Raw genomic sequence first — 57671 nt, forward strand, 5'->3', positions numbered from 1 at the left:
AGGCAGGCATGTTAACCGCTACACCACGGGACCAATTCAGATAAATTAACAAAATAAAAATGACCCCTACGGGACTCGAACCCGTGTTACCGCCGTGAAAGGGCGGTGTCTTAACCGCTTGACCAAGGGGCCAGTTATCTGAACACAAGACTTATTATAGCATGGTGGTAATTTAAAGCAAGGTTTTTTTGAATATTTTTAAAAGTTTTTTTCTAATTAATCTTTTGATTAGATTTTTTATTGAAAAATTTGGTATGAATAAGAAAAGGGCTATCTCGTTTTGAGATAGCCTTTAAATATTACTCCCATAAATCTGAGAGTAGGTTTGTTTGTTCTCTGTCTGGTCCTACTGAGAATATTGAAATTTGAACACCACATAGACGTTCGATTTCTTTTAAGTAGTTTAGTGCGTTCTCAGGTAGATCTTCTAAACGACGTACTCCTGTAATATCTTCTTTCCAACCTGGATATTCTTTATAGATTGGTTTTGCTTTTTGTAATTCTTCAAGTGTTGCAGGATACTCTGTAATTTCTTTTCCATCGATTTCATAAGCGACACAAATTTTAACAGTATCTAATCCACTTAATACGTCAATTGAGTTTAGTGAGAGATCTGTAATCCCACTTACACGGCGTGAGTGGCGTACAACGACTGAGTCAAACCAACCAACACGTCTTGGGCGTCCTGTTGTCGTACCGTATTCACGACCAATTTCACGAATATGATGACCATCTTCGTCGAATAGCTCAGTAGGGAATGGACCATCTCCAACACGTGACGTATATGCTTTACATACGCCGATAATATGTTTAATGAACGTCGGTCCAACTCCACAACCAACCGTAACGTTACCTGCGATAGGGTTTGATGACGTAACGAATGGATATGTACCGTGGTCGATGTCTAACATAACACCTTGAGCACCTTCAAATAATACACGTTCATTTGCTTTAAATGAATCGTCTAAAATTTTTGCTGTGTCACATACATATGGACGTAAGCGATCAGCTGCTTTTTTATATGTGTCATAAATTTCTTCAAATTCAAATCCTTCGTGATTGAAGAGTGATTTTAAATAATGGTTTTTATATTCAATATTTTCTTTGAGGCGTTTTTTAAACACTTCATCGTTCACTAAATCAGCCATACGAATTCCAATACGTTGAACTTTGTCTACGTAACATGGTCCGATTCCTCTTTTTGTCGTACCAATCTTATTGTCACCACGTGCTTCTTCTTCTAATTCATCTTGAGCGATATGGTAGGGTAGGACGACATTTGCACGGTTTGAAATTCTTAAGTTATCAACGTTAATACCACGTGCTTCTAAACCGTCGAGCTCTTTAATAAGTGATAGTGGATCAATTACAACACCGTTACCGATTAATGCGATTTTATCATCTGCAAAAATTCCAGACGGTACTAAATGTAATTTGTATGTTTCTCCACCAAATTGAATCGTGTGACCCGCGTTATTTCCTCCAGAGAAACGAGCGATGACTTTTGCTTCTTCAGCTAAAAAGTCTGTAATTTTACCTTTACCTTCGTCTCCCCATTGTGTTCCGACTACTACTGTTCCAGACATAAAAAAAGCCTCCATTAAGTCTAATTTAACCGTATTATACTTTATCACTAAATACAGCTAAAATCAATTAAAATAAGCACTTCTAAACGTTTAGAAGTGCTTTAATGTTAGCTCCCCGGTGGGATGTATCCATCTTCAAATTCTTGAATCGCAAGATCTATAAAGTTACTATGTTGTTTATTAAACATTAATTTAACTGTTCCAGTCGGTCCGTTACGATGTTTTGCAATGATGATTTCTATTTCATCTTGAGTACTTTGTGCGCCTTCATCGTCTTCACCTTCACCGCGATTGTAATAATCATCACGATATAAAAATGCAACGATGTCCGCATCTTGCTCAATCGATCCAGATTCACGTAAGTCACTCATCATCGGACGTTTATCTTGCCTAGATTCAACACTACGTGAGAGCTGAGACAATGCAATGACTGGACATTCCATTTCACGTGCCAGAGCTTTTAACATACGTGAAATTTCAGATACTTCTTGTTGTCTATTTTCACTATTTCTTCGACTAGATCCTTGAATTAGTTGTAAGTAGTCGATAATAATTAAATCGAGACCGTGTTGTGCTTTTAGCTTAATACACTTTGAACGAATCTCATTTACACGTATACCTGGTGTATCATCTATGAAAATATTTGTATCTGATAATTTACCAGTAACGTGTGCTAAGTTGTCCCATTCTTCTTGGTTGAGCTGTCTATTTCTTAAACTCGATGAATCGATATGTCCAACACTTGAAATCATACGTGTCGCGAGTTGTTCTGCACCCATTTCGAGTGAGAATATTGCGACTGTATTTTTATTAGTGCTAGACATTCCTACGTTTTCTGCAATGTTTAATGCAAAAGCTGTTTTACCCATCGACGGACGCGCTGCGAGAATGATTAGATCATTCGGTTGTAGACCACTCGTCATTTTATCGAGTTGTCGATAACCTGTTGGTATCCCTGTAATACCTTTGTTATCGAGTTTAGAGTATTCATCGATTTCTGTGAAAATATCGTAAACGACATCTCTCATCGTTTTAAATCCGTCACGTCTACGGTCTTTTTCGATATCCATCATCGATTTTTCTGCTTCAGCAATTAATTCCTCGACATTAGTCTCAGGGTTGAAACTATCTAATGATAGACGCTCTGCTTTTCGAATTAGAACACGTCTCAACGAATTTTTACGTATAATATCTGCATATTCTTCCCAATTGGATGACGTCGGTGACATTTCAAATAAATTTGTTAAATACGATAATCCACCGACATCATTGACTATATTTTTTACTTTAAAGTGTTCCATGAGTAGTAGTGGGCTAATCTTTTTATTCGCTTGATTTACCTCGAGCATACTACTATAAATGAGTTGGTGTGCGCGTTCATAAAAATCATCGATTTCTAACGTCGTCTCGACGTCTATCATAATCTCTGGATCTATTAAAACCGCACCGAGTAGTGCTTGTTCTGCATCGGTACTATGTGGCATTTGACGCGGAAAATGATTGTTATTTTCCATGACGACACCTCTTACTGTTCTACGACGTGAATTTTAAGTACTGCAGTAACTTCTTGATGTAACTTCACATCTACTTTATGATATCCAAGTGCTTTTAGTGGTTCAGGCATATCTAATTTTCTACGGTCGAGTTTAATGTCATGTTCTTTTTTATACGCTTCAATAACTTGTTTAGAACTCACTGAACCGAATAGACGACCATCTTCACCAGATTTCATTTTAATCGTAACTTCTAACTGTTCTAATTTTTCCTTTAACGCTTTTGCGTCCTCAAGCTCTTCACGTGCTGCTTCACGTTTTTGTTCTTGTTGAGCTTCTAATTTTTTTAAGTTAGCTGGAGTAGCTTCTTCTGCAAGTCCTTTTTTAAATAAAAAGTTTTGTGCATAACCTGCAGCAACTTCTTTTACTTCTCCTGCTTTACCGATATTCTTAACATCTTTTAATAGAATGACTTTCATTCTTCTTCACTCCTAATATCTTTCATTTGGTCTATGACATGTTTTAACTCGTCATATAACTCGTCCATCGTCACATCTGTACGTCTCGTTGCAGCGTTTGTTAAATGCCCACCGCCGCCGAGCTCTTCCATAATAATTTGTACATTAATATCTCCTAAAGATCGTGCAGAAATTCCAATTGAATCATCTTCCCGTGTCGCAATAACAAACGATGCACGTACACCTTCAATTTGAAGTAGAGAGTCAGCTGCTTGTGCGACAGTGACTGGATGATATGTCATCGTTTGGTCTGCTTTAACGATCGCAATACCATCAGAGTCTATCTCAGCAGATTTTATGAGATCACTACGTGCGATAAACGTATCGATATCATCTTTTAAGAACGTCTGAGCGAGTACTGGGTCAGCACCGTTTGAACGTAAGTAACTCGCTGCATCAAACGTACGACTACCTGTACGTAACGTATAGTTTCTCGTATCGACGATAATACCCGTCAACATAATCGTCGCTTCTAAACGTGACATTTTATGTTCTTGATACTGATACTCAAGTAGCTCTGCGACAAGTTCACATGCACTAGATGCATATGGTTCCATGTACACAAGTAGTGGGTTAGAAATCATTTCATCCGCACGTCTATGGTGGTCGATAACAACTTTACGCGTTGCTTTATTTAAAATATCGGTATCGAGCACCATCGATGGTCGATGCGTATCAACGACGACGACTGTCGTGCCTGGCGTCATTAAGTCAAATGCATCTTCTGATGAAATAAATGTTTCATATATATGTTCGTGGTCACGTACTTCGTTCATCATACGTGTTAACGTATCGTCTAAGTCTGACTCATTTAATACAATATGTGCATCGATTCCGTTTGATTTTGCAATTTTCGCAACACCAATACTCGCACCGATTGAGTCGACGTCAGGATTTTTATGCCCCATAATTAAGACATTTTCACCTTCAAGTAACAAGTCACGTAGGGCATGCGCCATAACACGAGCTTTTACGCGTGTACGTTTTTCCATCGGATCTGTTTTACCACCATAAAAACGTGCTGAACCGTTCACTGCTTTAATTGCTACTTGGTCACCACCGCGTCCGAGCGCTAAGTCTAACGCAGATTGTGCGAGTTGTCCGATTTCAATGTAATCTGTCGATCCTTCACCAAGACCGATAGATAACGTAACCTGTGCGCCCATTTCTTGAGTAGATTCACGCACTTTATCGAGTAGTTGAAAACGTGTGTCCTCGACCGCTTCAAGACTGATATTTTCCATAACAATCATAAAACGGTCATTTGAAAATCTACGAATGTACACATGGTGTTCTTCAGCCCATTCGTTAATCGTTGACATAATGAGGTTATTTAACTCACTTTTTAAGTTTTCCGTCATGTTTTGAGTGACATCATCATAGTTATCTAGAAATAAAATACCAATTACAGGTTTTCTATCATCGAGTTTTTTTCTTAATTTCTTTTCATTTGTAATATCAATAAAATGAAGCATCGATAACTCTTCTTCATAAAAAACTTTGTATGACTTATCTTCATAGACTGTCTCCGTCTGAGTTAGATTGTTTGTTTTAATCATCGTTAACAAATTCGGAAATACGGTGTTAATCGGTTCGTTGTACAGTTCTTCTGGCATCTCTTCTTCCATGTAGGCGTTCATCCATATAATTTCGTCGTCATCATTGATCATAATCATACCGACTGGCATATGGTCTGCCGTGTACTCTTTTCCTTTTGCGATATCATCTGCTAACACTCTTAAATTTTTTTCTGATAATGTTAGCCAACGATTAGCGTATATATATACGAGCGCTAATAAAATCCCACTTACTAAGAAACTCAGTACTCCAAAACTAAAGTGGTTGATAAATATAAATGTACTCAATATCACGATGTGTAAAAGAATAATACTAAACGGAATGAGTATTAGTTTTTTATCGAGTACTTTAAACATGTGCTATTTCCCCCCTGTCTCAATACGTCGTCTAAATCTAAATAACATATCTATAAATCCAACAAATAATGTAATTGGTTTAAGAATGACTGAAACAATCATAATGAGTACGATCCATACAATGTTAAGTTCTTTATGTTTTAAAAAGTATAAAACAAATGCTAAACCATGTATGTATATAATCCACTCTAAAATTACCATTGAGTTCATGACAATCGCATAAACTGCATCACCTAACGTATTTTGAAATAGCGTTAAGATCATAAATCCAAAATAAATATAAGCGATATTTCTCGGGAAAACCCATTTACTAAATGGTACATATGTCCAAAGTTGAGATTTGTCTGTGACTAATACTCGAATCATTAGTACCGTATAGAGTGCAATCACAAAACTCACTACAAAAAATTGCGATGGAATTAATGTGAAAAATCCTTTTACAGATTGAATAATCATTTCTGTATCAAATGTTTGACCAGTAATGCTCGATACGTCATTTAATTGTTCTGTGTACCACGCAATCATTCGTGACTCTATATTTCCAAAAGATGGTATTACCTTAAATGCTTGAAGAATAAGCACACTAGATAACGATAGTATACCCATTAAAAACGTTAAATATGTAAGTGTAACTTCTTGTGTGAAACGTTGCTTCAACGTACCTTCAAGTAATAAGACTGAACACACGATAACGATAAACATCACAAATGATAGTATTGAAAATCCGTATAGTGTTGGAATCCATATGATGAAAACCGTTATAAAGAATGTACGATCAGATTTGAACTTAATATCTAATAATAAATAGATAACAAACGGAACGATTAAAAATCCGAGTATAAATGTAAAGTCAGTAAGTATAAATAATATTAAACTCACAGCGATTGCTGATACGACTTTTAAATAAGGTATATCTTGTTTCAAAATTACACACCCTAAGCTTATAAAAATATGCTCCTATGAAATAGGAGCATTCAATAATATTATTATACCTTTTCGATGATAGATTGACCACCCATGTACGGTCTTAGTACTTCTGGGATAGTTACTGTCCCATCTTCATTTTGATAATTTTCAATAATTGCTGCCATCGTACGTCCAACAGCTAAACCACTACCGTTTAACGTGTGTACATATTCAGGTTTTGAATCTTTGTCACGTTTGAAGCGGATGTTTGCACGGCGTGCTTGGAAATCTGTCATATTTGAAATTGAGCTAATTTCTCTGTAGTCACCGTATTGTGGTAACCAAACTTCAACGTCATACGTTTTTGCTGAACCAAATCCGATATCACCCGTACATAAAATAACTGTGCGGTGTGGGATTTCTAATAAGTTTAAAATATTTTCAGCATGACGTGTCATTTCTTCTAACACTTCAAATGAATCTTCTGGCTTTTCAAAGCGCATCATTTCAACTTTATTAAATTGGTGAAGTCGGATAAGTCCTCTCGTATCACGACCAGCTGAACCCGCTTCACTACGGAAACATGCTGTAGCTGCTGCAAACTTTGTCGGCACATCTTCACTTTGTAAGATTTCATTCGCAAAATAGTTTGTTAATGTTACTTCTGAAGTTGGAATAGTGTACATTGATTCGTCTTGAATTTTAAATAAATCCTCTTCGAATTTTGGCAACTGTCCTGTTCCGTACATTGCGTCTCCACGAACGATTTGTGGTGTCATCATTTCTTTATAACCATTTTCTCTATGGACATCTAACATAAAGTTAATTAATGCACGCTCTAAACGTGCACCTTCACCTGTTAAATATATAAAACGTGAGCCTGATACTTTTGATGCACGTTCAAAATCAGCCATTTTAAGCTCTTCAAGAAGTTCCCAATGCGCTTTTGGTTCAAAGTCAAATGTTTTCTGTTCACCTGTACGACGTACTTCAACGTTTTCTGAGTCATCTTTACCAACAGGTACTTCATCGTCAATTAAATTTGGAACACGGTCTAAACGATAGTGTAATTCGTATTCGACTTCTTTTAACTCATTATCGATTTCAGAAATACGTTTACCGACTTCTTGCATTGCTTGAATATCCGCATCTGCATCTTCTTTGTTACGCTTTTTTTCTGCGATGTTTTGAGATACGGTATTACGTTCTGCTTTTAACTCTTCCGTTTCTTTTAATAACGTACGGCGTTTTTCATCGTACTCAATAATCTCATCGATAACGACTGGATCCATTTCACGTTTTTTTGTTTTGTCTTTTACAATGTCTGTGTTGTTACGAATAAACTTAATATCTAACATTTATTTTCCTCCTAAATTTACTTGTAGATACAAAAAACCACGCCCCAATATACAAAAGGGACGTGGTTATATACGCGTTGCCACCCTAATTACATACGTTTAACGTATGCATCTCATTTTAAAACGAAGTGAACTTCGTTTACTTGCTGTAATAGAGATAGAAATTCACATCGCTTACTAACTATTCTCACCAACCATAGTCTCTCTAAAAGTAGGGCGAATGTTACTGCATCTCACAAGTAAATGTTATTTGATTACTTTTATTATAATAATTTTCTTCGTTATTTTCAATAATGACTATAGGTTAAGTCCAGGTTGCTCAAAAACGACTTGACCATTAGCAATTACTTTTGATGCATGGTTTACACCATAATGATACGGTACGTATTCGTGGTTTGGTGCGTTCCAAATGACGAGGTTCGCATCATCTCCAGCATCTAACGTACCACGATCTGTTTTAATTGCGTGTGCTGCGTTTACCGTTACTGCGTTCCATACTTCTTTTGGTGTCATTCTAAGTTTGATTGCACCGATTGTCATAATCATTTGTAAGTTATCTGTCACACAGCTTCCAGGGTTAAAGTCCGTCGCGAGAGCTACAGCTCCACCGTTATCAATCATTCCACGTGCATCAGCATAATCGTCTTTTCCTAAATAGAACGTTGTACCTGGTAGAAGTACAGCGATTGTGTCGCTATCTTTCAATGCTTTTTTGTCTTTATCTGAAGCGGCGACTAAATGATCTGCACTGACTGCACCTTGTTCGATAGCGAGACCTAAACCACCGAGTGGATCGATTTCATCTGCATGAATTTTTAAATCGTATCCCGCTTCTTTAGCTGCTTCCATATAACGTCTTGACTCCTCAACGCTGAAAACTCCTGTTTCAGTAAATATATCTGCAAAATCAGATAGCTTTTTAATTTCATCGTTTTGAAGTAAATCTGTCATCTCTTGTAAAAATTCTTCGTTTTCTCGGCCTTTAGGTACTGCGTGTGGACCTAAATACGTATGTTTCATTGTGATTGGAAACTTTTCTTCAAGTGCGTGTGATACTTTTAATTGTTTTAATTCATTTTCTAAATCGAGACCATATCCACTTTTTGATTCTACTGTTAATACACCGTGCTGAATCATACGGATAATGTTTTTCGATGCTTTTTCTAACAACTCATCAAACGATGCTTTTTTAGTCGCTTCAACAGTATTTAAAATACCGCCACCTTGTTCTAAAATCTCTAAATAATCGACACCCTGAATTTTTAACGCTAACTCGTGCTCACGTGATCCACCATGAACGACGTGTGTATGAGGGTCGACTAGAGCAGGTGTGACAAGCTTTCCTTCAGCATCAATTTCTTGATCTGCTGTATAATCATCTGTCTTTTCACCACTATAGATGACTTTACCGTCTTCAATGACGACCATACCGTCTTTCACGATTAATAACTCGTCCATCTCTTTTCCTTTTAATGCACGTGTTGATTTCTTTGGTAATACTAACTCACCAATATTTTTAATAATTGTTGTCGACATTATTTATTCTCCTTTAACATTGGTATATTCATGTTGTATTTTTTCGCTGTTTCGATTGCTATATCATATCCAGCGTCAACATGTCTTACTACTCCCATACCCGGATCTGTAGTTAATACTCTTTCTAATCGTCTCGCTGCTCTGTCTGTTCCATCTGCAACGACGACCATTCCTGCATGTAATGAGTATCCCATACCAACACCACCACCGTGGTGGAATGAAATCCATGATCCTCCTGCTGCCGTGTTCACTAACGCGTTTAATACTGCCCAGTCACCAACTGCGTCACTTCCGTCTTTCATCGACTCAGTTTCACGGTTAGGACTTGCAACTGAACCAGAGTCTAGATGGTCACGTCCAATAACGATTGGTGCGCTAATTTCTCCTGTACGAACCATTTCGTTTAATGCTAACCCCATTTTCGCACGTTCACCGTATCCTAACCAAGCGATACGTGATGGTAATCCTTGGAAGTGAATACGTTCTTCAGCCATATCTAACCAACGAATTAACTTTTCATTATCTGGGAATAATTCACGCATTTTTTTATCTGCCGCTTCGATATCTTTAGGGTCTCCAGATAACGCCGCAAATCTAAATGGTCCTTTACCTTCACAGAATAATGGGCGAATGAATAGTGGCACGAATCCTCCAAAGTCAAATGCATTTTTTACACCGTAATCATACGCAACTTGTCGAATATTGTTTCCATAATCGAAAACAACTGCGCCTTTTTCTTTAAATCCGAGCATCGCTTCAACGTGTTTTGCCATAGAGGCTGTAGATAACTCAACATACTTTTCAGGATTTTCTTCGCGTAGTTTTTTTGCTTCTTCTAACGAGTATCCTTCAGGTACATAACCGTTTAACGGGTCATGCGCACTCGTTTGGTCAGTAACGACGTCGATTTTCGTATCGCTATTTAGAATTTTAGGTAAAATTTCTGCAGCGTTTCCTAATAATCCAATCGATAAATTACGTCCTTCATCTCTCGCTTCTTCAGCGACTTTTAATGCTTCGTCTAAGTCTTCAATCATAACGTCACAGTATCCAGTCTCAATTCGTTTTTCAATTCGAGATTTGTCGACCTCAACAGTAATCGACACACCATCACAAAACGATACCGCAAGTGGTTGCGCACCACCCATACCACCAAGTCCAGCAGTTAACGTAATCGTTCCTTTTAAACTACCGCCGTAGTGTTGGTTTGCGAGTTCTGCAAATGATTCGTACGTCCCTTGAACGATTCCTTGAGACCCGATATAAATCCATGAACCAGCCGTCATCTGGCCGTACATCATTAACCCTTTTTTATCGAGCTCATTAAAGTGTTCCCAATTTGCCCACTTAGGTACGAGTACTGAGTTAGATAAAAGTACGCGTGGTGCCTCGTCATGCGTCTTAAACACCGCAACAGGTTTACCAGACTGAACGAGCATCGTTTCATCGTCTTCAAGATTTCTTAACGTATCGACAATCGCATCAAATGCTTCCCAGTTACGCGCTGCTTTACCGATACCCCCGTATACGACTAAATTCTCTGGATGCTCAGCAACCTCAGGATCTAAGTTGTTATATAACATACGTAAAGCTGCTTCTTGTTCCCATCCTTTACACTCAATTTCTAAACTTTTTTTAGCTCGAATATTTCTTGACATCTATAAACACTCCTTAAATTTAAAATAGTAATATGGATATTGGTATTGTAATGATTAATGTAAGTGCCACACGAATGAACCAAATAACCATAAGTTTCCAAAATGAAATTTTTAAATCTGTACTTAAAATCGCTGGTACTAAACCAGATAAGAAAATAATTGCAGATACCGATACAACTGCCACAATAAATTTCGTTTGAAGTGCCGCTTCAGTAACAAGTAGTACTGGTAAGAACATTTCAATAAGTGAGATTGTCGCAGCATCTGCAATTAAAGCAATATTGTCAATCGGCCAGAAAAATACTACTGGGTAAAAAATAAATGATAACCAGTGAATAATTGGTGTATATTCTGCTAATACAAGTCCGATAAAACCAATCGCTAGTATCGACGGTACAATTGATGTCATCATACGTAATGCATCGAAAAAATTTTTCCAAATCGATTTTCCGAGTGTTTCAAATTGAAATGAGGCTTGTTTAGTTTTATACCAAGCATATTGAAATCGATTTGTATCAAAGCGTTCAACAACGTTTTTATTGACACCACCATAAAATTCATCTTTTTCTGTAGAAATTGGAGGAATCCTCACAGAAATTGCCGTCACTAAAAACGTAATAATTAATGTCCACCAGAAGTAGAGTAGCCAGTGGTCCATCATATCTAACGTATTTGCGATAACAATCATAAAAGTTACAGAAACTGTTGAAAACCCTGTCGCGATAATGAGTGATTCACGTTTAGAGTAGAGTCCTTCTTTATAGACACGACTTGTGATTAATAGTCCGATAGAATAGCTTCCAACAAATGAAGCAACAGCATCAATTGCTGACCTACCAGGTGTTCTAAAAACCGGTCGCATAATTGGTTCAAGTAAAACACCCATAAAAATAAGTAATCCATAATCAACTACTAACGCGAGTAGCGCGCCACCAATTGGTATTAAAATGCTTAAGTTAATTGCGAGCGAGTTATATAGAAACTTTCCGATATTATCTTGAAGTACAACACTCGGTCCAAAATTAAATACCACCATAGTTCCAATAACGAGTCCAAACAGTTTGATACCAGTAAAAATCTTATCTGAAATCGTTTTTGTCTGTTTTAATATAAAAGGCAATATCGCCCCGACTATAATTACCACCCATGTATAGTACATTTCAATATCCGCGAATGTCATACGAATGAAAGATACTAAGTGATCGAGTATAATAGAATTCTTTTCCCCAATCGTAATTGGTATGAAAAAAATGAATATACCGATTAAACTATAGATAAAAAAACGCCAAATCTTTTTTGATTCTTGTTGATCCATTGTTTCTTTAGAGATTTTTACTTCTGAAAAGTTTTTCGGCATAAAACCCCTCCTTTTAAGCGCTTTCATTTTTAAAATTTTAATTACACAAAAGCTAGGGCATCTGCTAGATGTTTAATATCATCTGAAAATTTGCGATCTTGATTAATAAAGTCCACAATTTGATGATATTCGTCGAATTTTTCTTTCGTCTTTGGTGATAGTTTGTCTGATCCGCGGATTTCTACTGCACTTAACGCGATAAATAACTCTGTTGCAAGTACATATCGTACATTTTTCACAATATCTCGTGCATGTCTTGCGCCAATTGTTCCCATTGATACGTGATCCTCTTGGTTTCCGCTTGATGGAATTGAGTCGACAGACGCTGGGTGGGCGAGTGTTTTGTTTTCTGAAACTAAGCTCGCTGCCATATATTGTAAAATCATTGCACCAGATTGAAGACCTTCTTCAGGGCTTAAAAATGCAGGTAAGCCATCATTTAAATCCGGATTAACTAAACGTTCGATACGTCTTTCTGAGATATTTGCAATTTCAGCAACACCGATTTTTAATAAGTCCATTGAAATCGCAATTGGCTGACCATGAAAGTTCCCACCAGAGTATACTTCTCGCTCATTAAAAATTAACGGATTATCATTTGCTGCGTTCATTTCTATTTCTAATTTTTCTTTAACATACTTTAATGTTTGAAAACTCGCACCATGTACTTGAGGTATACAACGAAGTGAATATGCATCTTGAACACGTAATTCACCTTGATGTGTCGTAAGCTGTGAGTTTTCTAAGTACTCTTTCATCTTTTTTGCTACGTAAATTTGCTCATCATAGCCACGTGCTCGGTGGATTTTTTCATCGAATGCGTCAATAATACCGCGTAAGCTTTGAAGAGTTAATGATGAAATCCATAAACTGTCCTCCATCAACTTCTCTGATTCGATATATGTAATAGTTCCTATTGCTGTCATTGCTTGTGTGCCATTGATTAAAGCGAGGCCTTCTTTTGCAGCAAGCTCAATCGGTTCGATTGATAATTCTTTTAAAACTTGTCTTGTTTTAACAATATTACCATCTTTAAACACTTCTCCTTCACCTATGAGCGGTAATGCCATATGTGAAAGAGGGGCAAGGTCTCCTGAAGCACCTAATGACCCTTGTTCAGGAATTACTGGAATAATACGTTTATTAATAAATGTTTTTAACTGTTCGACAAGTTCGACACGAACCCCCGAATGACCTTTTAACATTGTATTTAGACGTAAAATCATCATAAGTAGAGCAGTCGTTTCATTTAAATGATTTCCAACCCCAACTGCATGCGAACGAATTAAATTCGTTTGAAGTTGTGCTGTTTTTTCTTTTGATATTAAAACGTCACTGAATAATCCAAATCCAGTTGTGATTCCGTAGATTGTTTGTCCATCGTTAATAATGTTTTCTACAATCTGCCTTGATGATTTAACACGAGCATAAGCATCTTCTGTAATTTCAACAGTGGAGTCTTTTTCTTCTAAAAAGCGCTTAATTAAATCAATAGATAAATCGCTTCCATTTAATTTTAAAACTACCAACTCAATTCCTCCTTAAAAATCTGAATTTAACAACAGTATAACGTTTACATTTTTTAAAATCAAAAAAAGTTGGAGAAATCTCCAACTTTTAATTTATTCTTCGGTATTTTCTACTTCGTCTTCAATATCCGCTTCAACATCTTTAACAACCGCTACAGTAGCAACGTTGTTAGAGTCATCTAAGCGCATTAAACGAACACCTTGAGTACTACGTCCCGTAATCGATACATCATTAATCGCGAATCGAATAATGACACCACGATTTGTAACGACCATTAAATCTTCGTTTCCGTCAACCGCAGCGATAGATTCGAGTTCTCCTATTTTTTCAGTTAAGTGAATCGTTTTAACTCCGAGACCGCCACGTTTCGTTTGACGATACGCGCTTTCAATCGTCTGTTTACCGTAACCTTTATTTGTCACGACTAACACGTGTTGATTTTCTTTTAATATATCAATTCCAACGACTTCATCACCTTCACGTAGACGCATTCCAAGTACACCTGCTGCCGTACGTCCCATAGAACGAACGTCGTTTTCATCGAAACGAATGAGTTGTCCTTGTTTAGATCCAATGATTACTTCTGATTGACCGTCTGTAAGACGAACTGCGAGTAATTCATCGTTATCTCTAAACGTAATTGCGATTTTACCGTTACGGTTAATACGGTTAAATTCTGATAGTTTCGTACGTTTCACAAGACCATTACGCGTAACGAATAGTAGGTGATAGCCATCCGTATCTCCGTCTTTATCTTTAACCGATAACATCGTCGTGATTTTTTCGTCTTTATCGACTTCAATCATATTAACGATTGGAATACCTTTAGATTGACGCGATAATTCCGCAACTTCGTATCCTTTGAGTCGGTATACACGACCTTTATTCGTAAAGAATAATAAATAATCGTGTGTCGACATCGCTACGATTTTTTCAACGAAGTCATCTTCCACCGTATTCATACCTTGAATACCACGTCCACCGCGTTTTTGTGCGCGATACGTGTCAGCTGGGAGACGTTTAATATAGTTTTTATGAGATAACGTGACGACGATTTGTTCTTCTGGAATTAAATCCTCATCTTCGATATCTATTGCGCCTGCAGTGATTTCTGTACGGCGCTCATCACCATATTTATCGCGAATTTCAATTAATTCTTTACGGATAAGCTCTAACAGTTTATCTTCAGAATCTAAAATCGCTTGAAGTGATTCGATAGTTTTCATAAGCTCATCGTACTCTGATTGGATTTTGTCGCGCTCTAAACCTGTAAGGCGACGTAATCTCATATCTAATATCGCTTGTGCTTGCTTTTCAGATAAACTAAATTGCTCCATTAAGCCTAATTTAGCTTCTTCATCTGTTTCTGACGCACGAATTAAAGCGATGATTTCATCGATATGATCGAGTGCAATCATGAGTCCTTCTAAAATGTGTGCACGTGCTTTCGCACGATTTAAATCGAACTCTGTGCGTCTTGTTACGACTTCTTTTTGGTGCTCAAGATAGTGATATAACATCTCTTTTAACGTGAGTGTTTGAGGTTCACCATTTACAAGAGCGAGCATGTTGACACCAAACGATAATTGTAGAGGTGTTTGTTTATATAAGTTGTTTAATATAACGTTCGCGTTTTGATCGCGACGAATCTCAATGATGATTTTAACGCCTTCTTGAAGTGACGTTTCATCACGTAAATCTGTAATACCTTCGATTTTTTTATCGCGTACAAGTTCTGCGATTTTTTCGACTAAACGTGCTTTGTTTACTTGGTACGGAATTTCAGAAACAACGATACGTTCTTTACCGTTTTTCATTTCTTCAATCGTACATTTCGCACGCATAATAATCGAACCACGACCTGTTTCATACGCTTTTTTAATACCAGAGCGTCCCATAATCAGTCCTGCTGTTGGGAAATCAGGTCCTTTAATAATATCCATTAACTCTAGCGTCGTAATGTCTGGATTTTCTGAAAGAGCAAGGACACCATTAATAGATTCTACTAAGTTATGTGGTGGTATATTTGTCGCCATACCGACTGCAATTCCTGACGCACCATTGACGAGTAAGTTCGGAAAGTGTGCCGGTAATACGACTGGTTCCCGTTCTGTTTCATCGTAGTTTGGTGCGAAATCGATCGTATTTTTGTTAATATCTCTTAATAGTTCCATCGCGATTTTCGACATTTTTGCTTCTGTGTAACGCTGTGCAGCTGCTCCGTCACCGTCCATTGAACCAAAGTTCCCTTGTCCATGAACGAGTGGATAACGCGTTGAGAAGTCTTGTGCGAGTCTCACCATCGCTTCATAAATTGAAGAGTCACCATGTGGGTGATATTTACCCATTACGTCTCCGACGATACGTGCTGATTTTTTAAACGGTTTGTCGTTCGTCATACCGTTATCATACATACCGTATAAAATTCTACGGTGTACTGGCTTTAATCCGTCTCGAACATCTGGTAACGCACGTGATACGATAACACTCATCGCATAGCTCAAGAAGGAACTCTTCATCGTTTTACTAATATTTACGGGTTGAATATTACTATGTTCAGCCAATTAAATTTCCTCCTTAAACATCTAAGTTTTCTACATATCTTGCGTTTTCTTCAATGAATTCACGGCGTAACTCTACGATGTCACCCATTAACATCTCAAATACTTGGTCCGCTTCAATCGCATCTGACAACTCAACTTGTAAGAGTGTACGATTTTCTTCGTCCATCGTCGTTTCCCATAATTGGTCTGCGTTCATTTCACCGAGACCTTTGTAACGTGAAATTGAGATTTTTGGTGTTTCTGGTAGTGTACGACGTAGTTCTTCAAGCGCTTCGTCATCATAGACATAATGTTTTTTCTTACCTTGCTCCACTTTATAAAGTGGTGGTTGTGCAATGTAAATATATCCTGCTTCAATTAACGGACGCATAAAGCGATAGAAGAACGTGAGTAATAGTGTACGGATATGTGCACCATCAACGTCTGCGTCTGTCATAATAACGACTTTATGATAACGTGCTTTTTCTAAATCAAATTCTTCTCCAATTCCAGTACCGAGCGCTGTGATAATCGCACGAATTTCGTTATTTTCTAATATACGGTCGAGTCGCGCTTTTTCAACGTTTAAAATTTTACCTCGTAACGGTAAAATAGCTTGTACTGTCGAGTTACGACCAGATTTTGCTGAACCACCTGCTGAGTCACCCTCAACGATAAATAGCTCAGAAATACTTGGATCTTTTGATGAACAATCTGCTAGTTTTCCTGGTAAACTTGATACTTCTAAAGCAGATTTACGTCGCGTCATTTCACGTGCTTTACGTGCTGCAACACGCGCATGTTGTGCGGTAATTCCTTTTTCGACAATCATTCTTGCTTCTTGTGGGTTTTCTAGTAAATAACGTTCAAACCCTTCAGAGAATAATTGATCTGTAATCGAACGTACTTCAGAGTTACCTAACTTAGTTTTTGTCTGTCCTTCAAACTGAGGATCTGTATGTTTGATGGACACAACTGCAGTCAGACCTTCTCTAACATCTTCACCTGATAAACGTTCGTCGTTTTCTTTTAAAATATTTTGACTAAATCCGTAGTTGTTTATGACACGTGTTAACGCACGTCTAAATCCTTCTTCGTGCGTACCACCTTCATAAGTGTGGATATTGTTTGCATATGTTAAAACGTTCGATGAAAAACCTCTATGATACTGCATAGATATTTCAACTTCAACGTTTTCTTTGTCACCATCTAGATAGATGACTTCTTCAGTTAAGATTTCTTTATTTTTGTTTAGTTCTTCAACATATGACTTTAAACCGCCTTCATAGTGGTACTCATATGTTTCACCGTCTGATGTACGTTCATCTTTTAGACGAATTGTTAAACCTTTATTTAAAAACGCGAGTTCTTTTACACGTTTTTCGAGTATTTCAACTTCATATTCTTGTGTCTCTGTAAATATTTCAGCATCTGCTTTGAAACGAATAACAGTACCTGTTTTGTTTGTTTTATCGATGACTTCTAAGTCAGCATCAGGCACTCCGCGCGTATAACTTTGGAAATGCACTTTTTTATCTCTATGAACATATACTTCTAATGACTCAGATAAGGCGTTTACTACTGAAGATCCTACACCGTGTAGACCACCAGATACTTTATATCCACCGCCACCGAATTTACCTCCTGCGTGAAGGACTGTTAAAATAACCTCTACCGCAGGACGTCCCATCGATTCTTGAATATCGACTGGAATACCACGTCCATCATCGATAACTTTTACCCAGCCATCTTTCTCTAATATAATGTCGACTGCTGATGCATAGCCAGCGAGCGCCTCGTCAATAGAGTTATCGACGATTTCCCACACTAAATGGTGTAACCCTCTAGAAGACGTCGAGCCGATATACATACCCGGACGTTTTCTTACTGCTTCCAAACCTTCAAGTACTTGTATTTGGGTTGCATCATAAGATTCATGTCTTTGTTCTGCCATTTTGTCACCTTCCGCTATTTTTTAACCGTACCTTCTTCAATCGTGTATAAATTCATTTCATCCATAATTTGATGGTTAATATCACTAATTGAAGTCGTCGTTACAAACGTCTGTACACGGTTACGTATCGACGTTAGTAGGTGTGCTTGACGGTGCTCGTCAAGTTCACTGAGTACATCATCTAACAGTAAAATTGGATACTCTCCAATTTCATTTGCGATAACATCGAGTTCTGCAAGTTTTAAAGACAACGCAGTCGAGCGTTGTTGACCTTGTGAACCGTATGTCTGCACATCCATATCATTAATATAAAACTTTAAATCATCTCGATGTGGACCGATTAAACATTGTCGACGTTCTATTTCGTTATCGATTACAGATGCATAAGTTTCTTTTAAAAACTGTAATCGTTCTTCTTTTTTAAGTTCTAAACATTTAATATTTGGACGATATTCAACTGTTAAATTTTCTTGATTATTTGAAATGTCGCTATGTATTTGTTTTGCATACTCATTTAAGGCTTCAACAAATGCTTCGCGCTTATTAATGATTTCTAATGCTGCTTCAACGAGTTGATCGTTAAAGATTTCGACCATCATTTTATCGACGTGTCTTTCTTTTAAATACAAGTTTTTTTGTTTTAAGACACGTTTATAGTCTGATAAGCTTTGTAAATATATTTTAGAAATTTGACCACACTCTACATCGATAAAGTTACGACGTACTTCTGGTGCACCTTTAACAATTTCTAAATCTTCTGGTGCAAATAATACACAGTTCAGTGCCCCGACATACTGAGATAATTTAGCCATCTCAATATGATTGATTTTTGCACGTTTTCCACTTTTAGAAAGTAAAAGTGATATCGGTATTTCACTAAATCTATTTTGTACATATCCAGAAATTAATGCTTCATCTTGATTCATTCGAATTATTTCTTTATCGCGCGTCGTACGATGACTTTTTGTCGTTGCGAGACAATAGATCGACTCGAGTAGGTTGGTTTTTCCTTGTGCATTCTTTCCAATAAAAACGTTCAACTTGTCGTGAAAGTCGAGTGACAATGACTCGTAATTACGAAAATTTTCTAAATGTATACTAGATAGTTTCATCTACATACTCTATTCGATATACTCCAAACTCACCTAGATCGAGGACGTCACCATGATGAAGCTTTTTGCCACGACGATTTTCGGGTTCATCGTTTAAATACACTTCATTCTCTGCAAGAAACCACTTTGCTTCTCCACCAGACTGAATAATAGACTGGTGTTTTAAAAATTGACCGATTGTAATAATTCCATCACTTAATTGAACGATTTCCATCTGTTTTTTCCTCCTCGTATTGTTTATATTATACAGTATTTTCGGTGTATTTTCATCTTAATCGCTATTTTAAGGGTCATAGAGGGCTTTTATATTATTTTGTACTCCACCTACTTAATAACAATTAAAAAAGCTATATGCTCATATTTTAAAACATGAGGCATATAGCTTATAAATTTAGTAAGTTCTAATTGGTAAAATTAATTGAACAACATCGTTTGATGTACTTGATTGAATCGTAAATGGTTTCATCGTTCCAAAGAACTCAATTGAAACTTCTTCTTCAGGGATTGCACGTAGCGCGTCCATCATATATCTTGAGTTGAATGAAATTTGTAGCGGTTCACCTTCTAAATTTAGTGCACCCACTTCTTCTTCTACGTTTCCAATTTCTGGACTATTTGACGATAAAAGAACACGACTATTGTCGATTGTCATTTTAATCGCGCTATTTCCACCCTCAAGTGCAAGTAATGACACTCGGTCAATCGCTTTTAAAAATTCGTTATTATTGATTACTAACTTTGTCTCGAAGTTTTCTGGGAACAATCTTGACGTGTCAGGATAATTTCCTTCTAGTAAACGAGAGATAAATCTTAAATGACCGTATTTAAATAATACTTGGTTTTGTGAGAAGTTAATTTCCACATCTTCTTCACTATCTTCGATAATTTTATTTAGTTCGTGTAATGCTTTACCAGGAATAATCGCATTACTAATTTCGATAGAGTTTTCTTTGTCATTTAACTTACGTAGCGCAAGTCTATGTGAATCTGTCGCTGTAAAATGCAGTGACTCATCAAAGAATTGCCAGTTAACACCTGTTAAAACTGGGCGAGTTTCTGAACTTGATACTGCAAAGTTTGTCTCGTTAATAATCGTTTTTAAAACAGATGCTGCGATTTTAATACTTTCTTCGTTATTCACTTCAGGAAGTAGTGGGTAGTGATCTGGATTTGATCCACTAATGACGAAATTAGATTTACCGCCACTCACTTGAATTCCAAATTGATCTGTTGATTTTAATTGGACGTAATCTCCATCTAATTTTTTAACGATATCTGTGAAAAATCTTGCAGGTAAGACTGCTTCACCAGGTTCAGTAACTGTTAAAATTTCTTCGTTATCTACTTCTGTTGGAATTGTGATTTCGATTGAAATCTCTCCGTTACTCCCTATTAGTACTAATTTGTCAGAAGATACTTCTATTTTAATTCCTGACAAAATAGGAAGAGTTGTACGATTTGATATTGCTTTTAATACGTCGTTTAGTTGTTCTGTGAAATAAGCACGTTGAATTTGTATTTGCATATGATAACTCCTTTTATTCTATATATTATATATAAAAATAGTAAAAGTCGTAGTAGGCACTGTGAATATGTGGATAAGTGGAAAACACGTTGATATATCAAAGTTATTCACATGTGTATAAACTGTTGATATTAGTGTACCATTTATCCACATTACTCACATAATATTAACCGAGTTTATTTTCGATTTCTTTTAATTCCTCTACGAATTCTTCGTCAGTTTGTAGTAATTTAGAAATTTTTTCGTGCGCATGAATAACCGTCGTATGATCTCTACCGCCAAAAATCTCTCCAATTTTTGGTAAAGAGTTATCTGTGAGTTCACGCGATAAATACATTGCGACGTGTCGTGGAAATGCGATAGAGCGCGTTCTTTTTTTAGAACTAAAATCATCTATTTTAATGCTGTAATGTTCAGCGACAACTGCTTGTATGTCTTCTATACTAATTTTTCTTTGTTTTGGCTCTTTGACAATATCTTTTAGAGCTTCCGCAACAACTTCTGGAGACATTTCTTGATTTGTTAGTTTTGCGTATGCTGCGACTCGTGTTAAGGCACCTTCTAGTTCACGAATATTCGTATCAATTTGATTTGCGATGTACAGCATCGATTCTTTTGGAATGACGACGTTTGCTTCTTCACATTTTTTCTTTAATATTGCAATTCTCGTTTCAAGGTCAGGTGGAGTAATATCTGTAATTAACCCCCAACCAAATCGTGATCGTAATCTATCTTCTAATGTAGGGATTTCTTTTGGCGTACGATCACTTGTAATTACGATTTGTTTATCTTCATCATGAAGTGCGTTAAATGTATGGAAGAACTCTTCTTGTGTTTGCTCTTTTCCTGCTAAAAATTGAATGTCATCGATTAATAAGACATCAATATTTCGATATTTATTTCTAAATGCTTCAGGTTTGTTATCACGAATCGAGTTGATAAAATCATTCGTAAAACGTTCGCTTGATAGGTATGCGACTTTAGCATCTGGACGTGTTTTTTGAATATAGTTACCGATTGCGTGCATTAAATGGGTTTTCCCTAATCCAACACCACCATATATAAATAGTGGGTTATATGCTTTTGCAGGTGCTTCAGCGACTGCGAGTGAAGCAGCATGTGCAAATCGATTTCCATTTCCAATAACAAATGTATCGAATGTGTTTTCTTCGTTAATATTAAATACACGTTCTTCAGTAGGTTCAACTGGTTTTTCATCTTTAACTATAGATGAATTTACTGATTCTTCACCAGCGACAATGAGTGTAATCTCAGGCGATTCACCGACTACTTTAAAAATAGATTCTGCAATGAGATCTTTATAATGCTCTTCTAGCCAGTTACGATTGAATTCTGAACTTGATTCAATCACTGCATTTTCTTGAGAAAGTTCTACTAATTTTAAGTCTGCGAACCAAACACCAAAACTTGCACTAGACACATTTTGTTCGATTTCATCTAAAATCTTTTTCCAAATTTCTCCTAAACCATCCATAAATTTAACCTCACTTTTAAGTTAATTCACATACTGTGGATAAATATATAAACAATGGTGATAAAAGTTATCCACAACCTTTCCACAAATGTGGATAAAACACTTATGTTTTTAGTTATTCACATAGAATTCAATAAAAATTATAATAGATAAACGTTAATATATCAATGATCCAACAAAAGTATCCACAAATTCACAAGTTATCCACATAAATAATTAAATGTGTGTTATTTTGTTTATAAGTTATGCACAATGTGGTGGAAAACTAAAATTCATTGAAAAGTTATCCACATTTTTATGAAGAAAACATCTAATTTAATCTGTTAGAATACGTAATAATGCCAAAAAAATAATTGAAATGGTATTTGGATTCTGTTATTATGTAGTAGTTGCTAAAATTATTGACAGAAAAATTCATATAGCATTGGATTACATGGAGGTGTAGTTATGCCTAAACGTACGTATCAACCAAATAAACGCAAGCGTTCAAAAGTACACGGATTCCGTGCGAGAATGAGTACTAAAAATGGACGTAAAGTACTTGCGCGTCGCAGAAGAAAAGGTAGAAAAGTATTATCTGCATAATATGAAGATCATCTAGTCATAGGTGATCTTTTTTGTGTCAATTCATAAAGTGTCATATCATGTCTATATTTTGTATAATATGTAATCATAAAGAGGTACAGTTGTATGAAAAAAGAGTATCGTATTAAAAAACAAAAAGATTTTCAGTATGTCTTTAAAAAAGGTAAGTCTGTTGCGAATCGACAATTCGTTATTTATACGAAAGAAAAGTCTGATGAAACACATTTTAGACTTGGTATCAGTGTTTCGAAAAAATTAGGCAATGCCGTAAAAAGAAATCAAATTAAACGTCGAATCCGCGCATTTTTCACTCAACATAAAGACACACTTAAAACAACAGAATACATTGTGATTGCAAGACAGCCTGTTAAAGATATGGACTATCACGACATTGAAAAGTCTTTATTACACGTTTTGCGAATCGCAAAATGCATAAAATAATGGAGGATAGACACATGTATAAAGTTTACAGAGGTGAAACTGTAGAAGACGCGCTGCAAAAAGGTTTAAACGATTTAAATGTCGAAGAGTCAGACATCAGTATTGACGTACTACAACAAGGTTCTAAAGGTTTCTTAGGTTTAATGAAAAAAGAAGCTGAAGTTAAACTTACGATTATTAATCCGGAGTTAAAACAATTAAATACAATTGAAGCAGTTCAAATGAGGCACCTGGAAGATTCTATAGAAGAAACTACAGAATTAGAGGTTATTGAACAAGAAGTTGTAGAAGAAGAGACAGACGTTAATCAATTAGATACTGTCGAAGAAGTTGTAGGTATGAAAGAAGATACTGTTGAACAACACGAAGAGCAATTAGACGATTCATATGAAGAGACTGATGTACAAACACCGAAATTTACGTTCGATGAAGCAGTCGAAAGTACAGCGAATTATATTCAGTCTGTTGTTAATGAAATGGGTATTTCTAACTATACAGATTATACAGTCGACGATCGTACAGTAATGATTAACGTATTTGCAGATAAAGCGGCAAAAGTCATCGGTAAACGTGGATCGACATTAAATGCGTTAAGTGAAATTGGCCAGCATTACTTCAATAGAATATATAAAGGTTACGGAAGAATTATTATCGATACAGAAAACTATCGCGAAAAACGCGAAGAAATACTTGAAAATCTTGCGATTAATATGTCGAAAAAAGCAGTACGTACAAACCTACCAGTACACTTAGAACTGATGCCAGCATATGAAAGAAAGATCATTCATAACGCTCTTTATAACGTTACAAACATCAAAACTTACTCAGCTGGTAAAGAACCAAATCGTCATATTGTTATTGAAAGAGAATAGAGGGATAATCCAATGAAATTTGACACAATTTCGAGTATATCAACACCGGTTGGTGAAGGAGCCATCGCAATTGTCAGACTTTCAGGAGATGAAGCAATCGCCATCGCAGACCGACTATATAAAGGTAAAAAGAGTTTAAAGGAAGTAGACTCTCATACGATCAATTACGGTCATATCGTCGATCCAAAAACGAACGAAGTAATCGAAGAAGTAATGGTAGCCGTTATGCGTGCACCAAAAACATATACACGTGAAGATATCGTTGAAATTAACTGCCACGGTGGTATTCATACAATAAATCATATCCTTCAGTTAACATTACAAAATGGCGCTGAAATGGCAGAGCCGGGAGAGTTTACAAAACGTGCATTTTTAAATGGACGTATTGATTTATCTCAAGCAGAAGGAATTATGGATTTCATACGATCAAAGACAGATGACGCGTCTAAAATTGCGAACCAACAAATGCAAGGACGCTTAAAAGAGTATATTGAACATTTACGACAAGAAATATTAGTCGTACTTGCTCAAGTTGAGGTTAATATCGATTATCCAGAGTATGATGATGTCGAAGAAGCAACGACGCGTCAATTACTCGAAGCATCGCGCACGATTAAAACAGAAATCGAGGACCTATTAAAATCATCACGTGAAGGACGTATTTTACGTGAAGGATTAAATACAGTAATCGTCGGAAAACCAAACGTTGGTAAAAGTTCTTTATTAAACTATCTCATTCAAGATAACCGTGCAATCGTTACTGATATCGCAGGAACAACGCGAGATATTTTAGAGGAATACGTCAACGTCAATGGTATTCCGTTAAAACTCACAGACACTGCAGGCATTCGTGAAACAGAAGATATCGTTGAGAAAATCGGTGTCGAACGTTCACGTGAAGCGTTACAAAATGCAGAATTAATACTTTATCTATTAGATCATACGACTGGTTTTTCAGAAGAAGATAAAGATATATTAAACAATTTAAAAGAGCGTAACGTCATCATTATCGTCAACAAGACAGATTTAGAAGGTACAATTGATATCGATACTTTAAAATCAGATTATGATTTTCCTGTCGTGTTAACTTCTGTTACAGAGGGCACAGGGATTAAAGATTTAGAAGAAAGTATTAAAGAGTTATTCTTTAGTGGTGGTATTTCGATACAAGATTCAACTTACGTATCAAATAATCGTCATATTCATCTACTAGAACAAGCGCATAGAAGTATTATTGATGCGATCGAAGCTGCTGAAATGGATATTCCAGTAGATATGATCCAAATAGATTTAGTAAAAACGTGGCAATTACTCGGAGAAGTAATTGGTCAAGATGTTTCAGAAGAATTGATTGATCAGCTATTTAGTCAATTCTGTTTAGGAAAATAGGAGGAAAAATTATGGAGCATAATAAATACGATTGTATCGTCGTCGGTGCAGGACATGCGGGTATTGAAGCGGGACTTGCAACGGCTCGTAAAGGGTTAAAAACTTTAATGCTGACAATCAACCTAGATAATATTGCGTTTATGCCATGCAACCCGTCAGTAGGGGGTCCAGCTAAAGGTATCGTCGTAAGAGAAGTGGATGCTCTTGGCGGAGAAATGGCAAAAGTTGTCGATAAAACAAATATTCAAATGCGTATGTTAAATACGGGTAAAGGACCTGCAGTTCGTGCATTACGCGCACAAGCAGATAAATTAGATTATCAAAAAGTGATGAAGCAAGTATTAGAAGATGAAGAAAATCTAGATATCCTTCAAGCGATGGTCGATGCTTTAATTATCGAAGATGATGTCGTAAAAGGTGTTCGCACTAATATTAACACTGAATATTATAGTGATGCAGTGATTATCACGACAGGTACATTTTTACGTGGAGAAATTATTTTAGGAAACTTAAAATATTCTTCAGGACCAAACCATCAAATGCCTTCATTAAAACTTGCAGATCAATTAAAAGAACTAGGATTTGAAATCGTTCGTTTTAAAACAGGTACACCGCCACGCGTGAATTCAGACTCAATCGATTACGAGGAAACTGAAATTCAACCTGGTGACGATGTACCACGTGCATTTAGTTATGACACAACAGAATTTAATATGAATCAACTCCCATGTTGGCTGACTCACACGAATGAATTTACACACGAAATTATAAACGATAACTTACATCTTTCAGCAATGTATTCTGGACTTATCGAAGGTACAGGGCCGAGATATTGTCCATCTATCGAAGATAAAATCGTCCGATTCAACGATAAACCACGTCACCAAATATTCTTAGAGCCTGAAGGTAGACATACAAAAGAAGTCTATGTACAAGGGTTATCTACGAGTATGCCAGAACATGTACAACAAGAAATGTTAAAGACAATTCCTGGACTTAAAAATGCACGTATGATGCGTACAGGTTACGCAATTGAATACGATGCGGTCGTACCGACACAATTATGGCCAACACTTGAAACTAAAAAAATAGAAAATTTATTTACAGCAGGACAAATTAATGGAACAAGTGGTTATGAGGAAGCGGCTGCACAAGGTATTATCGCGGGTATTAACGCAGCAAACAAATTACTTGGTAAAGAACCATTAATTTTAAGTCGTACAGATGCGTATATCGGTGTGTTAATCGATGACCTAGTAACAAAAGGAACAGAGGAACCATATAGATTATTAACGTCTCGTGCAGAACACCGTTTAATTTTACGTCACGACAATGCAGATTTACGATTAACTGATATTGGATACCGTGAAGGACTTATATCAGAAGAGCGTTATGAGAGATTCCAAAGTAAAAAAGCAAGAATTGAAAATGAACTTGAAAGACTCGAATCGATTCGTATTAAACCAAATGAACATACGCAGTCTATTATTGAAAATAAAGGTGGATCTCGATTAAAAGACGGCATTCTCGCTAGAGATTTACTGCGTCGTCCAGAAATGAATTACGATGATATTATGGAAATTCTAAACGAAGAATCCGTACTTTCACCTGAAGAGAAAGAACAAATTGAAATTCAAATTAAATACGATGGCTATATTAAAAAATCTTTAACGCAAGTTGAAAAAATGAAGCGTATGGAAAGTAAACGTATTCCAGATAATATCGACTACGATCAAATTCATTCACTTGCGTCAGAAGCGCGCGATAAGTTAAAAGAAGTAAGACCGTTAGATCTCGCACAAGCGTCTAGAATTTCTGGCGTTAACCCAGCAGATATTTCTATCTTACTCGTTTATATCGAACAAGGGAAAATAGCGAAAATACAAGATTAAAGGCTTATTTAAGCCTTTTTTCTTAAATTCAGAGGGATAATGATGACAAGAGAAGAGTTTATAAGTTATTTAAAAGACGAAGGTATTGAAGTGACAGATTATCAGCTCGAACAATTCGATATATACTTTAAAATGTTAGTCGAATGGAACGAAAAAATGAATTTAACAGCAATTACAGATGAAGAAGAAGTGTATGAAAAACATTTCTATGACTCAATTACGCCGTTATTTTTCTTAGATATCGAAGAAGGTGCATCAATTTGTGATGTTGGTGCAGGTGCAGGGTTCCCCTCATTACCGATGAAAATCATTCGTCCAGATTTAAAAATAACGATCGTCGATTCATTAAAAAAGCGTATTACTTTTTTAAATGAATTAACAGCAAACTTAAAATTAGATAAAATTACATTAGTACATGACCGTGCAGAAACATTCGGTCAACATGGTCAACGACATATGTTTGATATCGTAACAGCACGTGCAGTTGCACGCTTAAATGTATTACTAGAATTATGTTTACCACTCGTTCGTACAGGTGGGCGTTTAATCGTATTAAAAGGTCAAAAGGCAGAAGAAGAATTAAGAGAAGCGGAATTTGCTTTAGAATTACTTGGTGGAGAATTGAGTCAAGTGTTCTCGTTATCATTGCCACATGAAAATAGCGAGCGTTATATTATCGAATTCGATAAAAAACGAAAAACTCCGAGAGATTTCCCGAGAAAACCAGGTACACCGAATAAAAAACCATTAGTAAAGTAAAGGAGGAATCACGTTGAAAAAGCCATTTTCAAAGTTATTTAATCTACTCGATAAAACGGATCGTCACGTTGAAGATAAGATTGAAAAAATACCGGTTGAAAAAATCGTACCGAACAGATTCCAGCCGAGAAAAGTATTTGATAACAAATCGATCAAAGAACTTGCCGATTCTATTGAAGTTCATGGTCTACTTCAACCGATTACGTTACGACCAATCGAAGAAGGTATGTATGAAATTATCGCAGGCGAACGCCGTTTTAGAGCAATAAAATCATTACATTTTGAAAATGTCGAATCGATTATTCGCTATTTTACAGATCAAGAAGCAGCAGTTATAGCGATTATTGAAAATATTCAACGTGAAGACTTATCTCCTTACGAAGAAGCACTTGCATATAAAGACTTATTATCTATGGATGACATTACACAAAAGGATCTCGCGCATTCACTTGGAAAAAGTCAGTCCTTTATCGCGAATAAATTACGATTATTAAAGCTATCATCACCCGTTATAACGGCGTTACAAAATAATGATATAAGTGAAAGACACGCGAGGGCAATGCTTTCTTTAGATAACGCTATGCAGTACGAAGTGTTAGAAAAAGTAAAGGACAAAGATTTGACCGTTAAAGATACCGAGCAGCTCGTTAAAAACCGTTTGAAACAAAAAGAAACGCAAATTAACTTTAATGATGACATGACATTTCTCATGAATGATTTAGATAATGAAATTCAAAAAATTAAACGTCACGGTCATGAAGTGTTATGTGAAAAAACAGAAGATGAAGATACGTATATCATTAATATAAAAATTAAAAAGTAGGAGAGATGCAGAAATGAGTCGCTTAGAAAGTATTCGTGTTTCTGATATCAAACCGAATCCATATCAGCCGAGACTGCATTTTGACGAAAAAGAGTTAAATGCATTAAAAGTTTCTATACAAGAAAACGGACTACTTCAACCGATTATTGTGCGTCAAACTGTTATAGGGTATACGTTAATTGCTGGAGAGAGAAGATGGCGTGCGTTTAAAGCGTTAAACTTAGAAACTATCGATGCGATTGTCAAAGAAATGTCAGATGAAGAAATGATGACATATGCGATAATTGAAAACTTACAACGTGAAGATTTAGATCCATTTGAGGAAGCGATGAGTTACAAAAAATATATGGAAACGTTGAATCTCAATCAATCAGAAACGGCTAAAAAGCTTGGTAAATCGAGATCATATATCGCGAACATGATTCGTTTATTAAATTTACCTCATTCAGTAATACAACTTATACAAGATGGTAAACTAACAACAGCACACGGACGAACATTACTCAGTTTAAAAAATCAGTTACATATTGAAGAAATCGCTAAACGAATTGTCGATGAAAAGTGGAATGTTCGTGAGACAGAACGTTTTGTACGTAAATTCGAAGCGACTAAAAAAACAGAAAAGAAATATGTCGAAAAACCCGCACCAATCGCACGTGTGGAACAGTCCTTAAAACGACGGTTAGGTACGGATGTCGATATTAAACAAGTCGGCAAAAAGGGACAAATAGTTTTATCTTTTACGAGTGTTGAAGAGTACAAGCGACTCGTCACATTACTGAGTGAAATAGGAGAGGATTAAATGATTCTAAAATGGCTAACGTTGATGGCAGTCGAAGCGATTGATACACCATTAGATACGAGTTTTTTAGATACGATATGGAAAAAAATCACATCTGTAGAACTATGGGTTAACGTTGGAGAACGTGTATTATGGTCAATTTTTATAGTCATTTTAGGGATGATCATTATAAAAATTGTCAATCGTATTATCGAAAACTTTTTACTTAAGAAAATCTCCATTCGACCAGGTAGAGCACCCATTAGTTTAAAGCGCAATAAAACACTTCTAAGTATGTTACAAAATAGCGTGACGGTATTTGGATGGTTCGTTATTGTCGTGACAATTTTGGAAATATTTAACATACCTGTTGGGACACTACTCGCTGGGGCAGGGATTGCTGGTTTAGCAATCGGTTTTGGTGCACAAAGTTTAGTTAAAGATATGATTACTGGGTTTTTTATCATTTTAGAAAATCAGTTCGACAAAGGTGACTTTGTAAAATTTACAAATCAAGGATCACCAATTGCAGAAGGACAAGTCGTATACCTCGGACTTAGAAGTTCGAAAGTTTTAGGTTATAACTCTGAAATGTATATGGTGCCAAATGGTACAATAGGAGAAGTTGTGAATTTTTCTAAAGAAAATTCGATTGCGTTTTTAGAGTTTTACTTACCGATTGACACAGATATTAGTCGAGTTGAAAGATTATTAAGTGTATATTTTGAAGAAAATTGGCAGAAAAACGAAAGTATCGTAGAACCACCACAATTACTCGGTGTTCAAGATTTCATTAGTGGTCAATTACAATATAGAATTATGTTTATTACGCGTCCAATGGAACAATTCCAGGTGCTACGTGATTATCGTAAAAACATTCAAACACTTCTTAAAAACAACGAAATTATTCTCGGTGTTCCATCTGTAGAATTTAATGAAGAAAAGAAGTAAAGAGGTAAATATATGAGTAAAGAATTCCAGCTTGGCAGTATTGTTGAGATGAAAAAACCACATCCATGTGGAAATAATGAATTTAAAGTCACGCGTCTTGGTGCAGATATCAAAATTAAATGTACAGCGTGTGATCGTACGATTATGTTACCGAGACCAGAGTTTATAAAACGTATAAAGCACATCAAACAATTTTAATTTGAGGAGAGAAAATAATGGCATTAACAGCAGGAATCGTCGGATTACCAAACGTTGGTAAATCTACTTTATTTAACGCAATTACTAAGGCAGGGGCACTTGCTGCGAACTATCCATTCGCAACAATCGACCCAAACGTCGGAATCGTAGACGTACCAGATGAAAGACTTGATAAGTTAACTGAAATCGTCGTACCAAAAAAGACAGTCCCAACAGCATTTGAATTTACAGATATCGCAGGTATCGTAAAAGGTGCATCAAAAGGGGAAGGTTTAGGTAACAAGTTCTTATCTCACATCCGTGAAGTAGACGCAATTTGTCAGGTCGTTCGTGCATTCGATGACGACAACATTACACACGTTTCAGGTAGAGTCGATCCAATTGATGACATCGAAGTAATTAATATGGAGTTAATTTTTGCAGACTTAGAAAGTATCGAAAGACGCTTACCACGTGTTGAAAAAATGGCACGTCAAAAAGATAAGGACGCAATGTTTGAAACAGATGTATTAACTAAAATTAAAGTCGCACTTGAAGAAAACAAACCAGTACGCTCAGTTTCACTGACAGCTGAAGAAAAAGCAGTTGTAAAACATTTAAACTTCTTAACACAAAAGCCAATTATATACGTGGCAAACGTTGCTGAAGATGAATTAGCTGATTTAGAAAACAACGAATATTTAAAGAAAATCATCGATTACGCAAAAGCGGAAGATGCACAAGTTGTACCAGTATCTGCGCGTGTCGAAGAAGAAATGGCAGTACTCGACGATGAAGATAAAAACGAATTTTTAGAAGCACTCGGACTTGAAGAATCAGGACTTGATAAATTAATTCGTCAAACATACGACTTATTAGGACTTGCGACATACTTCACAGCGGGCGTTCAAGAAGTACGCGCATGGACGTTTAAAAAAGGAATGACTGCACCAGAATGTGCTGGGATCATCCATACAGATTTCCAAAAAGGATTTATCCGTGCGGAAGTAATGAGCTACGATGATCTCGTAGAACTAGGAAGTGAAGCGGCTGTAAAAGAAGCGGGTAAATCACGATTAGAAGGAAAAGATTATATTATGCAGGATGGAGACGTCGTGCATTTTAGATTTAACGTTTAAACACTAGTCAATAACTGCATCACTAAATGATGCAGTTTTTAATTTATTAATTTTAAATATAGGTTTATAATAATTATAAATTTATAGAGGGGTTACTAGATGAATACACCATTTAACATTGATCTTAGTCAAACCAACATTAGTCCTTACCTGCATGCAAGAAAAACAAATAGAGTAAGATTCGATTTTGATTGTGTAAATGAATATATTTTTAACTTTATTATAAGTTTATTTAAAGAAGATGAATCCTTTCATATCTTTTATCTAGACAGTTACTCAATTAATGGATTATCACGAGAAATATTAAATTTAAAATTAAAAAGTTATATGGATGCGTTTAAGAATAAACATGATTTTAAACTAAAACAAGTGAACTATACAGAAGAGGACGACTTAATTGAATATATTTTTGCTGAAATTAAAAATGTAAGTCCTGAGGTAATTCGTTATTATTATCAATATATGAAATCATTAGATGCTGAAGATAATTATCTTTATTTTTATAATAAAAATTTCATTGTTTATATAACTACAGATGTATTGGATGTTGTGAGTAGTGATAAGGAATTTATTAAACGTATAAAACATTCAATTATTTCATATGATAAATATTATGAGTGATTTAATAGTTAAATATAAAAGAATATTTCACATTAACAATTGTATTTCGTAAACCAAACTGGTATAATATCTGATTGTGAGTAATGAAAATTATTCCTTGCCAAAACGAATGTTTTGGCCGCAAAGTCCATAAGGAGGTGTAAAGATGAAAAGAGCATACGAGATTTTATATATCGTACGTCCGGATTTAGAAGAAGATGCAGTAAAACAACTCGTTGAGCGTTTTGACGAAGTGCTTACTTCTAACGGTGCTGAAATCATCGAATCTAAAGAGTGGGGTAAACGTCGTTTAGCTTACGAAATCGAAGACTACAAAGACGGTTTATACCAAATTGTTAAATTAGATGCAGAAGATTCAAAAGCAGTTGACGAATTTGACCGTCTTGCTAAAATCAGCAACGACATCATTCGTCACATCGTAGTTCGCGACGAAGAACGCGAAGAAAAGTAATGAATAGAAAATGGAGATGATTACATGCTGAATCGTGTCGTTTTAGTTGGCCGTCTCACAAGAGATCCTGAACTCCGCGCTGGTCAAAGTGGTGTACAAGTAGGTAACTTTACCTTAGCAGTCAACAGACCATTTACTGACAGAAACGGAGAACGTGGTGCTGACTTTATCAACTGTGTTGTATTTAGAAAACAAGCAGAAAACGTTAAAAACTACGTTCAAAAAGGTAGTTTAGTAGGCGTTGATGGAAGACTCCAATCACGTAGCTACGAAAACAAAGAAGGTCAAAGAGTATATGTTACAGAAGTAGTATGTGACAGTGTTCAGTTCTTAGAACCGAAAAATCGACAAAACAGCAGTAATCAGGCAAGTCATGCGGCAGAAAGTTATTCTGAGCCGTATAACAGCGGAAATCAATCTTACGGTTCACGTCCACCTGAGAATCCATTTGCGAATTCTACAGGAAACGTAGACATTAGTGAGGACGATTTACCGTTCTAACATAGAGAATTTAATTTTATAACTACGAATTGTATGTGTATTAGTAGTGTTAAAACTGAAATCAATGTGTGGATTTCGGTGTGTGCAAACCGAGACAATCGTCTCGGTTTATTTTTTTACATAAGTTATTTTAAAATATTTATATAGTGTGTTTAATGCTATTTTTTAAGGAGTTTAGTTATGAGTTTTATAAATAAAAGACAGTCGATCATACTATTTGTACTTATGGCGGTGACATTTGTATTGGTCGCATGTCAAAATAATTCATCTTCAAATAAAGAGGAGCCACCGAGTAAAGACAAAACGGTAGAAGAAAAAGAAGAAGAAAAAGTAAAAACGATAGAACCAGAAGTTGTAACGATATATGTACGTGAAAACTTACAAGAACCATTTGAGGAAATTGCGAAAAACTTCCAAGAAAGTCATGAAGACATCATTCTCGACGTTAAATATTTAAAAAATGATGAAATGATCGATGAAACAATCAATAATGATAAAAATGCAATTGTATTTACAACAGAAGATATTGTAAATGAAATGATTGATGAAAAATTAATCGAACATAAAGACACTGGTGTTGGCATGATGGATGAGCTTGTATTATTTACAAAAGTAGATTCACCAGATATTCAAAAGACATCAGATATCGATGAAGATACGCGTATTGCTATCTTAAACCCTGAGCTTTATGAAGAGGGTGAGTTGAGCAAAAAAGTATTTGAAGACGATGAATTTAAAGATGTAAGTACGACAGACAATCTAATTCTCGGCGATAGTGTAGACGATGTAAAACAAGACATTGCAAATAACAATGCATCTGTTGGAGTCTTATATCTATCAGAAGTTGAAGCAGATGAAGATTATCATGTCCTGAAACGATTACCACGTAACATTGTTGAACCGTATATCTACAAAGTAGGAATTATAAAAAAGGAAGAGCTCGAGAGTAGCACACGAACTGTTTATAGTTACCTATTATCAAACGATAGTTTAGATGTATTCTCTGAGTATGGGTATATTATTTAAATGAAAAGAATACTATTCTTAATCTCACTTATTTTTGTATTAGTATTAACTGCTTGTAGTAATGATTCAAAACAAGAAAGTAAAAAAGAGACAAAAGCAGAAACGATTACAGTATCTGCAGCAGCAAGTTTACAAGATGCGCTAAATGAAGTAATCGAAGAGTACAACAAAGAAAGTGACGTAAAAATCGATGTCAACTATGGTGGTTCAGGCGCGTTATGTGAACAGATTTTAAAAGGTGCACCGGTTGATTTATTTATTTCTGCATCACAAGATGATTTTAAACAAGTCGATGACGAAGGGTTAATTTTTGAAAAGAAAGATTACCTTGAAAACAAACTCGTTTTAATTCGTCCTGAAGACGGTACTGTAAATTCAATTGATGATTTAAAATACGTATCACAAATCGCAATTGGTGAGGTAGAAACAGTACCAGCAGGAAAGTATGCAAAAGAAGCGTTCACATTTCTTAATTTGTTTGATGAATTAGAGAGTAAATTTATATATGCAAGTGATGTACGTGCAGTTCTCACTTACGTTGCTCAAGGTGAAGTAGACGCTGGGGTTGTTTATGAAACAGATGCTGAAACTGAAAAAGACAACGTCGATATCGTCGATGAATTTGGTAGCGACACACATAAACCGATCATTTATCCGATTGGGACACTAAGTGAGTCTGAATCAGTAAAGGAATTTTATGATTTCTTAAATAGTAACGCTGTATTAGATATCTTTAAAAAGTACGGTTTTACTGTAGAGTAGGGTTTATATGAATATTACTGATATGGCCTTTTGGACCCCGGTAATTTTATCGCTAAAAGTGGCGTCAGTTGCACTTATACTTGCATTTATATTTGGTGTACTTGCAGCGCGTCTCATGACGAAGTATCAATTTAAAGGTAAAGTCGTTTTAGAAACGATACTCATGTTGCCAATTGTACTTCCACCAACAGTAGTTGGATTTATACTCATTATCGTATTTGGTAAAAAGTCGTATATCGGTCAGCTGATACATATGATTTTTGATCACGGAGTACTCTTTACGATATATGCAGCAATTATCGCAAGTACAGTTGTTGCATTCCCTTTAATGTATCAATCGGCGAAAAATGGTTTTTTATCAATTGACCAACATATTATTGAAGCGGCACGTGTTGATGGGAATTCAGAAGCACGTATATTTTTTAAAATAATTATCCCGCTGTCAAAAAATTTACTCATTACAGGTGCGATGTTAAGTTTCGCACGTGCACTCGGTGAATTCGGAGCGACGTTAATGTTTGCAGGTAATATCCCTGGTAAAACACAAACGTTACCTACAGCAGTATACTCAGCGATTCAATCTGGTAACATGACACTCGCTTGGATGTGGGTGATTTCCATTATTACAATTAGTTTTGTAATGATGCTATTTATCCGCGTAAAAGAAAATTGACATTAAAAATTAAACACTATATAATAGTAAAGCACATAAAAACACACTACTATACACGTTTTGAATATGTAGTTATAGATACGAATATCGATCACACACATCGATAGTGAATCTATAATCAAGAGGAGGATTACTATGGCAGGTCCAAGAAGAGGCGGTCGTCGTCGTAGAAAAGTTTGCTACTTTACTGCAAACGGAATTACGCACATCGACTATAAAGAAGTAGATCTTCTGAAAAAATTCATTTCAGAACGTGGTAAAATTTTACCAAGACGTGTTACAGGTACTTCAGCGAAGTATCAACGTCAGTTAACAACTGCAATTAAACGTGCACGTCACATGGGATTACTTCCTTTCATTAAAGAAGAAGCTTAATCTTAACACCCTCACTGTACTAGAGGTTACAGCGAGGGTATTTTTTTCTGTTTTATTTTGAAAACGATTGCTTTATAGGCTAAAAATATTTTATGATTACTATAACTATAAGTGGAGGTGTATTCCATGGAAAACACGAAGAAAAGTCTATTTCAAAGAACGTTAGACGTGATTGAAAAAATTGGATCACGTTTACCGGATCCCTTTGTACTATTTTTAATATTTGCAGTCTTAATAGTTGTTATATCAGTTATTGCAACAAGTCTTGGTGCATCAACAGTACACCCTTCAACAGGTGAAGTTGTTGAAGTTAAAAGTTTACTGTCACGTGAGGGTATTGAATTTATATTAACTGAGACAGTGACGAACTTTACAGGATTCGCACCACTTGGTCTTGTTTTAGCGATGATGCTCGGTGTTGGACTTGTAGAAAAAGTAGGATTTTTTGATTATGTAATTAGAAAAACTTTACTTAAAGCACCACCATTTATACTTACGTATACAGTTGTGTTTGTTGGTATTATGGGGAACATTGCTTCAGATGCTTCCGCAGTTATCATTCCGCCACTCGCAGCGCTCGTATTTTATAAAGTTGGACGTCACCCACTTGCTGGTCTTGCAGCAGGTTTCGCGGGTGCAGGTGCCGGATTTACAGCGAACTTATTAGTCGCGGGTACAGACGTATTACTTTCTGGTATTTCTACAGAAGCGGCGAGAATTATTGATCCAGAATTTGTAGTGACTCCATTAGATAACTACTTCTTTAACGTAGTATCAGTATTTATGTTAACGATTATCGGTGGGTTAATTACGACGAGATTCATAGAGCCAAGACTCGGTACATATGAAGGTGCAGTAGAAGATGAAGAAGAAACTGAAGTTCAAAATGGTGGACGCGGTGTGTTATTAGCGGTAATCGCATCAGTTATTTACTGGGGACTTATCGTTGGTGGATTCTTCTTACCAAACTCATATTTAGCAGGAGAAGACGGTGGATTTTTAAATTCTCCATTATTAAAAGGAATTGTACCTGTTATTTTAGTATGGTTCATGATTGTTGGTGTGACGTTTGGCTTTACGACAAAAGTGTTAAAGACTTCAACAGATGTCACTAATAAAATGGCGGAAGCGATAAAAGATATGGCACCTTATATCGTATTAGTGTTTGCGATTGCTCAGTTCATCGCGTACTTTAACTGGTCTAACTTAGCAATTTGGTTAGCAGTAAACGGTGCAGCATTCTTTGAAAGTATCCAATTCACAGGTATTCCGCTAATTATTCTATATGTCATATTTACTGGTTTATTAAACTTCTTAATTACTTCAGGATCAGCAAAATGGGCATTAGAAGCACCGGTATTTATACCGATGTTTATGCAACTCGGTTATGACCCAGCATTCGTACAAGCAGCATACAGAATCGCAGACTCTAGTATGAACATCGTAACACCACTGTATCCTTTAATGATTGTTATTATTTCATTTATGAGACGTTACGATAAAAATTCAAATATTGGAACATATATGTCATTAATGATTCCATACGCATTCTCATTCTTATTTGCATGGATCATATTACTATTAGTGTTCTACTATACAGGCCTGCCACTCGGACCAGGTGCATATACGTTATTAGAATCTAGAGGATAGAAGGGATATTTATGGACGAGCTAATTAAGTATGCAAAAGAAAATCGTAGGTTACTACATCAAGTTCCAGAAGTTGGATTTACAGAGTATATTACGACATACTTAATTTATGAAAGACTGTCTCAAACAAACTTTAATTTATATGTTGGAGACGATGCACTCGATATTGACACGCAAGTCGGTTTACCGAGTGATGACGTAATGGCAAACACATATCAACGTGCATTAGATTACGGAGTACCGTCTTCATTTCTAGAAAAAATACACCCGTATAAAACAGGTGTAGTTGCGACAATCGATACAAATCAAAAAGGACCTCATGTGGTCCTTCGATTTGATATCGACGCGTTACCAATTAAGGAAAGTAATGAGATTGAACACGTTCCGTTTAAAGAAGGATTTCAGTCGAAACATGACGGTGAGATGCATGCTTGTGGTCATGACGCTCATGCAGCGATTGGAATTAGCGTAGCGACGTATATCGACGAACATATCGATGAGTTAACAGGAAAGTACACAATTATATTTCAAAACTCTGAAGAAGGTGTTAGAGGTGCGGCAAGTTATGCTAAAAAAGGTTGGTTAGATGATGCGGACTACTTTTTAAGTGGACACGTCGGGACAATCAGCGAAGAAGTCGGGACAGTAGGAGCGACAGCGACAAACTTTTTAGCAAGTACAAAGTTCAACGTTGAACTTTTCGGTCAGTCATCTCACGCGGGGTCTAATCCGCAAGACGGCAACAACGCACTTCTCGCAGCATCAGCGATTGCTTTATCATTAAATACAATCGCACCACATAGAGAAGGAGCAACAAGGTTAAACGTCGGTACACTGCAAGCAGGACAAGGTCGAAATATTATACCGGATTATGCAAAACTCGAGTGTGAGTCACGCGGGGAAACGACACAGTTAAATGAATATATGTTTGAACGTGCAAAAGAGATTATCGAAAACGGTGCAAAGATGTACGGCTGTGAGAGTAAAATTACGGTTGAAGGATTCGCACCGAGTGCGACATGTTCTAAAGAGATGATCGATATTGTGAAAAGTGCGACTGTAAGTAATGACGCTGTAAAAACAATTGTCGATGAAGTGTCTATGGACGCATCGGAAGATGCAGCAGTATTTATAAATATTGTTCAGGAGAATAATGGGAAAGCGACGTATTTAATTTTTCCATATCACTTAAAGTACGGTCACCATCATCCGTCGTTTGATGTTGATGAAGCAGTTCTAGAAGTTGCGATTACGACATTTATTAATATTTTAAATGAGTTAAAATGAAGGATTTGAAATTAATGAAACATGAAGAATTTATAAAAGATATTATTGAGTCAAAATCAAAATTTTTAAACGAGGTTAGTACGTATATATTTGAACATCCAGAGACGCGCTTTCAAGAATATAATTCATCAAAAAAGTTAATCGAAACGTTAAAACATGAAGGATTCGAAGTTGAAGAAAATGTCGCAAATATCGATACGGCATTTTTAGGAAAATTTGGTTCTGGGAAACCAGTCATTGGTTTTCTTGGAGAATTCGATGCATTATCTGGTTTAAGTCAAGAGCCAGGCATTGCTGAGCATAGTCCTATTGAAGATGGAGGGAATGGTCACGGTTGTGGACATAACCTACTCGGTATCGGGTCACTTGCTGCAGCAATCGCTGTAAAAGAATATCTCGAAGCTAATAATCTAGAAGGAACTGTAATTTACTACGGAACGCCAGGAGAAGAAGGCGGATCTGGTAAAACATTTATGAGTCGTGAAGGCGTATTTGATGATTTAGATTATGCATTTTGTTGGCATCCAGCGCCAATTAACGCTGTAATGATGAACAAAACACTCGCAAACTATCAAGTGAAGTTTAAATTTAAAGGTACGAGTGCACACGCTGCACAATCTCCTGAACTTGGTCGTAGTGCGTTAGACGCTGTAGAACTTATGAACGTTGGCGTTAACTATATGCGTGAACATATGAGTGACACGGCGCGTGTCCATTACGCAGTGTTAAATACAGGAGGAACTTCTCCTAACGTCGTTCAATCAGACGCAGAAGTGTTGTATTTAATCCGTGCAGAAACGTTAAAAGAAACACGCGAATTATTTGAACGTGTTAAAAAGATAGCTCAAGGTGCTGCATTAATGACAGAAACAGAATCATCATTTGAAATTCAAAAAGCATGTTCAGACTACGAACCGAACCGCGCACTTGAAGCGGTCATGTACGATTATCTTAAAAAAGAAGAAGCGGAAATTACTTTTACAGATGAAGAACTCAAATTCGCTCAAAAAATTGTCGATACACTTTCAGATAGTGAAAAAGAAGGAGCAATTAAAGCCAATGAGAGTTTTGGTGCGGTTGTAGATGGCGAAAAAGTAATCGGAAAACCATTAAGTGACGTCGTTCATGATTACGTTGTAACGGGCAAGGTAATGCTCGGATCAACAGACGTTGCAGATGTAAGTTGGGTCACTCCAACTGCACAAATATCTGCAGCAACGTCAGCATTTGGAACACCACTTCATACGTGGCAAATGACAGCGCAAGGTCTATCAAGTTATGCATTTAAAGGGATGTACAGAGCAGCGAGAGTGATGGCAAATACAGCAGTTCACGTACTTCATGACGAAACACTTCTAAGTGAAATGAAAGAAGAACACGAAGAAAAACTAAAAAAACAACCATATGAAAACCCGATTCCAAAAGATGTAAACCCGCAACCATAAAAAACGAAGAGAGGATATTATCCTCTCTTCGTTTTTTTATTATTCCCTTCTATAAATGAACGCTCAGAGTTCAGCCCATAGCTATCCAGTATTTCTACAAATTCTTCATCTTCTAATACGTGATTCGCCTCAGATTTTGGCTTTAAATCTGTTTCATCATCTATTTCGACTTCTTTTTTACCATCATTGATAATAAGTATAAACTCACCGTTTATAAGTGCTTCATGATACGTATTTAAACTCTCGCCATCTAGGTTAAAGCGGCGTGATATGAGTGATTCTGGAGATTTGTTAAAAAGCCCTCCAACGGTTCTTTCCCATATCGTTCCATCACCTTTTACAAATTCAACATCTGTATTATGTTTAAATTCTTTCGTTGGTCGTTTATTACTGACTACAGTCATTTGGCGCGTCTTAATAAAATTTAATTTTAATTCAGTAATTTTATCAACGAGCGATTTTTCGTCTTGGAATGTATATAGCGTCATCATTTCAACCCCTATTATTGATCTATGTACTTAAATGATACCATAATCGTCTATATGATAACTCGCTCTGTTATAAGTTGTACTTTTATAATTTATAGGATATGTTTATATCAAATATACTTATGAGGTAAAAATAATGTTGAAAGAATTGATGTTCTATTTAAAAGATAAACGACAACGACTCAAATGGACTCAGCACGATTTATCTCTTGAGAGTTCAATTAGTCAAACGGTGATTTCACGCATTGAAAATGGACACGATACGGGAAGTGTACGAGAGTTTTTTGCCTTGTTAGAAACGTTAGATATCGACAGAGAAGAATTCATCATGCAACTCGATTTAATTAGTCCGAGAAAGCAATTAGATGACGCAAGGAAACATAAAGATTTTACTAAAATGAAAGAAGTACTTGAAGGTATTCCAAGCTACATACGTGAGAAAAATTCATACTTAAATACATATTGTATATACCATGAAGCACTTTTAAGCTATAGAGCAGACGATTTAGTTCGTGCAATCCACTTGTTACAAGAAGCTAAATCAATGCTAGAAATATACAATCCTATCGACGTGATACTCGCAGAGATTCATTTAATGATAGGGATTATAGAGTTACAGTTAGGACGAGAAGCGTTTCAACATTTTAAAAAAGCGAATCATGTTATCAAAAATGTCCTTGTTACTCGACAAAACTTTAAACATATCATAAGAGTTTATGGTAACTTAGCAGCAATTTATTGCCGTAAAGGATGGTTTCATCTTGTAAAAAGAGAGTTAGACAATGCAACAGCGCTACAAAAGCAATTCGAGTCGACGTATTTAAAAACAGACATCGAGTATTCACGACTGTTGTTATACATGAATACAAAGGACCCCTTACTACATGATCAATTCACGTATATGAAATGCTTATTAAAAGATTATCCAAATGAGAAAATCAAGCAAAGATTAAGCAATATTCGTATACGAATAGATTAAAATTAATCGATAACATTTAAAATACGCTCTGCTATAATCGATTTAAATTTACAATCATTTAAATTAAGAGGAGAGATATTTAATGAGAATGTTATATTTAGTCACTACGATGTTAATTACAATACAACAGTTGGACGACTGCATCTGTCCGGATTTTATTATTTTTTAAAATAGTGAGGCATATTGATGAAGTCGTTAAATGATCGATTATTGATATGTGATATTTTAGAATGCAAGAAACGTGAAAGCAGCTGCGACGAAGTAAAGCGTTACTGTGATTATTGTATCGATATTATTAAAAGCGGAATTAGCAGTATGTATAAAGAAGTGTTCCAGTTTTTAGAAATGGATGAAGAAATTAACAACCAACTGATTAAAGAAGTAAATCGAATTATTAAGATGTATGAAGAAGTTGAACATTTATTAAAACACAATGATGCGTTATACAAACGATATCAACATCAACTATTTACTGGATTTACAGACCATCTATGTGAGAGCTATTATCTATTTTTAAAACGTCATAACAAAGTAACGATTCCGCGTCACCCTGGAAAACGTAAATCATTAAAAGAATATCGAAACTTTTTAAAGCGCTTTAATTACTCGATACGAGAGGAATATTTATTTGTAAATGAAAAAGAAGATACGAATTGATGTGCTACCCTAAAGTTGGATTTTAGTGTCCAACTTTAGGGGTGCAGCTCAAATTAACGTCTCTTCTTTTTCATTAATTTTAGTAATTGTCTCTTTTACTTAGATCGATTTTTTCTTCATCTTCAAGTTGTACTTGCCCTATACTCTGATACGGAATATAAAGTACGTATTGATCAGCATCCATAGCGTTACTAAACTCTGTTTCTTCATAAGGAGTAAATTGTAAATCTTCAGTAGCTCGCTCTTCGCCGTCTTTATCAGTAAATAAAGACTCAAACTTTTGCCATAAATTTCCTTCTCCCATACGAATTTCTACATCATGCTCGCGAGTAAATTCTGTCGGAGGAGAATGTTTTGAGAAAAGAATGACACGTCTTTCATCGACACCTTCGTGTCTTAATTGTTGTACTCTTTTACTTACGTTACCGATATCATCATACACTTCTATATTTCTATTTTGTTCCATAATAGAACACCTCGTTTATTTTATAGTCATACTTATATCTACCCTAAATAAATTCATGTAAACAGATATAATTAAATTCATACACAATTTAGACAATTTAAAATATTTAATCTTGAAAATAATATACTTTAAATACGTTTTAGACTGGTCTATAATAGTACTAATCTATTTTAGGAGGCTAGTTCAATGTGGGAAAACAAATTTACTAAAGAAGGATTGACGTTTGACGACGTACTACTTATGCCAGCTCATTCAGAAATTCTACCAAGAGAAGTAGACACAAGTGTGCAACTGACTGACAAAATTAAGCTCGGCATTCCAATAATCTCTGCAGGTATGGATACTGTTACAGAGTCTAAAATGGCGATTGCGATTGCACGCCAAGGTGGTTTAGGTGTTATTCACAAAAATATGTCAATCGAAGCACAATGCGAAGAAGTAGAGAAAGTTAAACGTTCAGAAAACGGTGTAATTACAGATCCATTCTTCTTAACAAAAGAAGAAAAAGTATTCGCAGCTGAACATTTAATGGGTAAATATCGTATTTCAGGTGTTCCAATTGTAAATAATCCAGAAGAGAAAAAACTCATTGGCATCCTAACAAATCGTGACTTACGTTTTATTACAGACTATTCAGTAGTAATTGATGACGTAATGACTAAAGAAAATCTGATTACAGCACCAGAAGGTACTACGTTAGAAGATGCACAGAGCATTCTTCAACAACATCGTATTGAAAAGCTTCCAATTGTCGATGAAAACAACGTATTAAAAGGTTTAATTACGATTAAAGACATCGAAAAAGTCATCGAATTCCCAAATGCTGCTAAAGATGAGCATGGACGCTTACTTGTAGCTGCAGCAGTTGGTATTTCTAGAGATACAGACAAACGTATTGAAGAATTAGTAAAAGCTGGTGTAGATGCGTTAGTTATCGACACAGCACACGGACATTCAGCAGGCGTTTTAAACGCAATCAAAAAGATTGTTGAAGAATATCCAGAAGTCGAAGTAATCGCAGGAAACGTTGCCACAGCTGAAGGTACGAGAGCTTTAATTGAAGCGGGTGTTGACGCAGTTAAAGTAGGTATTGGACCAGGATCTATTTGTACAACGCGTGTCGTTACAGGTGTTGGTGTACCACAAATCACTGCAATTTATGACTGTGCAACTGAAGCACGTAAACATGGTAAATCAATCATCGCAGATGGTGGTATTAAATTATCAGGAGATATCGTTAAAGCTTTAGCAGCAGGCGGACATGTCGTAATGCTAGGTAGTTTACTCGCAGGTACGACAGAATCTCCAGGTGAAATTGAAATGTTCCAAGGTCGTCGTTATAAAACATATCGTGGTATGGGATCGCTCGGTGCAATGGAACAAGGTTCAAGTGACCGTTACTTCCAAGATGAAAAAGAAGCGACTAAATACGTTCCTGAAGGTATCGAAGGTCGTACAGAGTACAAAGGACCTGTAGCAGATACAATTTATCAGTTAATGGGTGGATTACGTTCAGGTATGGGTTACACAGGCTCTAAAGACCTTAAAGCATTAAGAGAAAACAGTCGATTCACACGTATTACGTCAGCTGGACTTATCGAAAGTCACCCACATAACGTTCAAGTTACTAAAGAAGCTCCGAACTACTCTATTTAAGAGAGAGGCTATAAACTTATGGAAATGGCAAAAGAACAAGAACTTATTATTGTAATAGATTACGGTAGTCAATATAACATGCTTTTAACACGTCGTATTCGTGATTTAGGTGTATATAGTGAATTACGTAATCCAAGTATTACTTTAGAAGAAATTAAAGAACTAAATCCTAAAGGTATCGTATTATCAGGTGGACCAAAATCAGTATACGAAGAAGATGCATATACTGTTGATAAAGGTATTTTTGACTTAGGAATACCAGTTCTCGGTGTCACGTATGGTATGCAGTTAATTGCATACAATAACGGTGGAGAAGTAAAACCATTAGACAACGCATTTTCAGGTGTTGATACGATTGAACTTAATACTGAAAGTCCATTATTTAAAGGATTAGACAAAGAAGTTAACGTTGCGATGAGTTACCATGACGAAGTTGCGTCAATCGGTGATGACTATGAGATCATCGGAAGTACGAAAGACTCAAAATACGCAGCAATTCAGCATAAATCAAAACCTATTTACGGTATTCAGTTCCACCCAGAATCAAAATCAACAGAGAATGGTGATACATTTATCGAAAACTTCGTAAGAGATATTTGTGAATGTCACGGTGAATGGACGATGGGTAACTTTATCGACATCGAAGTTGAGAAAATTCGTGAAGAAGTTGGCGACAAAAAAGTAATTTGTGCGATGAGTGGTGGAGTAGATTCATCAGTTGTTGCAGTACTTATGCAAAAGGCGATTGGCGACAATTTAACATGTATCTTTGTAGATCACGGCTTACTTCGTAAAGGTGAAGCGGAAATGGTAATGGAAGCGTTCGGTAAAGGATTTAACATCAACATCATTAAAGTCGACGCACAAGACCGTTTCTTAGGAAAATTAAAAGGTGTGTCTGATCCAGAACAAAAACGTAAAATCATCGGTAACGAATTTATTTATGTATTTGACGATGAAGCGGCGAAACTTAAAGATATCGACTACCTTGCACAAGGTACGATTTACTCAGACGTCGTTGAATCAGGATCTGAAACGTCAGAAACAATTAAATCACACCATAACGTTGGTGGATTACCAGAAGATATGGAATTTAAACTCATAGAACCAATCGCGACACTCTTTAAAGACGAAGTGCGCCAATTAGGACTTGAGTTAGGTATTCCTGAAGAACTCGTATGGCGTCAACCATTCCCAGGACCAGGTCTAGGAATTCGTGTCCTCGGAGAAGTGACAGAAGAAAAATTAGAAATCGTTCGTGAAACAGACTATATTTTACGCGATGAAATTCAAAAAGCAGGCTTAAATAAGAGCATTTGGCAATACTTCACAATATTACCAGGTATCCGATCAGTCGGTGTAAAAGATGATAAAAGAACGTACGACTACACAGTAGGAATTCGTGCAGTACACAGTGTAGACGGAATGTCATCAGACTTTGCGAAAATCGACTGGGATGTACTTGAAAAGATTTCAAAACGCATGGTAAAAGAAGTTAAAAATGTAAACCGTGTCGTGTATGATATTACTAGCAAACCACCAGCAACAATTGAGTGGGAATAATAACAAAACCGTAGCCAAGACTGATATGCTACCGAGAAGTTGGACTTTTGGAATTAAGCAGATTGTAAGGTATGTTTCCTGAATTGTTCAGGAGACATGCCTTTTAATTTTAGTTTAATTCTACCTTTATCATATTGTCTATACTATTAAATGATTAGGCGTTTAAAATTAATCGGACAAATTCATCGACAACTTTTAAATTTAAGCTTTCTTCTTTATACGCTAGCCACGTATTTCTATAAATATTTTTACCATTATCTTTAATTGGCATCGTATAGAGGTTGTTTTCATTTTGAATGTTAATAGCTGGAACGATTGTATAACCGAGTCCACGTTTTACCATCTCTATACTCGTTTCTATTCGGTCAACTTCCATTGTTGTATAGACTGGAGAATTATAATTATCTCTCCACCACTTATCGATTGTATTTTTTAAACTGAGATCTGTTAGGTATTGTATATAGTTCTCTCCTGGTAAGGAATCTAAATCTAACTGCTTTGTTGAGATAATATGTAGATTATCCTTTTCAAGTATGTGCTTTTTACTGTTCCACTTAAAATCTCCTCTTAGAAATGCGACGTGTATCGTTTCGTTTTGGAGCTTTTCTAATATTTTACTACTCCATCCGGTTACGAGTTCAACTTCAATATTCGGATATTTTTTAATAAAATTTTCCAGTAAATCTGGTAATTCATAATGCGCATAGTTACTCGAAGACCCGATGTGAATGGTCCCTTGAAGTTCATCTTTCATATTTTTTAAATGATCCAGTAGCTTTCTTTCTTCTTTTAACATTCTCTTTGAATGTTCAACTAAATAAATACCTTCAGCAGTAAAAGAGATTCCTTTATTTCCTCGATGTAAAATTTGTATTCCAAGAGATGATTCGATTTGTTTAATTCTGTAAGTTAATGATGGTTGTGTCGTGTACAATCGTTTAGCGGTGCGTGTTAAATTCATTTCTTCATATAGAGTAATTAATAATACCCAATCTTTCGTATCCATTTTTAACCTCTTGATATAAATAAATTCTATTAGTTTATATTTAATATATATATTTTACTTATGTCAAACGATTTCATAAAATTTATATAAGAGAACTTTTAAAAGGAGTAATAAAAATATGGAATATAAATTTGACATTGTCGTTGTAGGTACTGGTAATGCTGCGTTATCAGCAGCAGTTGCTGCAAGTGAAGAAGGTAAAAAAGTATTGATGCTAGAAAAGGGACCAAAAAATAATAGAGGCGGAAACTCGTTTTTCACAGACGGCGCGATACGCTTTGCATATAAGGATTTAGATAGCTATAGAGAAATCGTGTCGGATATTTCAGAAGATGATGAAATCGTACTTCCGAAATACGATAGTGAAGACTTCTATAATGACATGATGAAAGTCACGCAAGGTAAATCGAAACCTGAACTCGCAAGACATCTCGTAGAAAATTCATATGACACAATTCTTTGGATGAAAAAACAAGGCGTAGAATTCATAGCAAATGAAAACCAGTATTTTGAAAAAGACGGTGTAAAAACGTTTTGGGGAGGATTACCTACAAAAACATATCGTAAAGGGATTGGTTTAGTAGAAGCATTATTTAAAAAAGCTGAAGAGAACGGTGTAGAAATATGGTATAGCTCACCTGCAGTTAAACTTGAAGCAAGTAATAATAAAATTACTGGTGTACACGTGAATAAAGACGGTGAGAACGTACAAATTGCTGCAGATGCAGTCATCTTAGCATGTGGTGGATTCGAAGCAGACGCTAAAAAGCGTACAGAAAATCTAGGTGAAGAATGGTCTGAAGCAGTCGTTCGAGGCACAAAACATAATACAGGTGACGGTATTTCTATGGCGTTAGAAGTCGGGGCTGTAAAAGCTGGACAGTATGATGGATGTCACGCACATACGACAGATTACAACGCACCAAAATTCGGTGATTTCGAAAAGCCTGGCGATATATACAAAAAATCCTCATATCCACTCGGTTTAATTGTAAACGCTGAAGGTAATCGATTTGTAGATGAGGGTGCGGATTTTAGAAACTATACGTACGCAAAATACGGAAAAGAGACGTTAAAACAAACAGATCATAAAGCATTTCAAATTTACGATAGCCAAGTAAAACCACTCCTACGTGTAGAATACGAAATAGACGAAGCGACTAAAATCGAAGCAAATACTTTAGAAGAACTTGCTGAAAAAATGAATGTCGATACAAAACAATTTTTAAAAACAATTGAAGAATATAACAACGCGGTTGTTGATGGTGACTACAATCCGAGCATTAAAGATGGTAAATCAACATCTGGCATTGACCCTAAAAAATCAAATTGGGCGTTAAAATTTAACGAAGCACCGTTTTATGCATATCCTGTAACTTGTGGGATTACGTTTACATTCGGTGGCATTAAAGTGAACGATAAAGCAGAAGTATTAAATGTAAATGACACACCAATCACAGGGCTATATGCAGCTGGTGAGATGGTCGGTGAATTATTCTATCATAACTATCCAGGTGGATCAGGACTCATGTCAGGATCAGTATTCGGAAAAACAGCAGGGAAAAATGCTGCGAAATTATAAATTTTAATTACTCGTCCTTACTGATGGAGCGCCAAAAGTTGGATTTTATATCTGGCTTTTGGAGTAGTCATTTTGGATGAGTTTTTTTATTAAACTAAATTGATATAATTAAATTAAAGCGCTTTAGGAGATTATTATGAGAAGACTATTGAAAGTAGATCTTGCTACTAAAATTAATGGAATCCTTTTAGGAGTCATTAGTTTGTTGATTATCTCTTTATCATCTTTTTATTTATATCATTATAGTCAAGAGTATTTTGAAAATGCTAAAGGGATAACACTTCAATCGGCAAAAACCGTTTCATACTTACCAGGTATTGTATCTGAGAATGCTCTAGAAGATAAGCAACAATTATCGATAGTAATGGATCAATATATTTTCGATACAGATATTGATTTTATAATTATTCAAGATATCGATGGAGAAGTATTATACCATCCGAAAAGTGAAGAAATCGGAAAAATTTATGATATAAAAGAAGAATCCAAAGCTCTAATATTTGGTGCTTATTATGTTAAAGAGAACAATATTGATATAGATGAAAGGGCATTCATTGCTTATGCGCCAATATATTCTGGGGAAGAGGTTCGTGAAGTTGTAGGAGTGGTTAAAGTTGGGTATTACAAAAGTAAAATTATTAGTGAAATTTATGAAAAGATAATTCAACTGTTAATAATTACGTTTGTCTTTATTTTGATTAGTATTTTTATAAGTAGATGGTTTGCTAACTATATAAAATCCGAAACGCTGGGTTATGAGCCAAATGAAATAACAAATATTCTTAAAAACAGAGAAAATATTTTTTCAGCATTGAATGAAGGTATTATTTCAACAGATTTAAATGGAAAAATTGAGTATAGCAATAGGGCAGCAAAGTATTTCTTCGATTTGCCTGATATCGATTCAATTGTATATATAGATGAATTTTTAAATACCGATATTAATCAAAATTTAGAATCAGCAAAAACGACTAAAAAGGCAGAGTATTTACAAGCTACGTTTAAAGAAAAAGAATTTATAGTGATTATAAATAATTTGTATGATAGAAATGAATTAAACGGTTATGTGTTTATTATACGTGATATGACGGAAAAGGTAGAACTTACTAACAAATTACAGATTGTTGAATCATTATTCGATGACTTAAGAGCGCAAAGTCACGAGTATAAAAACAAACTACATTTAATATCTGGGCTTTTAGAATTGAAACAGTATCACGGTATACGTGAAGTTATTGATGAAGAAATGAATAATATAGATGATTATCATAAAAATATATTTGAAATAGAAGATGATAATATCAAAGCATTGTTATTAGCTAAGATCAACAGTGCCAGAGAAAAACAAGTATATATTGAGATTGAAGAGGGAAGCCAAATGAATGAAATTATTAGTAGACGTTTTTTAAATTCGCTTCTGACAATCATTAGTAATTTGCTAGACAATGCGATAGAAGCTGCTTCTAATGAAAAAAATAAATCTGTTAAGGTATACTTTGGCTATTTTGATGATTGGCTAGAAATAATGATACAAGACTCAGGGACTAAAATCATAAATTCAGATGTGATTTTCAAAAAGGGATATTCAACGAAGGAATATGGTATTAATAAGGGATATGGTCTCTATAATGTTAAAAGAAATGTAGATTTACTAAATGGGTTTATTGACGTATTTACAACAAAAGAAAAAACGGTGTTTACAGTAGAAATTCCAATATATAGAAAGGACGAGTGAAATGAATATATTAGTAGTTGAAGACGACTTTCGTATTGGCGAAATGTATAAAGAGTATTTATCTAGCAATGCTGAACTGAGAAAAGTAGAATGTGTACTGAATGCAACGTCAGCAATAAAGTATTTAGAAAAAAACTCAGTAGATATTGTGATTATTGATATATATTTGCCGGATTTAACAGGAGATAAGTTGGCTGAAAAAATCTTAAAAAGACACCCTTATACAAACTTTATTATCATAAGTGCGAATCAAGATGCAGATATTATAAAAAAATTATTCAACCTTGGTATCCTTTACTATTTAGTAAAACCAGTGAAACTTGAGAAGCTAGGATATATAGTTAACCAATTCATAGAAACTAATAAGAGGTTAGATAAGCAAGAAGTTTTAAACCAAGAACAAATTGACGAGTATTTTCGAACTTCAGCAGAGTTCGAAGGGAAAAAGTTACCAAAAGGAATTGACTCCGTTTCTTTAGAAAAAATTAAAGCGGCTTTTGAGGATCAAAGTGAATGGTCATCGACTAAATTGGGATTAGAATTAGGGACTTCAAGGACGACAGTAAGAAGATACTTAGAATACCTAAGAGAACAAGGTCAATTAACAGTTACTCAAGAATTTGGAGATAAGGGACGACCAGAAAAAATTTATAAAAAATAGAATCGTGAACTTTATGTTCTTTAATAACATAAAGTTCTTTATATTTTTAAATATGATAGCGTTTACATATAAAGGAATTAAATTTATAATGAAAACTAACAAATTAAAAATGGGAGGAAAAGTATATGAAATTTAGATGGATGATATTACTTATGTCACTAGTCGCAGTGGTTCTAGGAGCTTGTAGCAGTGATGCTAAAGATGAATATCCAAATAAAAATATCGAGATAATAGCTCCAGCTACACCAGGTGGTGGATGGGATGCAACAGCCAGAGCAATTCAAAATGTTTTAGATAAAGAAGGAATCGTTGAACAAAATATGAATGTAGTAAACAAACCAGGTGGTGGAGGAGAAGTTGGTTGGCAGTATTTAAAGAACAAAGATTCTCACCATTTGAGTGTTAATTCAAGTTTAGTTATTGCAAATAATTTATTAGGGCAAAGTGAACTTACATACAACGATTTTACTCCACTTGCAGTGCTCGCAACAGAGTGGATTGCAGTAGCTGTACCAAATGGATCTGATATTGAAGGTGGAATAGATTTATTAGATAGATTAAAAGAAGATCCATCATCATTAACAATAGCTGTAGGACCTGCACTTGGAAACAACGATCACTTATCTTTTATTAATGTTGCTGAAGAGTATGGGGTTGATGTATCTGAGTTACGATTTATGGTTTATGAAAGTGGTGGAGATGTATTAACTGCATTACTCGGAGGTCACGTAGATTTAGCAACATTCTCTCTTTCTGAAGCTCAAGAACAACACGAAGCGGGGAATATTAGAGTAATCGCTACAACAGCAGATGAAACTATTGATGGGATGGAAAGTTGGCAAGATCAAGGTATAGACTTTAGTTTCCCACATTGGCGTGGGCTTATGGGACCACCTAATATGACAGAAGAAGAGATTGCTTATTGGGATGATGCAATCCAACAAATGGTGAAATCTGATGGATGGAAAACAGTATTGGAAAACAATGGTTGGAATGATTACTACATGGATAGTAAAGAAACTAAAAAGTTTTTAGACGAAAAAAATGCGATGTATGAAGATTTAATCGAAAAATCTGGTTTAGGAAAATAGTTATTTAAGCAGGTGAAAATATGAGATTTTTAATACCTGGGATTACGATAGTAATAGCAATAATTTATTTGATTTTGACCTACAACCTACCACAATCAAACATTGGAGATCCGACTGCAGCACAAAAATATCCTTTATTAATAGGATATGCACTATTAATTTTATCTATTTTGTATCTGATTTCTGAATTTAAGAATGAAGATTCTGTTCGAGAAGCATTTAAAATTTTTGCTGATAAGGAATTAACCATAAAAGTTATTGTGACATTAGGTCTATGTTTAGTTTACACATTTATTTTTGAAACACTAGGATTTTTAATATCTACGTTCCTGTTTTTAGGAGCACTATTATTCTTAATAAATGGTCCTAAAAAGTGGTTGTTAAATATAATTATTGCTTTAGTATTCTCAGTTGTAACATGGTACGCATTTGCAGAATTGCTGAAAGTGAGTTTACCGTAGAGGAGGTTTACAATGGGAATAGATTGGGGAAGTTTTTTAGAAGGTTTATCAATTGCGATTAGATTTGAAAATTTAATATTTATAATAATCGGTGGATTACTAGGAACTATTGTTGGAATGTTGCCAGGACTTGGCCCAGCTACCGCAGTAGCTGTATTAATACCAGTAACTTTTGGGATGGACTCAACTAGTGCATTAATTTTACTAGGAGCGATTTATTATGGAGCAATGTACGGTGGGTCCAGAAGTTCAATATTAATTAATACACCAGGCGATGGATCTGCTATTGCTGCAACTTTCGATGGTTATCCAATGACTAGAAAAGGTCAAGCAGGACAAGCGCTAACCATTGCTACACTAGCATCACTAGTCGGAGGACTTATCGCAGTCGTTGGATTTGTATTTTTAGCTGAGCCACTTGCTAAATTCGCATTAAAGTTTGGCCCTGCGGAATATTTTTTCTTACTGTTGTTTACATTATCTGCGGTAGTTTCTCTTTCAAAAGGAAACATGTTAAAAGGCTTCATTTCAATGTTTTTAGGACTACTTATTACAACTATAGGTATTGACTCTCAGTCAGGAGTTTATAGATTTACCTTTGGAATGCCACATCTAAGCGAAGGTATAGATTTCTTAGTTGTTATTATTGGTATTTATGCTGTAGGGGAAGTTCTATATAACATATTATTATTGAAAGATGAATCTTATCGAATTAAAAATGATGTTGGAAGTAAATGGATTACTAAAGAACAGTTTAAGCGTTCTTTTTGGCCAACTATTCGACAGTCTCCTGTAGGATTCTTAATAGGGATTTTACCAGGAGCTGGAGGTTCTATCGCGTCTATGATTAGTTATTCAACAGAGCAGCAATTATCTAAAAGAAGCGAAGAGTTCGGTAAAGGAGCACCAGAAGGCGTCGCTGCACCAGAATCCTCTAACAATGCTGCTGCAGTTGGAGCTTTTATCCCATTACTTACGATGGGGATACCGGGATCGGGAACAACAGCTGTAATACTTGGTGCATTGATTATGCTAGGATTACAACCAGGTCCAATGCTGTTTCAAAATCAACCAGAAATTGCTTGGACTTTTATAAACAGCTTATTCATAGGAAATATTGCTCTTGTTATAATCAATATTTTATTAATTGGTTTCCTAATTAAAATTTTAAGAACACCTCCAAACATTTTATATCCAATTATTTTAATTCTTGCATTTATTGGAACGTATACATTAGGTTATAGCATTATCGATTTCTTTATATTAATGATTTTTGGTGTAGTTGGTTTATTTATGAAAATTTTAAAAATACCAAGTGCCCCATTAATCTTAGCAGTAATTATAGGTAATCAATTAGAACAAAACTTTAGAATGGCAAGAGTTAGCTACGATAGTATCTTTGGAATGATGACAGCATCATCAATATCAATATTCTTTTTAATTCTTACAATACTATCGATACTCCTACCATTTTTATTAAGTAAGTTTACTCAGATTAGAAATCAAAGAGGATGATTCAATATGACTTGGTTTTTAGAGGATATGAGGTCACAGGAAGAGTTAGCCAATAGATTTTTAACTAGTATAAACGGTGGCGAAACAAATATTATAGTAGGAGCTCATGATGGTATGAGTTCTTTATTAGCAAAAGAGGTAGGATTTAAATATTTGTATCTTTCTGGTGGAGCATTATCAGCAAGTCTTGGTTTACCAGATATAGGTATTCTGACTCTAGATGATGTAGTTACGAAAGCAAGGGAATTAATAAGATCATCTAACATGCCATTGTTAGTAGATATCGATAATGGATTTGGAGAGCCATTGAATGTAGCACGTGCATGCTATGAACTAGTAGAAGCTAGAGTGGCAGCTGTTCAAATAGAGGATCAAGAGATACCAAAAAAATGTGGTCATTTGAATGGAAAAAAGTTAATATCAAAAGAAGATATGGTAAAGAAAATCAAAACGATAAAGCAAGTCACTCCAAGTTTAGTCATTGTTGCAAGATCAGATGCTCATGCAATAGAAAGTTTTGATGCAATGATTAATCGATTAAATGCATACGTTGAAGCAGGCGCTGATATTGTGTTCCCTGAGGCTATGCAAACTATTGAAGATTTTGAAAATGTAAAAAACAAAGTTTCAGCACCAGTTTTAGCAAATATGACGGAATTTGGTAAGACAGAATATATTAATTTAAAAGAATTTCAATTAGCAGGTGTGGACTATGTTTTATACCCTGTAACCTCTTTAAGAGCAGCTGCATTTAATACTAAATCTGTTTATCAACATTTAAAGACTCATGGTACTCAAGTTGATTATCTAAATAAGTTACAAACAAGAAAAGAATTATACGATGTATTAAAACTTCATGACTTTGAAAGTATGGATGAATCCATTGATAAAACAGAATTACCAAAGCATATCTTTTATGATGATTAAAAGTATTATTTTTACGTTTGTTAATAAAATCAAGGCTGTAGACTTATATGTCTACAGTTTTTTTGATAAATATTATTATATAAGCACACGATAAACAAGTTATAGATGGAATGATACTTAGTGATTATAATATTTATTAAGAAAGAATTACTAAAACTAGGAGGGGAAAATAATAACCAATTATTCTTAAATAAATATAATTGAAAGAATGTAATTAGGAGAGATACGATGAATATTGGCTTAATTGGTGCAGGTGCGATTGGACAGTTTTTATTAAAACATACGAAAGAACGTAGTGACTTACGTATTACGAATATTTTAGTACGAGATAAATCTAAGTATCAGCATTTAGAAGAGGCGTATAATGTAGATTTGTATACGGATCTGAACGAATTTTTAAACTCAAACATTGATATTGTAGTAGAAGCCGCGAATGTTGAAGTAGTTAAAACGTATTTAAAAGATGTCTTAAACGTAAAAGATATGATGGTAATCAGTATCGGTGCGTTTAGTGACACTTCGTTATTAGAGAGTGTAAGTGCGAGTCAACATAAACTCTATTTACCATCAGGCGCAGTTGGTGGTCTAGATTTAATACAAAACGTAAACACTCTAAATCATTTAAGTAGTGTCACACTTACGACGACAAAACCAGCATCATCACTTGTAGACGATGAACTATCAGAACCAACAGTCGTATTCGAAGGTGATGCAAAAGACGCCATCGACAAATTTCCTAAAAACATGAACGTATCGATTATTTTATCTCTCGCAGGATTAGGGATAGAAAAAACAAAAGTTCGACTCATCGCGGATCCGAATGCGACAGAAAATGTACACCACGTAAAAGTAACGGGAGAATTCGGAGAAGCGACAATTGAAGTTAAAAATCATCCGTTAAAAGAAAATCCAAAGACAAGTGCACTTGCAGCTCTTAGTGTCTTAAGTTCGTTAGAGCGTCTTGATAGTAATGTTTTTATTGGATGAAGTTCGTAGAATAAACAAAGGACGTATTCTAAAATGTTTTAGAGTACGTCCTTTTAATTATGAATATTATTCAACCTCATAGAACCCCATATATTCATTTCCAGAATAATTTCGTAGTAGTACATTCAGACCATGATTTTCAAGGTGAGTAAAATCTGAGAAAATACCTGTATATAATTTCTCGTTTTTAGGATGCTTTTTAAAATCTGTAAATAATAAAGAGACTTCATTTTTATCTTTATCCAGAACATCTATGGATAAATTCGTGCCATTTAATTTATAAGAGCCAGGATAACTTTCACCAAGATATTGAATAGAAACTTTATTGTTTTTATTAAAATCAAAGATTAAGTAAGCACTGTTTGTCGAGAAATCATCTAACGTATTACCAATCTGAATCACAGTAAACACAGAGAGCTTTTTGTCGGTTAATTCATTAGCTTCTGAAGAACATCCATTCAGCAGGAAAGCTACAGATAAAATAAGAGCAATACAAAGTTTTTTCATTAATTTACACCGCCATTTCTTTATGTGGAACAAAATTACCATATCTTAATATTCCACAATAATTACCCAAGAGCGTATCATTTCTAGTTTTCTCAAAGTATTCTAAGTAAACATAACCACTATAAGGACCTCTTTTAACCCAGATTCTAGGAGGGAAAGAGCTTGTCAAGTGAATCTCTTTTTCAAAGCAATATGTAATTTTAGCAACGTTAGGAGAGATATCTGCTGTGTTTTTTATAACTGTTTCTTCTGCATGAGCGTGATTAAGTGATAATAGAGTCATAAA

Annotated in this window: 54 protein-coding genes, 2 tRNA genes and 1 pseudogene (2 of these 57 running past the window's edge); 33 read left to right on the top strand and 24 right to left on the bottom strand. The window is 35.4% G+C overall.

Annotation, left to right across the window (positions count from 1 at the left end):
* The 18 genes from HMPREF3177_RS03800 to dnaA all read right to left on the bottom strand — a co-directional run.
* Positions 1-33: transfer RNA gene (locus tag HMPREF3177_RS03800), tRNA-OTHER, on the bottom strand; it reaches 54 nt to the left of the window's first position.
* Between the two features lie 27 nt (positions 34-60).
* Positions 61-132, bottom strand: a tRNA-Glu gene (locus tag HMPREF3177_RS03805).
* 167 nt (positions 133-299) lie between these two features.
* A complete protein-coding gene (locus tag HMPREF3177_RS03810) occupies positions 300-1586 on the bottom strand; it encodes an adenylosuccinate synthase (RefSeq protein WP_068129090.1) in 1287 nt (428 codons plus the stop codon).
* A gap of 107 nt (positions 1587-1693) precedes the next feature.
* On the bottom strand, positions 1694-3100 hold the full coding sequence (gene dnaB, locus HMPREF3177_RS03815) for a replicative DNA helicase (protein WP_070457161.1): 1407 nt from the start codon (positions 3098-3100) through the stop codon (positions 1694-1696).
* 11 nt (positions 3101-3111) lie between these two features.
* The gene (gene rplI / locus HMPREF3177_RS03820; RefSeq protein WP_068129086.1) at positions 3112-3558 is read right to left on the bottom strand and encodes a 50S ribosomal protein L9; all 447 of its coding nucleotides are present in this window, start codon (positions 3556-3558) and stop codon (positions 3112-3114) included.
* Complete coding sequence (locus HMPREF3177_RS03825; protein ID WP_070457162.1) at positions 3555-5531, bottom strand: DHH family phosphoesterase; 1977 nt, start codon at positions 5529-5531, stop codon at positions 3555-3557. Before HMPREF3177_RS03825 ends, rplI begins: the two co-directional genes overlap by 4 nt.
* A 3-nt stretch (positions 5532-5534) precedes the next feature.
* A complete protein-coding gene (locus tag HMPREF3177_RS03830) occupies positions 5535-6455 on the bottom strand; it encodes a DUF2232 domain-containing protein (protein WP_070457163.1) in 921 nt (306 codons plus the stop codon).
* 62 nt (positions 6456-6517) lie between these two features.
* Positions 6518-7795, bottom strand: coding sequence for a serine--tRNA ligase (gene serS / locus HMPREF3177_RS03835; protein ID WP_070457164.1), 1278 nt, complete (start codon positions 7793-7795; stop codon positions 6518-6520).
* A 297-nt stretch (positions 7796-8092) separates the two neighbouring features.
* The gene (gene hutI, locus HMPREF3177_RS03840; protein ID WP_070457165.1) at positions 8093-9331 is read right to left on the bottom strand and encodes an imidazolonepropionase; all 1239 of its coding nucleotides are present in this window, start codon (positions 9329-9331) and stop codon (positions 8093-8095) included.
* Complete coding sequence (gene hutU / locus HMPREF3177_RS03845; protein WP_070457166.1) at positions 9331-10989, bottom strand: urocanate hydratase; 1659 nt, start codon at positions 10987-10989, stop codon at positions 9331-9333. The genes hutI and hutU overlap by 1 nt, the downstream gene beginning before the upstream one ends.
* Before the next feature lie 19 nt (positions 10990-11008).
* On the bottom strand, positions 11009-12304 hold the full coding sequence (locus tag HMPREF3177_RS03850) for a YjiH family protein (RefSeq protein WP_070457224.1): 1296 nt from the start codon (positions 12302-12304) through the stop codon (positions 11009-11011).
* A gap of 83 nt (positions 12305-12387) precedes the next feature.
* Positions 12388-13875, bottom strand: coding sequence for a histidine ammonia-lyase (hutH, locus tag HMPREF3177_RS03855; protein ID WP_070457167.1), 1488 nt, complete (start codon positions 13873-13875; stop codon positions 12388-12390).
* 93 nt (positions 13876-13968) lie between these two features.
* On the bottom strand, positions 13969-16440 hold the full coding sequence (gene gyrA / locus HMPREF3177_RS03860) for a DNA gyrase subunit A (RefSeq protein ID WP_083286854.1): 2472 nt from the start codon (positions 16438-16440) through the stop codon (positions 13969-13971).
* 13 nt (positions 16441-16453) lie between these two features.
* Complete coding sequence (gene gyrB / locus HMPREF3177_RS03865) at positions 16454-18373, bottom strand: DNA topoisomerase (ATP-hydrolyzing) subunit B (protein WP_070457168.1); 1920 nt, start codon at positions 18371-18373, stop codon at positions 16454-16456.
* 14 nt (positions 18374-18387) lie between these two features.
* Positions 18388-19485: a DNA replication/repair protein RecF gene (gene recF, locus HMPREF3177_RS03870; RefSeq protein ID WP_070457169.1), complete on the bottom strand. Its 1098-nt coding sequence runs from the start codon at positions 19483-19485 to the stop codon at positions 18388-18390.
* Positions 19472-19699, bottom strand: a complete 228-nt coding sequence (gene yaaA / locus HMPREF3177_RS03875; protein WP_040928956.1) for a S4 domain-containing protein YaaA — start codon at positions 19697-19699, stop codon at positions 19472-19474. The genes recF and yaaA overlap by 14 nt, the downstream gene beginning before the upstream one ends.
* 177 nt (positions 19700-19876) lie before the next feature.
* Entirely contained in the window at positions 19877-21010 is a 1134-nt protein-coding gene (gene dnaN, locus HMPREF3177_RS03880; RefSeq protein WP_070457170.1) for a DNA polymerase III subunit beta, read from the bottom strand.
* Positions 21011-21176: 166 nt separating this feature from the next.
* Entirely contained in the window at positions 21177-22505 is a 1329-nt protein-coding gene (gene dnaA / locus HMPREF3177_RS03885) for a chromosomal replication initiator protein DnaA (protein WP_070457171.1), read from the bottom strand.
* Positions 22506-22952: 447 nt separating this feature from the next.
* Here dnaA and rpmH point away from each other — a divergent pair, with 447 nt between their 5' ends.
* The 21 genes from rpmH (at position 22953) to HMPREF3177_RS03990 (ending at position 41104) form a co-directional block, all read left to right on the top strand.
* Positions 22953-23090, top strand: coding sequence for a 50S ribosomal protein L34 (gene rpmH / locus HMPREF3177_RS03890; protein WP_040928948.1), 138 nt, complete (start codon positions 22953-22955; stop codon positions 23088-23090).
* Positions 23091-23195: 105 nt separating this feature from the next.
* Entirely contained in the window at positions 23196-23531 is a 336-nt protein-coding gene (gene rnpA, locus HMPREF3177_RS03895; RefSeq protein ID WP_068129064.1) for a ribonuclease P protein component, read from the top strand.
* Positions 23532-23545: 14 nt separating this feature from the next.
* A complete protein-coding gene (jag, locus tag HMPREF3177_RS03900; protein WP_070457172.1) occupies positions 23546-24403 on the top strand; it encodes an RNA-binding cell elongation regulator Jag/EloR in 858 nt (285 codons plus the stop codon).
* A gap of 12 nt (positions 24404-24415) precedes the next feature.
* Positions 24416-25792 (top strand): tRNA uridine-5-carboxymethylaminomethyl(34) synthesis GTPase MnmE, encoded by a 1377-nt coding sequence (gene mnmE / locus HMPREF3177_RS03905; RefSeq protein WP_068129060.1) that lies wholly within the window; start codon positions 24416-24418, stop codon positions 25790-25792.
* A gap of 11 nt (positions 25793-25803) precedes the next feature.
* On the top strand, positions 25804-27684 hold the full coding sequence (gene mnmG, locus HMPREF3177_RS03910; RefSeq protein ID WP_068129057.1) for a tRNA uridine-5-carboxymethylaminomethyl(34) synthesis enzyme MnmG: 1881 nt from the start codon (positions 25804-25806) through the stop codon (positions 27682-27684).
* A 42-nt stretch (positions 27685-27726) separates the two neighbouring features.
* The gene (gene rsmG / locus HMPREF3177_RS03915; protein WP_040928943.1) at positions 27727-28443 is read left to right on the top strand and encodes a 16S rRNA (guanine(527)-N(7))-methyltransferase RsmG; all 717 of its coding nucleotides are present in this window, start codon (positions 27727-27729) and stop codon (positions 28441-28443) included.
* Between the two features lie 13 nt (positions 28444-28456).
* The gene (locus tag HMPREF3177_RS03920) at positions 28457-29266 is read left to right on the top strand and encodes a ParB/RepB/Spo0J family partition protein (protein ID WP_068129056.1); all 810 of its coding nucleotides are present in this window, start codon (positions 28457-28459) and stop codon (positions 29264-29266) included.
* 13 nt (positions 29267-29279) lie between these two features.
* The gene (locus HMPREF3177_RS03925; RefSeq protein ID WP_070457173.1) at positions 29280-30068 is read left to right on the top strand and encodes a ParB/RepB/Spo0J family partition protein; all 789 of its coding nucleotides are present in this window, start codon (positions 29280-29282) and stop codon (positions 30066-30068) included.
* On the top strand, positions 30069-30998 hold the full coding sequence (locus HMPREF3177_RS03930; protein ID WP_148128599.1) for a mechanosensitive ion channel family protein: 930 nt from the start codon (positions 30069-30071) through the stop codon (positions 30996-30998). It begins immediately after the preceding gene.
* 12 nt (positions 30999-31010) lie between these two features.
* Positions 31011-31196, top strand: a complete 186-nt coding sequence (locus HMPREF3177_RS03935) for a DUF951 domain-containing protein (RefSeq protein WP_070457174.1) — start codon at positions 31011-31013, stop codon at positions 31194-31196.
* Positions 31197-31213: 17 nt separating this feature from the next.
* Positions 31214-32314 carry a redox-regulated ATPase YchF gene (ychF, locus tag HMPREF3177_RS03940; protein WP_068129051.1) on the top strand — a complete coding sequence of 367 codons (1101 nt, stop codon included), beginning with the start codon at positions 31214-31216 and terminating at the stop codon, positions 32312-32314.
* 99 nt (positions 32315-32413) lie between these two features.
* Positions 32414-32935 (top strand): hypothetical protein, encoded by a 522-nt coding sequence (locus HMPREF3177_RS03945; protein WP_070457175.1) that lies wholly within the window; start codon positions 32414-32416, stop codon positions 32933-32935.
* A 145-nt stretch (positions 32936-33080) separates the two neighbouring features.
* Complete coding sequence (rpsF, locus tag HMPREF3177_RS03950) at positions 33081-33386, top strand: 30S ribosomal protein S6 (protein WP_040928935.1); 306 nt, start codon at positions 33081-33083, stop codon at positions 33384-33386.
* A gap of 24 nt (positions 33387-33410) precedes the next feature.
* A complete protein-coding gene (ssb, locus tag HMPREF3177_RS03955) occupies positions 33411-33887 on the top strand; it encodes a single-stranded DNA-binding protein (RefSeq protein ID WP_068129049.1) in 477 nt (158 codons plus the stop codon).
* Positions 33888-34067: 180 nt separating this feature from the next.
* Positions 34068-34913: a molybdate ABC transporter substrate-binding protein gene (gene modA / locus HMPREF3177_RS03960; protein ID WP_070457176.1), complete on the top strand. Its 846-nt coding sequence runs from the start codon at positions 34068-34070 to the stop codon at positions 34911-34913.
* On the top strand, positions 34914-35675 hold the full coding sequence (gene modA, locus HMPREF3177_RS03965; protein WP_070457177.1) for a molybdate ABC transporter substrate-binding protein: 762 nt from the start codon (positions 34914-34916) through the stop codon (positions 35673-35675).
* 7 nt (positions 35676-35682) lie between these two features.
* On the top strand, positions 35683-36348 hold the full coding sequence (modB, locus tag HMPREF3177_RS03970; protein ID WP_083286855.1) for a molybdate ABC transporter permease subunit: 666 nt from the start codon (positions 35683-35685) through the stop codon (positions 36346-36348).
* 135 nt (positions 36349-36483) lie between these two features.
* Positions 36484-36723: a 30S ribosomal protein S18 gene (rpsR, locus tag HMPREF3177_RS03975; RefSeq protein ID WP_040928931.1), complete on the top strand. Its 240-nt coding sequence runs from the start codon at positions 36484-36486 to the stop codon at positions 36721-36723.
* 126 nt (positions 36724-36849) lie between these two features.
* Entirely contained in the window at positions 36850-38373 is a 1524-nt protein-coding gene (locus tag HMPREF3177_RS03980) for an AbgT family transporter (protein ID WP_068129043.1), read from the top strand.
* A gap of 11 nt (positions 38374-38384) precedes the next feature.
* Positions 38385-39659 (top strand): amidohydrolase, encoded by a 1275-nt coding sequence (locus tag HMPREF3177_RS03985; protein WP_083286856.1) that lies wholly within the window; start codon positions 38385-38387, stop codon positions 39657-39659.
* Positions 39660-39673: 14 nt separating this feature from the next.
* Positions 39674-41104, top strand: a complete 1431-nt coding sequence (locus HMPREF3177_RS03990) for a M20 family metallopeptidase (protein ID WP_070457178.1) — start codon at positions 39674-39676, stop codon at positions 41102-41104.
* A 17-nt stretch (positions 41105-41121) separates the two neighbouring features.
* Here HMPREF3177_RS03990 and HMPREF3177_RS03995 read toward each other — a convergent pair whose 3' ends face one another.
* Complete coding sequence (locus tag HMPREF3177_RS03995) at positions 41122-41595, bottom strand: general stress protein (protein WP_143861254.1); 474 nt, start codon at positions 41593-41595, stop codon at positions 41122-41124.
* Positions 41596-41728: 133 nt separating this feature from the next.
* Between HMPREF3177_RS03995 and HMPREF3177_RS04000 the strand changes: the two genes are divergently transcribed.
* Positions 41729-42571 (top strand): helix-turn-helix domain-containing protein, encoded by an 843-nt coding sequence (locus tag HMPREF3177_RS04000; RefSeq protein WP_068129035.1) that lies wholly within the window; start codon positions 41729-41731, stop codon positions 42569-42571.
* A 186-nt stretch (positions 42572-42757) separates the two neighbouring features.
* Positions 42758-43228, top strand: coding sequence for a hypothetical protein (locus HMPREF3177_RS04005; protein WP_070622657.1), 471 nt, complete (start codon positions 42758-42760; stop codon positions 43226-43228).
* A 79-nt stretch (positions 43229-43307) separates the two neighbouring features.
* Here the strand turns inward: HMPREF3177_RS04005 and HMPREF3177_RS04010 are convergent, their stop codons facing one another.
* Positions 43308-43694, bottom strand: coding sequence for a general stress protein (locus HMPREF3177_RS04010; RefSeq protein WP_070457179.1), 387 nt, complete (start codon positions 43692-43694; stop codon positions 43308-43310).
* A gap of 186 nt (positions 43695-43880) precedes the next feature.
* Between HMPREF3177_RS04010 and guaB the strand changes: the two genes are divergently transcribed.
* Positions 43881-45350, top strand: coding sequence for an IMP dehydrogenase (guaB, locus tag HMPREF3177_RS04015; protein WP_068129028.1), 1470 nt, complete (start codon positions 43881-43883; stop codon positions 45348-45350).
* 18 nt (positions 45351-45368) lie between these two features.
* Positions 45369-46913, top strand: coding sequence for a glutamine-hydrolyzing GMP synthase (gene guaA / locus HMPREF3177_RS04020; protein WP_070457180.1), 1545 nt, complete (start codon positions 45369-45371; stop codon positions 46911-46913).
* Between the two features lie 53 nt (positions 46914-46966).
* Here guaA and HMPREF3177_RS08715 read toward each other — a convergent pair.
* Positions 46967-47041, bottom strand: a pseudogene (locus HMPREF3177_RS08715) (IS3 family transposase); the annotation flags it as partial.
* A 26-nt stretch (positions 47042-47067) separates the two neighbouring features.
* Complete coding sequence (locus HMPREF3177_RS04025) at positions 47068-47919, bottom strand: LysR family transcriptional regulator (protein WP_070457181.1); 852 nt, start codon at positions 47917-47919, stop codon at positions 47068-47070.
* Positions 47920-48037: 118 nt separating this feature from the next.
* Between HMPREF3177_RS04025 and tcuA the strand changes: the two genes are divergently transcribed.
* The 8 genes from tcuA to nadX all read left to right on the top strand — a co-directional run bounded on the left by tcuA (position 48038) and on the right by nadX (position 56878).
* The gene (gene tcuA, locus HMPREF3177_RS04030) at positions 48038-49501 is read left to right on the top strand and encodes an FAD-dependent tricarballylate dehydrogenase TcuA (protein ID WP_070457182.1); all 1464 of its coding nucleotides are present in this window, start codon (positions 48038-48040) and stop codon (positions 49499-49501) included.
* A 136-nt stretch (positions 49502-49637) separates the two neighbouring features.
* On the top strand, positions 49638-51236 hold the full coding sequence (locus tag HMPREF3177_RS04035) for a sensor histidine kinase (RefSeq protein ID WP_070457183.1): 1599 nt from the start codon (positions 49638-49640) through the stop codon (positions 51234-51236).
* 1 nt (position 51237) lies between these two features.
* Entirely contained in the window at positions 51238-51897 is a 660-nt protein-coding gene (locus HMPREF3177_RS04040) for a response regulator (protein WP_070457184.1), read from the top strand.
* A 125-nt stretch (positions 51898-52022) separates the two neighbouring features.
* The gene (locus HMPREF3177_RS04045) at positions 52023-52988 is read left to right on the top strand and encodes a Bug family tripartite tricarboxylate transporter substrate binding protein (RefSeq protein ID WP_070457185.1); all 966 of its coding nucleotides are present in this window, start codon (positions 52023-52025) and stop codon (positions 52986-52988) included.
* A gap of 20 nt (positions 52989-53008) precedes the next feature.
* A complete protein-coding gene (locus tag HMPREF3177_RS04050) occupies positions 53009-53449 on the top strand; it encodes a tripartite tricarboxylate transporter TctB family protein (protein ID WP_070457186.1) in 441 nt (146 codons plus the stop codon).
* Positions 53450-53461: 12 nt separating this feature from the next.
* Positions 53462-54964, top strand: coding sequence for a tripartite tricarboxylate transporter permease (locus HMPREF3177_RS04055; protein WP_070457187.1), 1503 nt, complete (start codon positions 53462-53464; stop codon positions 54962-54964).
* Between the two features lie 6 nt (positions 54965-54970).
* The gene (gene prpB / locus HMPREF3177_RS04060; RefSeq protein ID WP_070457188.1) at positions 54971-55891 is read left to right on the top strand and encodes a methylisocitrate lyase; all 921 of its coding nucleotides are present in this window, start codon (positions 54971-54973) and stop codon (positions 55889-55891) included.
* 228 nt (positions 55892-56119) lie between these two features.
* Positions 56120-56878 (top strand): aspartate dehydrogenase, encoded by a 759-nt coding sequence (gene nadX, locus HMPREF3177_RS04065; RefSeq protein ID WP_068129021.1) that lies wholly within the window; start codon positions 56120-56122, stop codon positions 56876-56878.
* A gap of 66 nt (positions 56879-56944) precedes the next feature.
* On the opposite strand, the gene HMPREF3177_RS04070 is transcribed toward nadX, so the two are convergent.
* Both HMPREF3177_RS04070 and HMPREF3177_RS04075 read right to left on the bottom strand, forming a co-directional pair.
* The gene (locus HMPREF3177_RS04070; protein ID WP_068129019.1) at positions 56945-57385 is read right to left on the bottom strand and encodes a hypothetical protein; all 441 of its coding nucleotides are present in this window, start codon (positions 57383-57385) and stop codon (positions 56945-56947) included.
* 4 nt (positions 57386-57389) lie between these two features.
* A protein-coding gene (locus HMPREF3177_RS04075; protein ID WP_070457189.1) for a hypothetical protein crosses the window boundary here: on the bottom strand, positions 57390-57671 show its 3' portion. Its footprint extends 45 nt past the window's final position; 282 of the gene's 327 nt are visible here — the last part of the coding sequence; its start codon lies off the right edge, out of view — the gene reads right to left on this strand; the stop codon is at positions 57390-57392.

This window comes from Nosocomiicoccus sp. HMSC09A07, from assembly GCF_001808485.1.
Taxonomy (GTDB): domain Bacteria; phylum Bacillota; class Bacilli; order Staphylococcales; family Salinicoccaceae; genus Nosocomiicoccus; species Nosocomiicoccus ampullae_A.

Excerpts from the sequence above, each read along its gene's own strand:
- HMPREF3177_RS03810 (WP_068129090.1), bottom strand. The coding sequence starts at position 1,586 with ATGTCTGGAACAGTAGTAGTCGGAACACAATGGGGAGACGAAGGTAAA.
- dnaB (WP_070457161.1), bottom strand. The coding sequence starts at position 3,100 with ATGGAAAATAACAATCATTTTCCGCGTCAAATGCCACATAGTACCGAT.
- rplI (WP_068129086.1), bottom strand. The coding sequence starts at position 3,558 with ATGAAAGTCATTCTATTAAAAGATGTTAAGAATATCGGTAAAGCAGGA.
- HMPREF3177_RS03825 (WP_070457162.1), bottom strand. The coding sequence starts at position 5,531 with ATGTTTAAAGTACTCGATAAAAAACTAATACTCATTCCGTTTAGTATT.
- serS (WP_070457164.1), bottom strand. The coding sequence starts at position 7,795 with ATGTTAGATATTAAGTTTATTCGTAACAACACAGACATTGTAAAAGAC.
- hutI (WP_070457165.1), bottom strand. The coding sequence starts at position 9,331 with ATGTCGACAACAATTATTAAAAATATTGGTGAGTTAGTATTACCAAAG.
- hutU (WP_070457166.1), bottom strand. The coding sequence starts at position 10,989 with ATGTCAAGAAATATTCGAGCTAAAAAAAGTTTAGAAATTGAGTGTAAA.
- HMPREF3177_RS03850 (WP_070457224.1), bottom strand. The coding sequence starts at position 12,304 with ATGGATCAACAAGAATCAAAAAAGATTTGGCGTTTTTTTATCTATAGT.
- gyrB (WP_070457168.1), bottom strand. The coding sequence starts at position 18,373 with ATGGCAGAACAAAGACATGAATCTTATGATGCAACCCAAATACAAGTA.
- recF (WP_070457169.1), bottom strand. The coding sequence starts at position 19,485 with ATGAAACTATCTAGTATACATTTAGAAAATTTTCGTAATTACGAGTCA.
- yaaA (WP_040928956.1), bottom strand. The coding sequence starts at position 19,699 with ATGGAAATCGTTCAATTAAGTGATGGAATTATTACAATCGGTCAATTT.
- dnaN (WP_070457170.1), bottom strand. The coding sequence starts at position 21,010 with ATGCAAATACAAATTCAACGTGCTTATTTCACAGAACAACTAAACGAC.
- dnaA (WP_070457171.1), bottom strand. The coding sequence starts at position 22,505 with ATGGATGGTTTAGGAGAAATTTGGAAAAAGATTTTAGATGAAATCGAA.
- rpmH (WP_040928948.1), top strand. The coding sequence starts at position 22,953 with ATGCCTAAACGTACGTATCAACCAAATAAACGCAAGCGTTCAAAAGTA.
- rnpA (WP_068129064.1), top strand. The coding sequence starts at position 23,196 with ATGAAAAAAGAGTATCGTATTAAAAAACAAAAAGATTTTCAGTATGTC.
- jag (WP_070457172.1), top strand. The coding sequence starts at position 23,546 with ATGTATAAAGTTTACAGAGGTGAAACTGTAGAAGACGCGCTGCAAAAA.
- mnmE (WP_068129060.1), top strand. The coding sequence starts at position 24,416 with ATGAAATTTGACACAATTTCGAGTATATCAACACCGGTTGGTGAAGGA.
- mnmG (WP_068129057.1), top strand. The coding sequence starts at position 25,804 with ATGGAGCATAATAAATACGATTGTATCGTCGTCGGTGCAGGACATGCG.
- rsmG (WP_040928943.1), top strand. The coding sequence starts at position 27,727 with ATGACAAGAGAAGAGTTTATAAGTTATTTAAAAGACGAAGGTATTGAA.
- HMPREF3177_RS03925 (WP_070457173.1), top strand. The coding sequence starts at position 29,280 with ATGAGTCGCTTAGAAAGTATTCGTGTTTCTGATATCAAACCGAATCCA.
- HMPREF3177_RS03930 (WP_148128599.1), top strand. The coding sequence starts at position 30,069 with ATGATTCTAAAATGGCTAACGTTGATGGCAGTCGAAGCGATTGATACA.
- HMPREF3177_RS03935 (WP_070457174.1), top strand. The coding sequence starts at position 31,011 with ATGAGTAAAGAATTCCAGCTTGGCAGTATTGTTGAGATGAAAAAACCA.
- ychF (WP_068129051.1), top strand. The coding sequence starts at position 31,214 with ATGGCATTAACAGCAGGAATCGTCGGATTACCAAACGTTGGTAAATCT.
- HMPREF3177_RS03945 (WP_070457175.1), top strand. The coding sequence starts at position 32,414 with ATGAATACACCATTTAACATTGATCTTAGTCAAACCAACATTAGTCCT.
- rpsF (WP_040928935.1), top strand. The coding sequence starts at position 33,081 with ATGAAAAGAGCATACGAGATTTTATATATCGTACGTCCGGATTTAGAA.
- ssb (WP_068129049.1), top strand. The coding sequence starts at position 33,411 with ATGCTGAATCGTGTCGTTTTAGTTGGCCGTCTCACAAGAGATCCTGAA.
- modA (WP_070457176.1), top strand. The coding sequence starts at position 34,068 with ATGAGTTTTATAAATAAAAGACAGTCGATCATACTATTTGTACTTATG.
- modA (WP_070457177.1), top strand. The coding sequence starts at position 34,914 with ATGAAAAGAATACTATTCTTAATCTCACTTATTTTTGTATTAGTATTA.
- modB (WP_083286855.1), top strand. The coding sequence starts at position 35,683 with ATGAATATTACTGATATGGCCTTTTGGACCCCGGTAATTTTATCGCTA.
- rpsR (WP_040928931.1), top strand. The coding sequence starts at position 36,484 with ATGGCAGGTCCAAGAAGAGGCGGTCGTCGTCGTAGAAAAGTTTGCTAC.
- HMPREF3177_RS03980 (WP_068129043.1), top strand. The coding sequence starts at position 36,850 with ATGGAAAACACGAAGAAAAGTCTATTTCAAAGAACGTTAGACGTGATT.
- HMPREF3177_RS03985 (WP_083286856.1), top strand. The coding sequence starts at position 38,385 with ATGGACGAGCTAATTAAGTATGCAAAAGAAAATCGTAGGTTACTACAT.
- HMPREF3177_RS03990 (WP_070457178.1), top strand. The coding sequence starts at position 39,674 with ATGAAACATGAAGAATTTATAAAAGATATTATTGAGTCAAAATCAAAA.
- HMPREF3177_RS03995 (WP_143861254.1), bottom strand. The coding sequence starts at position 41,595 with ATGATGACGCTATATACATTCCAAGACGAAAAATCGCTCGTTGATAAA.
- HMPREF3177_RS04000 (WP_068129035.1), top strand. The coding sequence starts at position 41,729 with ATGTTGAAAGAATTGATGTTCTATTTAAAAGATAAACGACAACGACTC.
- HMPREF3177_RS04005 (WP_070622657.1), top strand. The coding sequence starts at position 42,758 with ATGAAGTCGTTAAATGATCGATTATTGATATGTGATATTTTAGAATGC.
- HMPREF3177_RS04010 (WP_070457179.1), bottom strand. The coding sequence starts at position 43,694 with ATGGAACAAAATAGAAATATAGAAGTGTATGATGATATCGGTAACGTA.
- guaB (WP_068129028.1), top strand. The coding sequence starts at position 43,881 with ATGTGGGAAAACAAATTTACTAAAGAAGGATTGACGTTTGACGACGTA.
- guaA (WP_070457180.1), top strand. The coding sequence starts at position 45,369 with ATGGAAATGGCAAAAGAACAAGAACTTATTATTGTAATAGATTACGGT.
- HMPREF3177_RS04025 (WP_070457181.1), bottom strand. The coding sequence starts at position 47,919 with ATGGATACGAAAGATTGGGTATTATTAATTACTCTATATGAAGAAATG.
- tcuA (WP_070457182.1), top strand. The coding sequence starts at position 48,038 with ATGGAATATAAATTTGACATTGTCGTTGTAGGTACTGGTAATGCTGCG.
- HMPREF3177_RS04035 (WP_070457183.1), top strand. The coding sequence starts at position 49,638 with ATGAGAAGACTATTGAAAGTAGATCTTGCTACTAAAATTAATGGAATC.
- HMPREF3177_RS04040 (WP_070457184.1), top strand. The coding sequence starts at position 51,238 with ATGAATATATTAGTAGTTGAAGACGACTTTCGTATTGGCGAAATGTAT.
- HMPREF3177_RS04045 (WP_070457185.1), top strand. The coding sequence starts at position 52,023 with ATGAAATTTAGATGGATGATATTACTTATGTCACTAGTCGCAGTGGTT.
- HMPREF3177_RS04050 (WP_070457186.1), top strand. The coding sequence starts at position 53,009 with ATGAGATTTTTAATACCTGGGATTACGATAGTAATAGCAATAATTTAT.
- HMPREF3177_RS04055 (WP_070457187.1), top strand. The coding sequence starts at position 53,462 with ATGGGAATAGATTGGGGAAGTTTTTTAGAAGGTTTATCAATTGCGATT.
- prpB (WP_070457188.1), top strand. The coding sequence starts at position 54,971 with ATGACTTGGTTTTTAGAGGATATGAGGTCACAGGAAGAGTTAGCCAAT.
- nadX (WP_068129021.1), top strand. The coding sequence starts at position 56,120 with ATGAATATTGGCTTAATTGGTGCAGGTGCGATTGGACAGTTTTTATTA.
- HMPREF3177_RS04070 (WP_068129019.1), bottom strand. The coding sequence starts at position 57,385 with ATGAAAAAACTTTGTATTGCTCTTATTTTATCTGTAGCTTTCCTGCTG.